The organism is Olivibacter sp. 47 (assembly GCF_030372825.1).
In the GTDB taxonomy this organism is placed as follows: Bacteria; Bacteroidota; Bacteroidia; order Sphingobacteriales; family Sphingobacteriaceae; genus Olivibacter; species Olivibacter oleidegradans.
Genome location: NZ_JAUCNR010000001.1, coordinates 6,418,030 through 6,472,288 on the forward strand (window position 1 = coordinate 6,418,030; position 54,259 = coordinate 6,472,288).

53 protein-coding genes and 1 pseudogene (1 of these 54 cut by a window edge) are annotated in these 54,259 nt (G+C 42.9%); 32 read left to right on the plus strand and 22 right to left on the minus strand.

Going from position 1 to position 54,259, the window contains the following annotated elements; translation table 11 throughout:
• The 3 genes in view from QT327_RS27670 to QT327_RS27680 are tightly spaced (at most 25 nt apart) and all read left to right on the plus strand, a layout consistent with a single transcriptional unit that may run on beyond the window.
• A protein-coding gene (locus tag QT327_RS27670) for a SusC/RagA family TonB-linked outer membrane protein (protein WP_130855085.1) crosses the window boundary here: on the plus strand, positions 1-1,819 show its 3' portion. It extends 1,526 nt beyond the left edge of the window; the window shows 1,819 of its 3,345 coding nt (coding positions 1,527-3,345); its start codon lies off the left edge, out of view; its stop codon occupies positions 1,817-1,819.
• 25 nt (positions 1,820-1,844) lie between these two features.
• Positions 1,845-3,395 carry a RagB/SusD family nutrient uptake outer membrane protein gene (locus QT327_RS27675; protein ID WP_013664113.1) on the plus strand — a complete coding sequence of 517 codons (1,551 nt, stop codon included), beginning with the start codon at positions 1,845-1,847 and terminating at the stop codon, positions 3,393-3,395.
• Between the two features lie 9 nt (positions 3,396-3,404).
• Positions 3,405-5,186: a metallophosphoesterase gene (locus QT327_RS27680; RefSeq protein WP_149104985.1), complete on the plus strand. Its 1,782-nt coding sequence runs from the start codon at positions 3,405-3,407 to the stop codon at positions 5,184-5,186.
• 39 nt (positions 5,187-5,225) lie between these two features.
• Here the strand turns inward: QT327_RS27680 and QT327_RS27685 are convergent, their stop codons facing one another.
• Positions 5,226-5,744, minus strand: coding sequence for a GNAT family N-acetyltransferase (locus QT327_RS27685; RefSeq protein WP_041387073.1), 519 nt, complete (start codon positions 5,742-5,744; stop codon positions 5,226-5,228).
• Positions 5,745-5,910: 166 nt separating this feature from the next.
• Between QT327_RS27685 and QT327_RS27690 the strand changes: the two genes are divergently transcribed.
• Positions 5,911-6,966 carry a hypothetical protein gene (locus tag QT327_RS27690; protein ID WP_130855082.1) on the plus strand — a complete coding sequence of 352 codons (1,056 nt, stop codon included), beginning with the start codon at positions 5,911-5,913 and terminating at the stop codon, positions 6,964-6,966.
• Here the strand turns inward: QT327_RS27690 and QT327_RS27695 are convergent.
• From QT327_RS27695 to QT327_RS27705, 3 genes are all read right to left on the minus strand, one after another.
• Entirely contained in the window at positions 6,941-7,936 is a 996-nt protein-coding gene (locus QT327_RS27695; RefSeq protein ID WP_130855081.1) for an energy transducer TonB, read from the minus strand. The genes QT327_RS27690 and QT327_RS27695 overlap by 26 nt on opposite strands.
• 296 nt (positions 7,937-8,232) lie before the next feature.
• A complete protein-coding gene (locus QT327_RS27700) occupies positions 8,233-8,397 on the minus strand; it encodes a bacteriocin (protein WP_130855080.1) in 165 nt (54 codons plus the stop codon).
• Positions 8,398-8,424: 27 nt separating this feature from the next.
• Entirely contained in the window at positions 8,425-8,601 is a 177-nt protein-coding gene (locus tag QT327_RS27705; protein ID WP_130855079.1) for a class IIb bacteriocin, lactobin A/cerein 7B family, read from the minus strand.
• 265 nt (positions 8,602-8,866) lie between these two features.
• Here QT327_RS27705 and QT327_RS27710 point away from each other — a divergent pair, with 265 nt between their 5' ends.
• The 3 genes from QT327_RS27710 to QT327_RS27720 are packed head-to-tail and all read left to right on the plus strand — an operon-like array spanning position 8,867 to position 12,449.
• A complete protein-coding gene (locus tag QT327_RS27710) occupies positions 8,867-9,022 on the plus strand; it encodes a class IIb bacteriocin, lactobin A/cerein 7B family (RefSeq protein WP_130855078.1) in 156 nt (51 codons plus the stop codon).
• Between the two features lie 11 nt (positions 9,023-9,033).
• Positions 9,034-10,257: an HlyD family secretion protein gene (locus QT327_RS27715; protein ID WP_149104986.1), complete on the plus strand. Its 1,224-nt coding sequence runs from the start codon at positions 9,034-9,036 to the stop codon at positions 10,255-10,257.
• Between the two features lie 5 nt (positions 10,258-10,262).
• Positions 10,263-12,449, plus strand: a complete 2,187-nt coding sequence (locus tag QT327_RS27720; protein WP_130855076.1) for a peptidase domain-containing ABC transporter — start codon at positions 10,263-10,265, stop codon at positions 12,447-12,449.
• On the opposite strand, the gene QT327_RS27725 is transcribed toward QT327_RS27720, so the two are convergent.
• Positions 12,446-13,264 (minus strand): ABC transporter ATP-binding protein, encoded by an 819-nt coding sequence (locus tag QT327_RS27725; RefSeq protein WP_289554374.1) that lies wholly within the window; start codon positions 13,262-13,264, stop codon positions 12,446-12,448. The genes QT327_RS27720 and QT327_RS27725 overlap by 4 nt on opposite strands.
• 203 nt (positions 13,265-13,467) lie before the next feature.
• On the opposite strand from QT327_RS27725, the gene QT327_RS27730 reads away from it, so the two are divergent.
• From QT327_RS27730 to QT327_RS27740, 3 genes are all read left to right on the plus strand, one after another.
• On the plus strand, positions 13,468-14,448 hold the full coding sequence (locus QT327_RS27730; RefSeq protein ID WP_130855074.1) for a helix-turn-helix transcriptional regulator: 981 nt from the start codon (positions 13,468-13,470) through the stop codon (positions 14,446-14,448).
• Between the two features lie 199 nt (positions 14,449-14,647).
• On the plus strand, positions 14,648-15,439 hold the full coding sequence (locus QT327_RS27735; protein ID WP_289554375.1) for a restriction endonuclease subunit S domain-containing protein: 792 nt from the start codon (positions 14,648-14,650) through the stop codon (positions 15,437-15,439).
• Positions 15,400-15,594: a hypothetical protein gene (locus QT327_RS27740; protein WP_289554376.1), complete on the plus strand. Its 195-nt coding sequence runs from the start codon at positions 15,400-15,402 to the stop codon at positions 15,592-15,594. The genes QT327_RS27735 and QT327_RS27740 overlap by 40 nt, the downstream gene beginning before the upstream one ends.
• A gap of 35 nt (positions 15,595-15,629) precedes the next feature.
• On the opposite strand, the gene QT327_RS27745 is transcribed toward QT327_RS27740, so the two are convergent.
• From QT327_RS27745 to QT327_RS27770, 6 genes are all read right to left on the minus strand, one after another.
• Positions 15,630-16,382, minus strand: coding sequence for an SDR family oxidoreductase (locus tag QT327_RS27745; protein ID WP_130855072.1), 753 nt, complete (start codon positions 16,380-16,382; stop codon positions 15,630-15,632).
• A 36-nt stretch (positions 16,383-16,418) separates the two neighbouring features.
• Complete coding sequence (locus QT327_RS27750; protein WP_130855071.1) at positions 16,419-17,159, minus strand: SDR family oxidoreductase; 741 nt, start codon at positions 17,157-17,159, stop codon at positions 16,419-16,421.
• An 87-nt stretch (positions 17,160-17,246) separates the two neighbouring features.
• A complete protein-coding gene (locus QT327_RS27755) occupies positions 17,247-17,771 on the minus strand; it encodes a helix-turn-helix domain-containing protein (RefSeq protein ID WP_289554377.1) in 525 nt (174 codons plus the stop codon).
• A 218-nt stretch (positions 17,772-17,989) separates the two neighbouring features.
• Positions 17,990-18,166, minus strand: coding sequence for a hypothetical protein (locus QT327_RS27760; protein WP_289554378.1), 177 nt, complete (start codon positions 18,164-18,166; stop codon positions 17,990-17,992).
• A gap of 100 nt (positions 18,167-18,266) precedes the next feature.
• Positions 18,267-18,974, minus strand: coding sequence for a LytR/AlgR family response regulator transcription factor (locus QT327_RS27765; RefSeq protein ID WP_130855069.1), 708 nt, complete (start codon positions 18,972-18,974; stop codon positions 18,267-18,269).
• Positions 18,971-19,999 carry a sensor histidine kinase gene (locus tag QT327_RS27770; protein WP_130855068.1) on the minus strand — a complete coding sequence of 343 codons (1,029 nt, stop codon included), beginning with the start codon at positions 19,997-19,999 and terminating at the stop codon, positions 18,971-18,973. Before QT327_RS27770 ends, QT327_RS27765 begins: the two co-directional genes overlap by 4 nt.
• 262 nt (positions 20,000-20,261) lie before the next feature.
• Here QT327_RS27770 and QT327_RS27775 point away from each other — a divergent pair, with 262 nt between their 5' ends.
• The 7 genes from QT327_RS27775 (at position 20,262) to QT327_RS27805 (ending at position 25,367) form a co-directional block, all read left to right on the plus strand.
• Entirely contained in the window at positions 20,262-20,480 is a 219-nt protein-coding gene (locus QT327_RS27775) for a hypothetical protein (RefSeq protein ID WP_130855067.1), read from the plus strand.
• Between the two features lie 297 nt (positions 20,481-20,777).
• Complete coding sequence (locus tag QT327_RS27780) at positions 20,778-22,082, plus strand: spondin domain-containing protein (protein ID WP_149104990.1); 1,305 nt, start codon at positions 20,778-20,780, stop codon at positions 22,080-22,082.
• Positions 22,083-22,148: 66 nt separating this feature from the next.
• A complete protein-coding gene (locus QT327_RS27785; protein ID WP_130855065.1) occupies positions 22,149-22,688 on the plus strand; it encodes a carboxymuconolactone decarboxylase family protein in 540 nt (179 codons plus the stop codon).
• A gap of 28 nt (positions 22,689-22,716) precedes the next feature.
• Entirely contained in the window at positions 22,717-23,424 is a 708-nt protein-coding gene (locus tag QT327_RS27790; protein WP_289554379.1) for a peroxiredoxin-like family protein, read from the plus strand.
• A gap of 1 nt (position 23,425) precedes the next feature.
• Positions 23,426-23,887 (plus strand): thioredoxin family protein, encoded by a 462-nt coding sequence (locus QT327_RS27795; RefSeq protein WP_289554380.1) that lies wholly within the window; start codon positions 23,426-23,428, stop codon positions 23,885-23,887.
• Positions 23,888-23,942: 55 nt separating this feature from the next.
• Positions 23,943-24,794 (plus strand): AraC family transcriptional regulator, encoded by an 852-nt coding sequence (locus QT327_RS27800; protein WP_130855062.1) that lies wholly within the window; start codon positions 23,943-23,945, stop codon positions 24,792-24,794.
• A 12-nt stretch (positions 24,795-24,806) separates the two neighbouring features.
• Positions 24,807-25,367 (plus strand): carboxymuconolactone decarboxylase family protein, encoded by a 561-nt coding sequence (locus QT327_RS27805; protein ID WP_289554381.1) that lies wholly within the window; start codon positions 24,807-24,809, stop codon positions 25,365-25,367.
• Positions 25,368-25,401: 34 nt separating this feature from the next.
• Here QT327_RS27805 and QT327_RS27810 read toward each other — a convergent pair whose 3' ends face one another.
• Both QT327_RS27810 and QT327_RS27815 read right to left on the minus strand, forming a co-directional pair.
• Complete coding sequence (locus QT327_RS27810; RefSeq protein ID WP_149104991.1) at positions 25,402-26,919, minus strand: acyl-CoA dehydrogenase family protein; 1,518 nt, start codon at positions 26,917-26,919, stop codon at positions 25,402-25,404.
• Positions 26,920-27,017: 98 nt separating this feature from the next.
• Positions 27,018-27,887 carry a helix-turn-helix domain-containing protein gene (locus QT327_RS27815; RefSeq protein ID WP_041387937.1) on the minus strand — a complete coding sequence of 290 codons (870 nt, stop codon included), beginning with the start codon at positions 27,885-27,887 and terminating at the stop codon, positions 27,018-27,020.
• Between the two features lie 216 nt (positions 27,888-28,103).
• On the opposite strand from QT327_RS27815, the gene QT327_RS27820 reads away from it, so the two are divergent.
• The 4 genes from QT327_RS27820 (at position 28,104) to QT327_RS27835 (ending at position 33,046) form a co-directional block, all read left to right on the plus strand.
• A complete protein-coding gene (locus QT327_RS27820) occupies positions 28,104-29,210 on the plus strand; it encodes an acyltransferase family protein (protein WP_149104992.1) in 1,107 nt (368 codons plus the stop codon).
• 279 nt (positions 29,211-29,489) lie between these two features.
• A complete protein-coding gene (locus QT327_RS27825) occupies positions 29,490-31,952 on the plus strand; it encodes an ABC transporter permease (RefSeq protein ID WP_289554382.1) in 2,463 nt (820 codons plus the stop codon).
• A gap of 123 nt (positions 31,953-32,075) precedes the next feature.
• On the plus strand, positions 32,076-32,435 hold the full coding sequence (locus QT327_RS27830; protein ID WP_289554383.1) for a bleomycin resistance protein: 360 nt from the start codon (positions 32,076-32,078) through the stop codon (positions 32,433-32,435).
• 86 nt (positions 32,436-32,521) lie between these two features.
• The gene (locus tag QT327_RS27835; protein ID WP_130855056.1) at positions 32,522-33,046 is read left to right on the plus strand and encodes a DUF2911 domain-containing protein; all 525 of its coding nucleotides are present in this window, start codon (positions 32,522-32,524) and stop codon (positions 33,044-33,046) included.
• Positions 33,047-33,462: 416 nt separating this feature from the next.
• Here QT327_RS27835 and QT327_RS27840 read toward each other — a convergent pair whose 3' ends face one another.
• Entirely contained in the window at positions 33,463-34,713 is a 1,251-nt protein-coding gene (locus QT327_RS27840; protein WP_289554384.1) for an SCO family protein, read from the minus strand.
• Positions 34,714-34,759: 46 nt separating this feature from the next.
• On the minus strand, positions 34,760-37,012 hold the full coding sequence (locus tag QT327_RS27845) for a tyrosinase family protein (protein ID WP_289554385.1): 2,253 nt from the start codon (positions 37,010-37,012) through the stop codon (positions 34,760-34,762).
• A gap of 338 nt (positions 37,013-37,350) precedes the next feature.
• Here QT327_RS27845 and QT327_RS27850 point away from each other — a divergent pair, with 338 nt between their 5' ends.
• Both QT327_RS27850 and QT327_RS27855 read left to right on the plus strand, forming a co-directional pair.
• A complete protein-coding gene (locus QT327_RS27850; protein ID WP_149104997.1) occupies positions 37,351-38,106 on the plus strand; it encodes a helix-turn-helix domain-containing protein in 756 nt (251 codons plus the stop codon).
• A 24-nt stretch (positions 38,107-38,130) separates the two neighbouring features.
• On the plus strand, positions 38,131-39,294 hold the full coding sequence (locus QT327_RS27855) for an FAD-dependent oxidoreductase (protein ID WP_289554386.1): 1,164 nt from the start codon (positions 38,131-38,133) through the stop codon (positions 39,292-39,294).
• A gap of 12 nt (positions 39,295-39,306) precedes the next feature.
• Here QT327_RS27855 and QT327_RS27860 read toward each other — a convergent pair whose 3' ends face one another.
• Positions 39,307-39,651, minus strand: coding sequence for a winged helix-turn-helix transcriptional regulator (locus tag QT327_RS27860; protein WP_013664135.1), 345 nt, complete (start codon positions 39,649-39,651; stop codon positions 39,307-39,309).
• Between the two features lie 176 nt (positions 39,652-39,827).
• On the opposite strand from QT327_RS27860, the gene QT327_RS27865 reads away from it, so the two are divergent.
• From QT327_RS27865 to QT327_RS27880, 4 genes are all read left to right on the plus strand, one after another.
• Positions 39,828-40,805 (plus strand): MBL fold metallo-hydrolase, encoded by a 978-nt coding sequence (locus QT327_RS27865; protein WP_289554387.1) that lies wholly within the window; start codon positions 39,828-39,830, stop codon positions 40,803-40,805.
• An 18-nt stretch (positions 40,806-40,823) separates the two neighbouring features.
• The gene (locus QT327_RS27870; RefSeq protein ID WP_289554388.1) at positions 40,824-42,200 is read left to right on the plus strand and encodes a M20/M25/M40 family metallo-hydrolase; all 1,377 of its coding nucleotides are present in this window, start codon (positions 40,824-40,826) and stop codon (positions 42,198-42,200) included.
• Positions 42,201-42,224: 24 nt separating this feature from the next.
• Positions 42,225-42,647, plus strand: coding sequence for a RidA family protein (locus tag QT327_RS27875; RefSeq protein ID WP_289554389.1), 423 nt, complete (start codon positions 42,225-42,227; stop codon positions 42,645-42,647).
• Between the two features lie 150 nt (positions 42,648-42,797).
• Positions 42,798-43,484 carry a hypothetical protein gene (locus QT327_RS27880; protein WP_130855048.1) on the plus strand — a complete coding sequence of 229 codons (687 nt, stop codon included), beginning with the start codon at positions 42,798-42,800 and terminating at the stop codon, positions 43,482-43,484.
• Here the strand turns inward: QT327_RS27880 and QT327_RS27885 are convergent, their stop codons facing one another.
• On the minus strand, positions 43,485-44,468 hold the full coding sequence (locus QT327_RS27885) for a nucleoside hydrolase (protein WP_289554390.1): 984 nt from the start codon (positions 44,466-44,468) through the stop codon (positions 43,485-43,487).
• A gap of 324 nt (positions 44,469-44,792) precedes the next feature.
• Between QT327_RS27885 and QT327_RS27890 the strand changes: the two genes are divergently transcribed.
• The 4 genes from QT327_RS27890 (at position 44,793) to QT327_RS27905 (ending at position 49,947) form a co-directional block, all read left to right on the plus strand.
• Positions 44,793-47,174 carry an ABC transporter permease gene (locus tag QT327_RS27890; RefSeq protein ID WP_289554391.1) on the plus strand — a complete coding sequence of 794 codons (2,382 nt, stop codon included), beginning with the start codon at positions 44,793-44,795 and terminating at the stop codon, positions 47,172-47,174.
• A gap of 173 nt (positions 47,175-47,347) precedes the next feature.
• On the plus strand, positions 47,348-48,514 hold the full coding sequence (locus QT327_RS27895; protein WP_289554392.1) for an ATP-binding protein: 1,167 nt from the start codon (positions 47,348-47,350) through the stop codon (positions 48,512-48,514).
• 149 nt (positions 48,515-48,663) lie between these two features.
• Positions 48,664-49,434 carry a helix-turn-helix domain-containing protein gene (locus tag QT327_RS27900; RefSeq protein WP_134090869.1) on the plus strand — a complete coding sequence of 257 codons (771 nt, stop codon included), beginning with the start codon at positions 48,664-48,666 and terminating at the stop codon, positions 49,432-49,434.
• Between the two features lie 60 nt (positions 49,435-49,494).
• Positions 49,495-49,947 carry a YciI family protein gene (locus QT327_RS27905; protein ID WP_130855035.1) on the plus strand — a complete coding sequence of 151 codons (453 nt, stop codon included), beginning with the start codon at positions 49,495-49,497 and terminating at the stop codon, positions 49,945-49,947.
• 108 nt (positions 49,948-50,055) lie between these two features.
• Here the strand turns inward: QT327_RS27905 and QT327_RS27910 are convergent, their stop codons facing one another.
• The 3 genes from QT327_RS27910 to QT327_RS27920 all read right to left on the minus strand — a co-directional run bounded on the left by QT327_RS27910 (position 50,056) and on the right by QT327_RS27920 (position 52,864).
• Positions 50,056-50,949, minus strand: coding sequence for an NmrA family NAD(P)-binding protein (locus QT327_RS27910; RefSeq protein WP_289554393.1), 894 nt, complete (start codon positions 50,947-50,949; stop codon positions 50,056-50,058).
• Positions 50,950-51,031: 82 nt separating this feature from the next.
• A complete protein-coding gene (locus QT327_RS27915) occupies positions 51,032-51,976 on the minus strand; it encodes an NADP-dependent oxidoreductase (protein ID WP_289554394.1) in 945 nt (314 codons plus the stop codon).
• Positions 51,977-52,126: 150 nt separating this feature from the next.
• Positions 52,127-52,864 carry an AraC family transcriptional regulator gene (locus tag QT327_RS27920; RefSeq protein ID WP_289554395.1) on the minus strand — a complete coding sequence of 246 codons (738 nt, stop codon included), beginning with the start codon at positions 52,862-52,864 and terminating at the stop codon, positions 52,127-52,129.
• Between the two features lie 283 nt (positions 52,865-53,147).
• On the opposite strand from QT327_RS27920, the gene QT327_RS27925 reads away from it, so the two are divergent.
• The gene (locus QT327_RS27925; RefSeq protein ID WP_149105009.1) at positions 53,148-53,639 is read left to right on the plus strand and encodes a cupin domain-containing protein; all 492 of its coding nucleotides are present in this window, start codon (positions 53,148-53,150) and stop codon (positions 53,637-53,639) included.
• Positions 53,640-53,768: 129 nt separating this feature from the next.
• Here QT327_RS27925 and QT327_RS27930 read toward each other — a convergent pair whose 3' ends face one another.
• A complete protein-coding gene (locus QT327_RS27930; RefSeq protein WP_289554396.1) occupies positions 53,769-53,903 on the minus strand; it encodes a hypothetical protein in 135 nt (44 codons plus the stop codon).
• A pseudogene (locus tag QT327_RS27935) lies at positions 53,900-54,259 on the minus strand (hypothetical protein); the annotation flags it as partial. The pseudogene QT327_RS27935 and the gene QT327_RS27930, both read right to left, overlap by 4 nt.

A 54,259-nucleotide genomic window follows, 5' to 3' on the forward strand; every position in this document is an offset into this window, starting at 1 on the left:
CCTCGTTAAATACGCCAGCTCTCCCGGTATGGTTAACTACATCAATCCACTGGCTCGCTATCTAATGGTGAAAGACGACTATAAAACCACCCGTATTTTAGGTAATGCTCATCTTAACTATCAAATATGGGACGGCCTCAGCCTGAAAGGTTTGTTCGGTATCGATAAAGGTGATGAATCACGGCAATTCTTTTCGCCTGCCCTTATTAACGGTGATGACATCTCTACAGGCACCAGTAGTTCCGTAACAAACTATAGCTATACGGCAGAAGCCAATCTAAATTATACTAAACATTGGAAGGCACATTCCATCGACGTCTTGGCAGGTTATTCCTATCAATCTTTCGATCAGGAAAGCAATACCGTTACCGGACGCAACTACGCCAGCGATGAAGTCCCTTATCTTAACGTAGCTGCCAACATCACCGGCGGCTCCAGTAATGCCACGGCTTATGGTTTGATTTCCTATCTGGGTCGAATCAATTATAGCTTCAAAAATCGTTATCTCATCAGCGCCTCCATGCGCCGTGATGGTTCCAGTCGCTTCGGCCGTGATCAAAAATACGGTTCCTTTCCTTCCTTTTCGTTGGGTTGGATCTTGAGCGATGAATCCTTTATGCAGCGCTGGAGTCAAACATTAAGCCTGCTCAAAATCCGCAGCAGCTACGGTATCACCGGAAATAACAATATAGGTAACTATACCCATATTGCGCAGTTAGGCACTGCCAACTATGTAGCTAACGGAAGTTTAGCGCCCGGCACTACTATTACCACCTTAGGCAATACCAACTTGGCATGGGAACGCAGTAAGCAATTCGATATCGGTTTAGATGCCTCCTTTTTTGGCGATAAACTTTTCTTTACCTATGATTACTACCACAAGCTGTCGGACGGCTTGATACAAGCGCGCCCTATTCCACAAGCATCCGGTTTTAGCAGCATCACTTCCAATGTAGGCGAAATCAAATTCTGGGGACACGAATTCAGCTTGGGAGGTCAGTTCGACTTTGGCGAACTCAGCTGGAATACGGCGTTCAATCTATCCTTAAACAGAAACCGCATTGAATCACTGGTGAGCCCTGGCTATTTCCGCAGGAACAACACCACCAGTGCTGATTACTACCGCAATCAGGAAGGGTATCCACTGGGCATGTTCTTCGGATACATCTTCGAAGGCCTTTATAAAGATGCAGAAGATTTAGCCAACTCAGCCAAAGAAACGAATTCGGACGTCGGTACCATTAAAATGCGCGATATGAACGGCGATGGTATTATCAACGAGAACGACCGTACTTTTATTGGTGACCCGAACCCTGACTTCCTCTTCGGGTTTACCAACAACTTCACCTACAGACGATTCGATTTAGGTATTTCCATGGCGGGAGCTATTGGCGGTGACATTATTCTACCGGCCAAATGGGCCTATTTAACCAATATGGACGGCGCGCGTAACCTCTTAGCCGAGGCGGCCGACCGCTGGCGTTCACCTGAGGAGACCGGCTCCGGCCAATTTCCGCGTACTAAAACCGGTTCAACCGGTATCGGACGGCAAGTCAATTCGCAATGGGTAGAAGATGGCTCCTATCTGGCAATGAAGAACATCACACTGGGCTACCGACATCCCGTTAAACGTCTCGGCCCCATTAAGCAAATCCGTTTCTACACCTCTATCCAAAATGTCTTTATACTGACGAGTTATTCCGGCATGAATCCCGAAATCAGCTTAGACGGGCTAGACGGCGCCAGCATCGGGATCGACGAAAATGCCTATCCGGTACCACGCACCATCTCATTTGGTTTAAATGTCCTTTTCCAATAACGTGCATATAAAAAATAGACAAAACATGAAAAAATATATTTCCATCTTATCGGTTCTGCTTGTTTTCCTCGTACAGGGATGCAAAAATGTCTTGGAGCTGTCGCCCGAAGATCAGGTTTCCGAAACCAATTTCTTTAAAACCGAGGCCGACTTTACACAGGCTATCAATGCTGCCTACAATCCCTTACGTACGGTAGGCCCGGATTATTATACGGCCGAGATGCGTTCTGATAACACCCATTACGAACATAACCCTGCTATCCAAGGTACCGCTGTTGAAATGAAAGCCGATATTGCCGATTTCACCAACGATGCCAGTAATAACTATTCCAATCAGATCTATTACGACAGTTACAAAGGCATCTCTCGCGCCAACGTCGTGTTAGCGAGAATTGATCAGGCCAGTTTCAACGACGAAGCAAAAAATAACTTTAAAGGGCAAGCCCTATTTCTTCGTGCCTTCTATTATTTCAAGCTTGTCCGCTATTTCGGAGGTGTCCCACTGTACTTAAAAGAAGTAAATAATGAAGCGGACGCCTTCCTTCCCCGTGCATCGATAGAAGAAGTGTATACCCAGATTATCAATGATGCCTCGGAGGCTATTGCACTGTTACCGGTGCCAAGTAAGTTTCCACAATCGGGATATGCTAGCAAAGGCTCGGCTACGATGCTACTGGCGGATATTTATGCCACCCGAAAAGAATACGCACAAGCAGAAAACTTGCTCTTGAGCCTAGAAGCGATGGGGTATAGTCTACTGCCAAACTACGCGGATGTCTTCTCCACAGCCAATAAAAACAGTCGCGAATCCATCTTCGAAGTACAGTTCATGCAAGGGCTGGAAACCGGCATGCAAAGCAACTTCATTTATATCTTCTTACCTAAATGTTATAATACCGCTATTATTACCTACGGCGTAGCCACCCAAAATACCGCCACAGATGGCGGCGGCGGTTGGAACACCCCGACCCAAGATATCATTCGGGCGTATGAAACGGGTGACACACGCTTAGAAGCTTCCATTGGCGTTGCTGAAGGTACGTACGATGGCAGTTATTACTTTACCCTAACCGCTCAAAAAAGTATTGTAAACTATCAGGCTCCAGCAGGAAAGGTAGGGGTTCCTTTCATCAAAAAGTACCTCAATCCACATACCGATAAGAACAATACCAATGATAACTGGCCGGTATATCGTTTTGCCGATGCTTTATTGCTATTAGCAGAAGTACAGAACGAGCAAGGCAAAACCCAAGAAGCCATGGTACATGTCAATCGTGTACGGAGCCGGGCAATCCCGCAAGCAGCACCTTTAACAGCCACTTCGCAGGAAGATGCCCGTAAGCTCATTCTACATGAGCGACGCGTGGAACTCGCCTTTGAAAACCATCGTTGGTTTGATCTACTCCGTTCAGGCAAGGCGATCGAAACCATGAATGCCTATGGGGCCGAACTTAAGAAAACACATAGCTATTTAGTACCATCCTCCTATCAGGTAGATGAGAACAAGCTTTTGTATCCGCTTCCCTTTGCAGAAGTAGGTGTCAATCCCGAATTAATCCAGAACCCCGGCTATTAACGAAAAAGTATGTATAGTAAATTTTTAAGACTCAGCTTCTTGATCGCCCTGTTACTGCCTTTCAGTACACAGGCACAAAAAGGCAATACCCCGCCGAAAGCCAAAAATACGTTCTCTATTGCCGTGATACCGGATACGCAGTATAACACCGAGGAGAGCCAAGGTGGCACCAACAAGCTCTTCGAGACACAGATCGAATGGATACTGGCCAATCGGGAAGCAGAAAATATCGTTTACGTAGCGCATTTAGGCGATATTACCGACAAGGGCGACAGTAAGCCTGAGCAATGGGCTAATGCTGCAAAGGCGATGTACCCATTGGAAAAACCCCTACCGGGACTTCCGAATGGGTTACCCTATGGGTTAGCTGTAGGGAATCACGATCAATACCCCAGTCAATTTGCTGTAAGCGGTACCACGAAATATTATAACCAATATTTTGGTATTGACCACTTTAAAGGTCGCAACTATTATGGCGGTTATTTTGGCAAAGACAACGATAGTCATTACGACCTTATTTCAGCAGGTGGGATAGATCTCATCATTATTTACCTCGAATTTGATGCTTTCGACGAGCAGCAAGAGGCCATGAACGATTGGGCGGTAAATTTATTGAAGCAGTATAAAGACCGAAAAGCCATTATCGTCAGCCACTACATTCTTGGCTATAATCCCGTAGCGGGTAGCAATGTGGCGGGGCAGGCGTCCTTTGGCAAGCAAGGGCAACGTCTGTACGATCGCGTAAAAACCCAGTCCAATGTATTCCTGATGCTTTGCGGTCACGTAGGCGACAATGGCGAGGGCTATCGCCAAGATACTTATGCCGGCCATACCATCAAAACCATGTTATCCGACTATCAAAGTCGACCCATGGGCGGCAATGGACTCATGCGTTTATTGACCTTTGATCTTGAAAAAGATCAATTACGAGTCCGTACGCTATCCCCCTATCATCAGCTAGAAGAAAAAGACGAAGACAGTTTCTTTACCTTACCGCTTTTCCGCGAAGCTTCGGCCAGCAGGATCTATGACTTTGACTTAGACGGCAAGGCCGATCTATATCGTTTCAAAGACGGAAATTGGTACGATGCTAAAAGTATCAAAAGCTCATTAGGTCGCAAAGGTGATATTCCTGTTCCGGCACCTTATACGGGTTATGGCAAGACCAACCCAGCGGTCTATAATGCTGCCGGCGCATCATTTTATGTGGCCGATTGGCGAGCTGTTCCACTAGGAAAACCGGGAGACATTCCCGTTCCTGCAGATTATGATGGCGATGGCATTACTGATCTAGCCGTTTGGAATCCGGAAACAGCCGAATGGTCAGCGGCAGGAAAAGACCCCGTTAAGCATGGATGGAAAGCCTCTGTGCCCGTACCGGCCGATTATGATGGAGATGGCGCGGCGGAAATGGCCATTTGGCGTCCCAGCAACAAAACCTGGTATATTGCCACGGTTGGGAATGTACCTTTTGGCGAAACGGGCGACATACCCCTACCGGCAGATTACAATGGCGACGGGAAAGCAGATATAGCAGTATGGCGACCGAGCACCGGCGAATGGCTCGTATACGGTGCTGAGAAAGCCATTAAGCTGGGTAAGATGGGTGATCTACCCATTCCCGGTGATTACGACGGAAGTGGTAAAGTGCAACCGGCCATATTTGATCCGGCAGCAAAAGTCGTTCGTTTTGCTAACGGGCAAAGTATTCCGTTTGATGCAGGTATCGAAGAAGTTGTCAATATACCTTATGCTATTAAGCGATATTATTTGGATCTGATGAAAAAATAGATTCATATGCTGAGGAAACGGAATATCGTTTCCTCAGCATTAGTCTTTATCTAACAGCTTCTCAAAAGCCATCCGTGCGCCGCCGCGAAAATAAACCTTTCCACAATATTGGTAGTTCAACTTTTCCAGTATACGTAGCATCGCTTTGTTATCAAAATTGGTATCCACTTTCACACTATAAACATCCCGCTCCATAGCCAATTTTTCCAGTTCCTTCATTAGATGCGTCGCCGCTCCTTTGGTTTTAATATCCTGTGCTACTGCTACCCGATGAACCACTACATATTTTTCATTGCTTAGCCATTCTCCCTCAAGCGCTTCGTAAGCCGGTTCACCATCAAAAATAACGGCCATATAAGCCAGAATATCGTTTTTCGATATAAGCACATAGCCGTATCCCTTATCAATATCCTGTTTTACCGCCTCCGGATTCGGATAGCCATCTTGCCATTGCTCACTTCCCTGCTGTTTCCTTAATTCAATGGCTTGTTGTAAGATCTCCCAAATTCTGTCTTTATCTTCTATTGTTGCCGCTCGTAAAGTAAATTCGTTTGTCATAGTTCTAGAAAGCGTAAAAATACGGTTTTATAAAATCGTCTTGGTGATTTAATTGTCAAGAATCTTCATTCGTACACGGCTTTTATTAGAAGCAAAATTATAATTGAAGTAAAGAATTACACATTAAGTTATTATTTTTAACCATCATAAATCGTATTATCTAATTATGGCTCGCGCGTTATTCTCTTTTTTGTTATTACTTGTTGTCCAGTGTGTCCTAGCACAGCCCGATACCACGGATAATAGCTTAGTAGCTTATCATCAAAAATATGCGCTAGGGAATCGATCCACATCCTTTTTAAAGCAATATATACGCAAACTTGATTCACTTGATCAACCCGTAGATCAGCAATTACTGGATGAGTATGTGGGAACTTTACAAGTACGTGATCTGGACAATTTCGAAACGGTTAGTTTTCTTCTACAGCAAGGCCCTATACTCCAAAGCAAAACTTATAGGCTAATCTACATGAATCAAACCATTGTAGATAGCATCTATCATAAGCTTCCATTAGATGAACGCAAAAAAATAAATGGAAAAATCATTAAAAATACCACTCAAAAAGCCATACAGGAAAAAGATATCAACCTGGCTTATAATCTATCGAGTTTCATGTATAACGCCTGGCTGAAGAGCAATCCATTTCTTGCTGACATTGAACAAGATCGCGTCATGGTTGAATACCTAGAACAGGTTGCTGATACCACACAGTATTTCCGACGGGCGGTCAATTATTATGATCGCGTCTATTTGTATTCAACACCCGATTCGATGTTAAAAATGAACCTAGCAGCACACGACAATAAGCCGTACCGCCAACCCTTAGACAGTGCAATGCAAGCAAGATGGGAACATATTCCAGAAGCGAGAAAAAGGCAGTATGATACACTCTTTGCCAAAAGCTTACACCGCGCAGCAGCCAGTTTTATCAAGTTAGGTGCTAAAGGCCCTTATATTTATAACAGTTTACACTGGATTCAGGCCGCTATTAAATGGCGAAACGACGTACCGGAATATTACCATACCTATGCAACGATTTTAGCTTCACTTCAATTACTTCAGGAGGCTATATCCAAAGAAGAACAGGCTATTAAATTAGCCGATCGACAGCAACAAGATACTTCCCGGTATCGGCGTCAGTTGCAAGCACTGAGAGAAGCCCTCCAAAAAAAGAAAATATTTGTAGCAGATGTGACTAACCTTGCAGATTCAAATGAATAGGAATCGTAAATGACACCCTAACCGGAATCCCGCGCAATTTCCCGGGCTTCCATCTTGGAGCAGCACGGAGCACGCGAACACCTTCTTCCCCTGTTCCAAGCCCTAAATCTTGCACAACTTTTATATCAACCAGCTTCCCCTCTTTATCTACTACAAAGCTTAGTACAACAGCCCCGTTGACTCGTTGTTGATAAGCTTGTCGTGGGTACCTGTAGTTCATACCAATGAAACGATATAAAGCCGGCATCCCATCCGGATACACCGGACGTTCTTCCACTTTACTATAAGACACTTCTGTACCCGCGGAGTCAACGCTCGTTCCTTCTATCAGTTTACCTTCGGCATAACGTTCGGTATAGCTATATTTCCGTTTCAAAAAAGTCCCTTTCCATTGCCCGTCTTTATAGCCATTTTTATAAGCTCCCTCCTCAAAATCCTTGTCGTCATTCATATCCTTGACCTGTCCATTACCATCTTTAACCAATTGCGTTCCGAGAGAATCATAAAATACCATCAACTTGGCCGGGGGTACGTCCATTTTCAGGTTTTCTCTTCCCTTCCCTACCCTGCCCGGCGCAATCATTTCCGATTTGAGTTGGCCGTTTTTGTAATAATAGCGGCAATCACCTGCCAAAACACCATCAACGTATTGTTCTTCGCTTATTTTCTTACCATCTTTTTGAAAGGTTGTCACCAAATCGACCAAAGTAATCCGATCGTGAAAAAAAAAAGCACTCCCCGTACGATACACCTCTCCGGTTATGTATTGCTCCAACAGCTTATAGGGTGCATTCGGTTCTTTGCCCGGTGTTAGGGTACGTATATATTGTGCGCTATCCTTTTCTGCAACAATATGGCGGTGCTTATTAAGGTAAGTAACTATTTGATCTTGTCCAAAACCAGGCAACGAAAGCATCGTACCAAATAAAAAGACCATGAGCGTACTGAAACGCAGGAGAAAAATATTCATAAAATCTAGAGACGATTAAATATCGCCACTAATATAATAGCTCTATGTTAAACACAACAAAATAAGTGAAATTTAATAAAGTCACTTGGCGATATAATTTTATTAAGGCTGTACCACCCTATAAAAATGACAAAACTAACTGCTTAATCGGAATCCATTTTTCCGTAAATAACACATAGAACAACACAATAGTTCCAATTAAGATCAAAAACATCCATTCACTTTTCTTTACTTTCATACTATCTGATTTAAAAGAGGTTGCCCGTAAATACAGGCAACCTACAAAAAGGACCTCGCTACTTCAGCATTCCATATACCAAACCCGGAATGGTGCAATACCGAAGATATAAACCTACTGCATAACCAACATCATGGCCGAATGAAGTATTTTCATCAATATGTCCGCCTTCAATCTGTTGAAGCTCATCCATTGATAATTCGATGATTTGTTCACTTTTCATATCTATAAAATTAGTTAAAACAAACAGTTAAAAAGCTTCAGCAACACCTGCTTTGAAGCCTTTCCAATCACTAATTACAGCAGTAGCACCTGCAATAAGAACCCCTGCTGCAACTGTCGCTAAAAATCCTAATCCGCCATTAGTCGATTCAAGCTCTGCCTGAGTCATAGGCACTAAATCTGCATTTAAAATTTCGGTATTCATACGTGTTTACAAAAATTAATTAGGCCTACTCTATTAATTAAGGTTTCGGCATACCCTTTTTGATCATGACCGATGGTAAAATTATATAAAGCAAAAATCGGATACCATCCCTGAAAACTGGTATTTATGATAATACCATTTTCAGGGATTGCTTCACCTAGCTTAGCTCGGTAATTTTGAGTGAAGAGGATACTAAAATTCTCCTCTAACCCAGAGGTTGCTGAAAATCTTGAAAAGAGTAAGCGTTAAACAACAAGTTATAAAGATGGAAAAGACACCAAAAAATGCGGCAGAAGCAGTCGAAATCAAAGAACTGACAACAGAAGAACTGGCTAATGTAACAGGCGGATCCATTCTGGTTCCCATCATTGACATTATTGTTGGCGGGATTAAAGGAAATTTTCCAAAAATGTTCGCTTAAATTCACATTCGGTGCCTGATAAAAATTGGGCACCTCATTTTTCTAAGATGAACAGTAAGGTTATTTTTCCAGCAGAAATTGCCAATCTCACTACCGAAGGCCATTTCAACCGACATTATAACAATAGTAAAATCATCTATCTAATGACGCTATTGGCAATAAGTATCGGTTTTATTTCGCTCTTTTTCATTCGAGTTGACGTAAGCGTAGAAGGTACAGGTATCCTTACTCCTTCTGCAGAACGGAACGTGGTTAAAGCTCCTGTTGCCGGCCGAATCGACAAGGTTTATTTCAAACTAAATCAACCGGTAGCGGCGGGTGATATCCTATTCACTGTTCAAACAAATGTTATCGATGAACAATCGGGATATCTAATGCGAAAAAGTTCGGATCTTCAACAACGAATTAACGATTTATCAGCACTTGTAACACAAAAAAACAACTTTAACACTCAATTGTCCTTACGGACTTCTATTTACCGACAGCAACAAAACCTATATATTCAACAGCTGAAAGAAGCTGATTTAGCATTAGAAAACGCCTTGGTATCGTTTAACCGTAACAGGCAATTACACGAAAAACGCGTATTATCTGACGCGGAGTTTGAAAAATTCGTGTATGAAAAAGATCGTGCTACTTCCAAAAGAAAATTAGTCCAAGAGCAACAAATTTCACAGTGGCAAAATGATTTGGCTAATTTAAAGACTGAATTGAGTGAAATACACTCGCAACGAGATAAATATAAGCAAGAGTTAGACTTTTATACCGTCAGGGCCCCTATTAAAGGGTCTATTCAACAATTTAGTGGTCTTCTATCGGGCAATTTCGTCTCTGCAGGAGAAACGGTAGCCGAAATTTCGCCCGATTCTGGCTTGATAGCCACCGTAAACATTCTTCCGAAAGATATTGGCTTAATCTCTCTGAATCAACCCGTTCGCTTTCAGATTGATGCCTTTAATTACAACGAATGGGGCGTTGCCCATGGTACCGTATTTGACATCTCACGAGATGTATACTTAGACGAAAACCAATCACCTTATTTTCAGGTAAAATGCTCCTTAAAAGAAAACGCCTTACGGTCAAACAATGGTTATGAAGGCACCTTAAAAAAAGGGCTTGGTTTCCAGGCCAGGTTTATGGTAGCAAAACGATCTCTCTTTCAATTGCTCTATGATAAGGTGGATGATTGGTTAGATCCACGCCAAAACAAACCGAAAATGCTACTTAGAAAATAAAAGAGATGGGAAAGATAAAAATAAAGCAACATGACATTACGGACTGCGGCGCAGCCTGCCTAGTATCCGTCAGCGGCTTCTACAATCTGAAGATGCCCATTGCAAAAATACGCGCATTTGCTAGTACCGATCAGAAAGGAACCAACATACTAGGCATGATTTCGGCTGCGCAGCAACTCGGTTTCAGCGCAAAAGGTGTTAAAGGCACGCTCGACAGCTTGGCAAAAATCCCGCTACCAGCAATTGCCCATATCGTTTTCAAAAACGGTTTACATCACTATGTTGTACTTTATAAGCTCAGCAAACAGTACGTGCAACTCATGGATCCAGCAGATGGAAAAATGCACAAAGTCCCGTTAGAGACTTTTAAGGAACAATGGACCGGCGTACTTATTCTCCTCGCACCAAATGAAAACTTCCGGACAGGGAATGAGCGCATCTCGGTGTTTCGTCGCTTTGCCTTCTTATTGAAGCCACATCGGTCTGTCTTCACGCAAGTACTATTCGGCTCGGTTATCTATACTATTTTGGGCTTATCCACAGCTATTTTTGTGCAAAAGCTGATCGATCAGGTATTGCCCGATGGCAATCAAAATCTGCTGAATTTGTTGGGGCTTATCATGATTGTTATTCTCCTGCTGCAATTTTTCATCAACCATTCAAAAACGATATTCACCTTGCAAAGCGGACAGCAAATTGATGCCCGACTCATCCTGGGTTATTACAAACACTTGCTACAATTACCACAACAGTTTTTTGATAATATGCGTGTAGGGGAAATCATCTCACGTATTAATGATGCCGTCAAAATACGGACCTTTATAAACGATGTGCTCGTCAATATTGCCGTAAATATATTTATTATTATCTTCTCTTTTGGCTTGATGTTCACCTATTATTGGAAACTGGCTATCATCATGGCGCTCGTTATTCCCATTTATAGCCTTATCTATTTCATATCCAATAAATTGAATCAAAAAACACAGCGTACTATGATGGAGCGATCAGCCGATCTAGAGACGCAACTGGTTGAATCTATCAATTCCATTGGAACCATTAAACGGTTCGGATTAGAGCAGTTTGCCAACCTTAAGACGGAGAGTCGTTTCATCCATTTACTGCAAAATGTATATCAATCATCCGTCAATATGCTCTGGATAGGCAATACCAATCAATTTGTATCCAGTTTATTCACTATTATCCTTTTATGGGCCGGCGCAAGTTTTGTCTTAAACGGAGCCCTTACCCCCGGCGAATTACTTTCTTTCTATGCATTGATCGGTTATTTTACCGGACCAGTTAAATCCCTCATTGATATGAATCGCACCATGCAAGACGCTTTGATTGCTGCCGATAGGTTATTCGAAGTCATGGATCTTCATCATGAAGACAACGATCAAAAAGCTTGGTTAAATAAGGAATCGATAGGTGATATTCACTTTAAAGAAGTATCTTTTCGATATGGATCACGCACACAAGTGTTTGAAAAATTAAATCTTCATATTGAAAAGGGTAAAGTCACAGCCATCGTGGGTGAAAGTGGTTCCGGAAAAACCACCCTCCTTTCCCTTCTTCAGCGAATCTATGATATTCAAAGTGGCAGCATTCTTATCGGAGGTCTTGATATTAAATATGTAAAGCTGGAAAGTCTTCGTCAGATCGTATCGGTTGTACCACAGCAGATCGATCTATTTGCAGGTAATCTAATAGACAATATCGCCATTGGCGATTTAACGCCCGATATTAACTACATAATGGAAATATGCTCATCGCTCGGCATGCTTCCCTTTATTGAAAAATTACCGAACGGTTTCAACACCTATATTGGAGAAAACGGAACGGCTTTATCCGGTGGTCAACGACAACGCATCGCTATTGCTCGTGCGCTATATCGACGTCCTGAAATCCTCATCTTAGATGAGGCTACTTCATCACTGGATACAAGTTCTGAAAATCACATTCAAAGAGCACTTCATACCTTTCAATCACTCGGTAAAACAGTCATCGTCATCGCGCATCGATTGAGCACCATTGTAAACGCCCATAAAATTATTTTAATGAAGGAAGGGCAAGTGGTAGAAGAAGGCTCTCATTTTCAGCTCATGAAAAAACAAGCCCACTATTATCAGCTATGGCAACCGCAGCTGCCGCCTACGGAGATGACCGAACAACAAGTGGTAGCTTCGCATTAAACCTTCCATCCACGTGATTTTTGCTGTATATCCCACATGCTTCGATAAATCCCCTGCTTTGCCAATAATGCGCTATGCGTACCCAGCTCCGCCATCTCACCGTCCTTTAAAACCAAGATCTGATCTGCCTGTTGAATGGTTGCCAATTTATGCGCAATCACTACAACCGTTTTCAATTTCACTAATTCCTGAATTACCTGCTGAACATATAGTTCATCTTCCAGATCGGGGCTTGCCGTAGCCTCGTCCAACAGCACAATAGGCGTATCCTTCAATAAAGCACGAGCAATACTTATGCGCTGCTTTTGGCTGTCGGAGAGCTTATTCCCCCCGTTACCAATCAAAGCGTACATTCCCTTTGGCAATTCCCAGGCAAAATCTAACACCTGTGCCTTATCTGCCGCAGCAATAATCTCCTCCTCACTTGCGTCTGGCTTTCCGATCTTGATGTTGTTGTAAATAGTGTCGTCAACTAGATCGACATCCTGAAACACGTTGGTGATCAAGCTATAAAATTTATCCTGTTTAATATGCCGAATATCCACGCCTCCGATCTTAATGCGACCGGTATCTACACCCCGGCAGCACGCGATCAGCGAGGCTATCGTCGCGTTACCCGAACCCGTACCCCCTACCAATGCTAATATGGAATTTTCGGGAATTTCTAAATTCAGCTCCCGGGCCGCTAACTTATCTTGATTGCCAAAATTTACCCGGTCAAAGCTGATAGCGTAATGTTGTGGTAACTTGCCCCTCTCTGCTTCCAGCATCGGCTCCTCTGTTACTGTAATAATTTTTTTTAAATGCTCATCCATATAAACGTAGATATCAACCCTAACTATGTTCAAACGATTGTAGAGGTTGTATGCTCTTTTTTATTTAAAATTCCTCTTTACAGACAATCGTTCCGAACAATTTATACTTTTGTACAAAGCTAGCGCGTTATTAAACGCAAAGAGGTCCGCAAAACGGAGTAAAATGTCTGTCAAAAGGAATATTTGGACAATAAAAGACAACTATGGCCCTAAGACTGTATGATTATGAGCTTGGTGATCTCCTTATCAAAAGGGATTATCCCGGTATACTGTTGTCAAACGAGGGGGATGTATGTGAACAACGGACACGATTAATACACCCCGTTGCCAACGGATATTTTCAGGAAATTTATTTCGATGGCATTCATATCGGCTATGGAAAAGCGTCGTTTACAGAAAAAGTTTTCCTCAGCTTTGAAAGTGACTTCGAAACCGTGGAAATGCATTTTGCATTAAAAGGGAAAAGCGCTGCTTATTCTGACCGTTTTGGTAGGAGTATCGGTTTTGAGTCCAATCAACATAATATCATTTATGCCAATCAGATGAGAGGCGAGATGCGATGGGAAAGCAAAGACATTGAGATCTGCGAAATCAATTTTTCCCCGGCTTTCTTTAGACGATTTCTACCCGAAGACTCCACACTATTTATGCAGTTTCAACAGGCAATGGAAAAAGGCGAGGCAGGTATGCTGCAGCCGTATAACAATCGTATCAGCCATCCAATGTATCAGCTCATTCATGAAATCATGCAGTGCAACCGAAAGGGAATATTTAAGAAAATGTTTCTGGAGGCCAAAGTGATTGAGCTGCTATTGTTACAATTTGAACAACTGAGTGATGCCAAACCCTATCATACTTCTTTAAAGAAAAATGATATAGACAAAATCTATGCAGTTAGAGAATACTTGCAAAATAATCTAAATAACCCCTGCTCTCTCATCAACTTGGCACATCATGTAGGTACCAATGAGTTTACGCTCAAAAGGGGATTCAAGGAATTATTCGGCACCACCGTATTCGGTTTCTGGAACGACATTAAAATGGCGCAAGCCAAACAAATGCTCACCGAACAGCAGATGACCGTTGGCGAAGTATCCTTTCAAGTAGGCTATAAGGATCAGCGACATTTTTCAGCTGCTTTTAAAAGGAAATATGGAATATTACCAAGCCAATTAAAAAAATAAGCGACTCGCTAGCGTAACCGGTCAAATTAACATCGCTTCATTTAAACTTTACACCTTTTTAACCTCAGTTTCCTCACGCAACGCTTTAGTGTAAGCAAACAAGCATTCCGTGTAATCTTTTTTGTAAAAGCCTAAATAGTTACTTTCTTTATTACAATAACACTGAATCTATTAATTGCTCATTACTAAAACACATTATATGGAAGCTCTCGCAACGATTACACCCGAATCATTAGCCCTTATCCATTCCAAAATCCTGGACCCTTCCCTTAGCCAAAACAATCTCGGGCCCCGATCGCGGGAGGAGTTATTTCAACTTATTGACGTGCATACACCTTATTACGCGCTTCAAGATGTTCATGTGTTAAAAGACAATATCGTAGCCGCAAAAGTAATTGCCGAATCACCCCTTGGATTTGAGCAATCACCCATTACAATGGCCGAAGCCTGTCGACATCTTGCCATTCTCGGTTCAGTTGCTTGCGCTACCGTCAACCCTAATCAGTCAAAGCACTACTACTTAGCCCATAAAGGAACCTACAAACGAGTTTCAAACGAAAAGTTTGCGATCGGCAAACCCCTCACCATTTTGGCTGAGTGTGTATCATTCGATAAGCGACTTGCTAAGGCCAAAGCTTGTCTCATTGACGCAGAGAACAAGCTGATCTGCGGTATCGATGTCAGCTTTCATGTAATCCCCCAAGCGATGTTCAATAGGCTATTCGCCCATGCTTATCGAGATTATTTACCCGCCTTAACAAGTCCCTATTCGCGTAAAAACACACTATATGATTTAAAATTGTACGATACCGGTGCCACAGCCTCTTTGGGTGAAATAAAAGAACAAGATTGCAGTGGCCATTTCCCCAATCATCCGGCCTTACCGGTAGCAGTGCTTATGGGCGCCTTCTCGATCTATGTATCGCCTTTGTTCAACATGCAACCGGTAGTATGCAAAATGGACTTATTGCAGACGGATGTACGTTACTAGCTGACAACTTAGCCTTGGCGGGTGATATCGTATCTTTAGAAGTTCGACTGGAGGCCCAAAGCAGCGCCTATTTCAAACTACGAGCGCTTGCAAAAACCGACGCAGGAAAAACGGTAGGCGATATAACGACGATTATCAATACCACTACCGTTTAATTTGAAAGTCAAGTTGGGAACCAAAAACAAATAAGCTATTGGGTAGCTCCACCATTAACCAACAAGTGCTGCCCGTTAACAAATGACGACAAACCGCTGGCAAAAAACTCGGCAATATTCGCTACATCTTCCACCTCGGCCAGTCGTTTCATCGGACAGCTATCGATGAGCGATTTTCGGAGTTCGGGATAACTGCCTTCTTCGGCAAAAATTCCGGAATGATCAACAGCAAAGGGTATGATGGAATTGACCGTTACCCCTCGGTGTCCAATTTCTTTCGATAGCACATCCACCAGATAGCGTGGTGTAATTTTGCTTCCACCATACACCGCCATTCCGGCTACCGGAAAGGCCGTCGTACTTGAGGCGATGTAAATAATACGCCCGTTATCTTCTACCGTTTTGGCGGCTTGTTGCATTGTAAAATAAGCCCCTTTGGTATTGATGGCAAATAGCCTGTCAAACTGCTCTTCCGTGAAAGCTGTAACCGGTGTTTCTACCATTTCGATACCGGCATTGGCCACTACAATATCAATCTTCCCAAACGCGGCCTTTGCCTCCTTGAATAGGCGTTCAATATCCGCTACTTTACTAACATCTGCCCGTATAGCTATTACGTTCGCTCCCATTGCCTTAATGTTCGAAACCACCTCGTCAGCCGAGGATATATCCCTCGAATAATTAATAACGATATTAGCACCCAAAGCGGCATAGCGCTCAGCAATTGCTTTACCAAGGCCTCTTGCAGAACCGGTTATGAGGGCTGTTTTATGATGTAAACTGTTCATTTCTTTTATCTTAATTTTATACCACCTGAAAATTAATTAAGCCATTCCTCCATTGGCGCCGATATTCTGTGCATTGATCCATTTTGCTTCATCACTGGCCAGAAACACCACCACCTCGGCAATATCATCCGTATTTGCAATCCGATTGAAGGGATTTAAAGCGGCTAAACGATCAATCGTTTCCTGCGATTTGCCTTCGAGGAATAAAGCGGTAGCAGTAGGGCCCGGTGAGAGGGAGTTGACGTTAATACCTCTACTGCCTATTTCCCTGGCAAATACACGCGTCAATTGTTCAACGGCAGATTTGGTAGCAACATAAGTACCATAAGTAGGCAACATCAAACGGTTTACACTGGTAGAAAAATTGATAATACTTCCATTATCCGCCAAGCGAGTCGCGGCTTCACGTAACGTATTAAAAACGCCCTTCACATTAATATCGAAGATCCGGTCAAAATCCTCGTCGGTTGTGTCTTTAATAAGTTTGTTGATCATAATACCCGCATTATTGACCAATACGTCAATCCGACCAAAATGAGCAATAGATTGATCGAACAACGACTTTACATCGGCGACTTTACTCACATCAGCCTGTACGGCGATCGCCTCACCTCCTTGTTCTTTTATGAAAGATACAACCGCGTCGGCATCGCTTTTACTGCCGGCATAGTTTACCACAACTTTTGCATGAGCTGCTGCCAATTTTTTGGCCACTTCAGCACCGATACCTTTAGAAGCACCGGTCACTAGGATTACTTTTTCTGCTAGATTATTCATTTGTCTATCTTTTAAATTTTGATAGAACAAAGTTAATATGCGCAATAATCGGTGGCTTTACGTGTATTACAGCAAGTGTTGCAAATTTTAAAGAAGATGCGCCTTCCGATACTGCACCGGCGAGGTACCGGTATGTTTTTTAAAGAAGTTACTGAAATGAGCGGTTTCAGAGAAACCTAACTTATACGTAATCTCTTTAATGGATATGGTAGAACGCTGCAAGAGTGTTTTCGCTTCAACCAAGGTCTTTTCAGCAATCCAGGTTACGATGGGTTTGCCGGTTTTGGATTTTATCACATTGCTTAAATAGTTAGGATGTAAATGTTGCGCGTCGGCGTAGTCCTGTACCTTAAATACGACCTCTACATTGCCGTTATTTAGATCGCGGTAATGTTTTTCCAATAACCTTTTGAAAGAAATAACGATCTGCGAACTCCGGTTACCTTCGTAAATCGGATTATAATCTTGCCAAATATGTTCCTTTATCTTATACAAAAGGATAGCAAGCAAATGCCCGATGATAGGGTATTTCGCCTCAGCCTTACCCAAGTATTCCTGTTGAATTTGCTTATAAATGCCTTCTACCGACTGAAAAAAAGCGTCTGATACCACTTGAGGCTTAACGGTTTCCGTTAATAGAAAGGGGAAGTTATCATAAATTTCTTTACTGATATAGTTTTTAAGAAATGCCTCATCAAAGGTGATTAGACAGATATCCTCAATATGAGTCCAACTAAACGTGCGGTAGTTACTCGGATTGGTAAAATAGACCGAATGCGGCTTTACTTCAAAAGTAAGCTCATCGATCGTATATTTCCCGGAACCTTCTTTTACAAATAAGAAAGAGAAAAAGTTGGGGCGATAGGAGGCTGATTGATAGGGTAGCGTAAAGCCAACATCCTTAGATTAAAAATGGTAAAGCCTTCTGTAACATCAAGCAAGTCAACCGGCAGATGAAGGTATTGATATAGCTCTAACAGCGATTTAGACTCGAAGTTTTTTCTCATAATGCGATATCGAAGTTAGTCATTTGTCCGTTAAAAGGAGAAATGATTAAACAGCAATATTTAAAACCATTCCTTTTAGCTCCCAAGAAATTCGCTGCATCTAAAACAATTTTTTTGAGATCAAAGCGAGCAGTTGTTCTCTATACCCCGTACTAATCGGTAACTTTGTTTGTCGGATCAAGACTTGATTATCCACAATCTTCTCCAAGTGATCCAAGTTAATAATATAGGAATTATGTATACGTATGAAGTTTGGCGGTAACTGCTCTTCCAGTTGTTTCATGCGCCTATAAATAAGGACGCTTTCGTTGACGCATACGATATTGACGTACTCCTTGTTTGCTTTGCAATAAAGTATATCCCTGGATCTCATTTTCATTATCTGCTTTCCGGATTTTATGAAGATCGTATCATCTGACAACGTGAGCTCCTTAAGTCCGGCCGGGCGCCGGAGAGCGAAATATCCTTCCGTTTTACGAATCGCTTGCATAAATCGCTTAAAAGTTATAGGCTTTAACAGGTAATCAATGGCATTGTATTCATAACCTTCCATGGCGTGTGACGAATAGGCTGTCGTAAAAATAATACACTGGTCTTTCGGCAGCATAGAAGCCAGCTCCAACCCGGATATATTAGGCATATTGATGTCCAAAAAAATTAAGTCGACTTTATTATTTCTGAGAAAAGTCACTACTTCAAAAGCATCGTAGCATTTCTGCTTTAAGTTCAGAAAATCCACTTTCAGGATATAGTCTTCCAATAAACTCACAGCATTGGGTTCGTCGTCCACAATTAAGCAATTGATCATGTGTATAGCGGTATATTTAATGTGGCAAAGTAATAATTATCCTTTTCAACAATATCCAATCGAAATTGGTCTTTGTAAAGCAACTGCAATCGCGAACGAAGATTTTGCAGACCTACCCCCATTGTTTTGTTCACCGATGGCCTAAAGATCCGGTTACGCACGTCTATAGACAAGCTTTCAACCTCTACATTAATATGCAGAAAGAGTTCATTGGTCTTACTACGCTTATCGATACCATGCTTAAATACATTTTCAACGAGTGGAATAATCAGCATTGGAGGTACTTTTATACCATTGATTATCCCTTTTTCCCTGATTGTTGTCTGTAGCGGGTAGCGCATACGCATTTTCTCCAGATCAATATAATCATAAATAAAGTTCAACTCCTCGTTTAGCTGAATAAATTGTTGTTGCCCTGTATCTACAAAGTAGCGCATGATATTAGAGAGCTTACTTAATAGTGCTGCTGTTTCCGGCGACTGCTGTTGGGCTACGTAATAAATATTATTCAACGTATTAAATAGAAAATGAGGTTGCACTTGCGCTTTAAGCAGCTTTAACTCCATTTCAGCTGAGTGCTGTTTCAATCGTTCCTGCTCACGATGCAAAACAAAATAGTCCAATGCCACCCGAAGTATGCAGCTTATTATATAAACCAATATAGAAGGGATTAATAAAGCGACGAAAACTTCCATGCTCGTGCTTGTGTCTTGCTCTTGTGGATAAAACATAGCATAAAAATAAGACCTGAACGCAACACGGGCCCAACAAACAGTCAAAAGCAGTAGTAAAACCGATGTAAGATAAAGCAGCTTACGATTACGCTTATAGAAACGTGGAATGAGGTAGTATACATTTACATTGACGATAATGAAATAAGAAAATATATTCATAAAGCCAAAAACGAGAGACCTTATCGGTTCGGCATACATGAAATAGGAAAAACTTGTAATAGCGGTTATAAAAAGCCAAATCACTAACTGAAGTTGATTAACAGGCACGTCTTTGCTAAACACCTTTATCATGGCCCCAAAAGTATCAAGTTGATGCCTGATTTCCAATCATTTTCAATGCTTACTGCAGTTTTTTCAATAGATGAAGCATTGAAAAATAACGGTAAACGGTAGCAAAAAAAGCCCGGTCTTGTTGATTTTCTTCTGTCGGTTGTCAAAAAACACCAAATTTTGTCATGAGGTTGAGCAGCTTAAACCCACGCTCTAACACAAAACTTCGATCACATGACAAACCAAAACCGACTCCGCGTAGGTAAGAAATTAACAAGCAACTATGAAAATCGCTCGTAAACTTGCATTAGGTTTCATATTCATCTACGCCATCGTACTGTACAACTGTTCTTCTGAAAGTACGAATGCGAGAATGCAACATAATCAGCGAGTTCTTCAGGTAATTGCAGACAATAAATCCCCAAAAGCAGAGGCTGATCGATTAATGATCACGGCAGATAACCCCTTGCGTATGTGGGGCAGCTCACAAATAGGAAAGTGATTGGTGAATGGAACTCGCGCTCAAAAGAGAAGCCCATTGCCAAAACTATTCTTCCCTAAACCAAGCCTTAACAAGATTCTGATGTTCCTGCCAATCATACCGGCAATCACCACCATCGATAAGGAAAGCAAAATGGTTATCGTTTTTTGAAGGGATAATTAAGCAGCTTATACTTAACAATTTCCTCCGGTGAACCACAGCATTCGGGAAATACCGACATATCTACGGGAAATACAGGTATCACTCAGGGCTTTGCTCCAATCTACCTTTGTTTTGTTAACATTAAAGACATTGATTATGGAACACAAAAAATTAGTATGGTTATCACTAGTAGCTTTGCCGATCCTGTTTGCGGCTTGCGACAAAGATGACGACAAGGGGTCACAAATGGGAGTACCCTCTACCATCACGGTAGAAAACGTATTAGATTCTCGCCCCTTGGTTGAATCTGGAACATTTCAAAATGAAGGTTCTGCGCCGGTGATTATGCCTGGAGAATCCCTATCCTTCCAATTCTCAGCAGCAAAAGGGCAAGCGCTCACCTTTGCCACCATGTACGGCTGGTCCAATGATTTATTCTTTGCACCCGAAAATCCGGGCATTACCCTTTACAAAGAAGACGGCACCCCGATTGAAGGCGATGTATCTGACCAGATCAAGCTATGGGATAACGGTACCCGTATCAATCAGGTACCCGGTGCTTCCGTAAGTCATCCCGGTACCGCAGAAACAGCTACTCAAAATATCACCGAAGTTGCGGGCACCGATGCACAGGGTAACACTTATGCTGCCGCCTCGGCTCTGATGAATGTCAGTCTGCATTATGAAGGTAATTCAACCTTTACGCTCACCATCAACAATACCTCCGGAAACACCAACAACCCAACCCCCTTCAGTCCAGGTGTATGGGCAATTTCCTACATTGCCGGAGGCGATCTTTTAAGTCCGACACCCTTGTATGAATCCGGTAAACCAAGCGCGAATGGTTTAACAAACATTGCAGAGATGGGCGACAACAGCGTGCTCGGCGAATATATCCAAAGTCAAACCGGCATTTTCACCCCCTTATCGCCAATATTGGTCGTCGTATACAAGGATATAGACAATCCCATTTACAAAGTCGGCGAAAACGATCGCGGACAAGGTTTAAAAGAGCTTGCCCAACAAGGAGATGCCAGCATATTGGCCGATCATCTCAAAACAGTTGAGGGTGTAAAAGCCGTTTACGTTTTACCGGCTGCCAATTCAACGGTGTTGTTACCAAAAGTAGGAGAACAGGCAGGAAGCAGTGTCTCGCAACAATTGAGTATCGCCGAAGGAGATCGGCTGGCAATTGCCACGATGTATGGACTATCGAACGATTGGTTCTTCGCCAGTAAAGATAATGGTGTAGATGCTACTCAAAAAGGAGATATCTCTACCACAATAGGCTTATTCGATAACGGGACGGCCGTCAATCAATTCCCCGGAGCCGGTATCACCCAGTTCAATTTGGCAGGTACCCCGCTGGAAGAAAGCGAGCCTATTCAAGAAGTGCCCAATCCCAATGCATTTACCACATTACCCGCAATCAATCATATTATCAAAGTAACGCTCCAATAAATCAATGCTTAGTGCGATGGGTGAGCTTGTAGCAATGCATCTCGCCCATCATTAAAAATAATAAAAATGAAAAATGCATTCCATGTTTTAACAAAAGAAGAAGTCTCCGAAAGAAATAAAAAGCTCTTCGAGAAGATGGAAAAATCCTTCGGTAAAATCCCCAATCTCTACAATGTAATGGCTTATTCTGAACATGCATTAGAAGCTTATCTCACCTTGGAAGATAGTTCCACCTCTCTTAGCCCTCGAGAAGTAGAGGCTGTCAATCTGGTAGTAAGTCAGGTGAATAATTGCATTTACTGCCTCAGCGCCCACACCCTCATTGCACGGTCAACAGGCATTGGAGAAAATGCGGCCCTGGCCATTAGGGGTGGAACTATTCCTTCCGATCCGAAATTAGATGCCCTGGTAAAGCTCGCCAAAGAGATCACTGAAAAAAAGGGGCAGATTGACCGTAAGCTGTTGACCGCCTTTTTTGAAGCAGGTTATACCAAAGAAAACCTCGTTGATTTAATCATGTTAATTGGTGATAGAACAATCAGCAATTTACTACATGCCGTAACCGAGGTGCCTGTCGACTTTCCCTTGGCCAAAGAACTCGTATAAATAAAGTAGAACGCTATTTAACTTACAAATGAAAAAGAAGAATACAACAGGAAAGTCTTTCCGTTTGATCTATAAAGTGACTCTTTTGTCGATGATGAGTGCAATCATAGCAACGCATACCTTCGGTCAAAATTCGATGCAGGGCGATGAGAAAATGATGAAAAAGGAGGGGACGGATTTGATGTATAAGGCTCCTGAGTCACCCGAAGATATCAGCCCGTTACTGACAGGCGAAACAATCCCGGCGATCACACTGAAAGATGTTTCCGGTAAAGACTTCGAACTCCATCAGATGGTAGCGACTAAACCCACCATACTTGTTTTCTATCGAGGTGGCTGGTGCCCGTACTGTAGCAAACAACTCGCCGCGTTGCAAGAATTAATGCCCGAGTTGGAAAAAATGGGTTATCAGTTAATTGCAATTAGCACGGACAGTCCGGAAGGATTACAGGCATCTGCAACAGAAAAGCATCTGGGTTATACCCTACTTTCCGATGCCGATTTAAATGCATCCAAGCAATTCGGATTAGCTTTTAAGGCTCCGAAAGCGTATTGGGAAATGTTGCCCAAAACCACCGGTGGTATGGATCAAGAGCTCCTATTACCCGTACCTTCCGTCTTTATCCTCGATAAAAGTGGCAAAATACACTATGAGTACATTAATCCCGATTTCAAGCAAAGGCTCAGTACAGAACTATTAAAAGCTGTAACACAAACCCTCTATAAAGAACTATAACATGAAGAACATAAAAATATGTTTAAGCAGTATCCTGATCATCCCTTTTTGCTTGCTATTGCCAGCCAAGCTCGATGCTCAAATGAAAGAAAAAGCGATGACAACGGAAAGCGAAATCCGGTTTACAGGAGGTAAATGGAAAGATGTAATGGCAAGAGCCAAAAAGAGTGGTCAATATATCTTCGTTGACGCTTATACCTCATGGTGCGCACCTTGTAAACTGTTGAAATCAAAAACCTTCAAAGAGGCCCATGCGGCAAGTTATTACAATACCAATTACATTAACTACCGTATTGACATGGAAAAAGGAGAAGGACCGAAATTAGCCGAAAAGTGGCAGGTAAGTGCCTATCCTACCTTGCTCTTCTTCAGCCCCGAAGGTAAGTTGCTTATGCGGCAAGTGGGCTTTGTTACCGGTGATAAACTCGTTGACTTCGGAAAACAAGCAAAAACAAAAAGCTAGGAAAGAAATTTTGGCATGATAATCCATAGATTTGATAAAAATTGAGCGGTAGACAATGATCAGTGAATACATCGAAAACAGAACATTGGGTCGGTTTGTCATGCATAGCAACAACCGACTGCTCGCAGGGAAGGGCATACGGGAAGGGAACCCCGTCCCTATCAATACATTCGTTTATAATCGCGGAGAATCCCAGCGCGTGATCATCGATGAAATTGAATACATTATGCCCCAAACCTGTATCCTACCCTTGGTAGCCAATCAACACTTTCGGTTTGAACATCCGGAAAATCTAGTTGCTTGGCAATTCAATCGCGAGTTTTATTGCATCGTAGATCATGACGCAGAAGTAGGTTGCGTCGGCTTTCTCTTCTACGGCATTCAGCATCCCATGTTTATTCGATTGGAGCCGGAAGAGGTGAGCGAAATGGAGCATCTAGCGGATGTCTTTTCCCGTGAATTAAAGGTCCGGGATAATTTTCAGGGCGAAATGCTACGGACGCTGCTCAAACGCGTCATCATTAAGGTGACCCGTATTGCCAAGCAACAGCATGAAAGCTATCAGCTGAATCCGGACGAAAAGATGGATATCGTGCGGAAATTTTCCCTTCTCTTGGAAGCAAATTTCAAAACCGAACACGAGGTAAAGTTTTATGCTGCCCTGCTGAATAAATCACCCAAAACCTTAAGTAATGTATTTGCCTTGTTAAAACAGTCGGCCCCCTCAGTTCTTATACGTAACAGAATCATCCTGGAAGCCAAACGCTACCTCCATTATACCGATCGGTCGGCCAAAGAAATTGCCTATGAGCTCGGTTTCGAAAGCCCCGCCCATTTTAGCAAATATTTCAAACAACATACCGGGCATAATATTTCCGAATTCAGAACAACCGAAGAGCGTGATTAAAAGAGCCAAGCTATGATAACTATTGAGATGCCCCTCATACAGGCGATCAGTGAGGAAAATAGAAATTATATTCGATATTTTGATGAAAAACTCGGGCACGTGCCAAACCTCTATCTATCCATGATGCATTCGAATCATGCCTTTCGAAACTTTCATGGTCGGAAAACCAGTCTTTCTTTAAAAGAACGTGAAGCCATTAGCCTCGTCATGGCCCAGCTGAACAATTCGCTTTATTGCCTCAGCGCCCATACCATGATTGCCAAACTGAATGGATTTAGTGAGGAGGAAATTATGCAATTACGTGACGGAAAAGCAAATTTCGACACCAAACTTGCTACGCTCGCCCGTTTGGTAAAAAGTATGGCAGTACGCAAAGGTAAAAATATCACCAATGAACTAAATGCCTTCTTCGATGCGGGCTATACGAAAGAGCATCTATTAGATGTCCTAGAAACCATAGGAGAAAGTTATATGAGCAACTTCATGGCAAAAACGATGCAAGTGCCGCTTGATTTTCCAGAGGCACCTGTACTTAAAAAAAATGACGAAGATGAAAATGACGATATTGCATGAATTCTCTCTGCCTTGATTTCGAACCGGACCAGCCTTAAACGAAATCGGCCCAAGCCGCATCCTCTTCATAATCAATCACCGGTACGGCATCATTATTAGCGGTCAGTTGTCCGATCAACATATTCAAATCCATCCCCATATGCTTTTGCGTAATATCAACCAATTCACGGTTAAATCCGGCATCCTGCAACACCACCACCATCTGGAAACAGATTACCCGCGCAATGATCCGGCCAAGCGTTACCAAATCTCGCTTTTTAGGTTGCTCGGGAAAGCTAAAATCTAAACATCCGGCAAAATAAGGGGCAGCCTGTGCCGTCAGTTCATAGCCCTTCAAATAGCGTAGCAGATTCGACTCTTTATTTTTCCGCATCAGTTTGGCAACCGATTCAGCCACTTGTGTATAGAGCATTTCATTCGAACCTTCAAAAATCTGGAAAGGTCGGCTATCCACTACTGCTCTACCCGCTATATGATCCAAGCGGTAACCATTGGCCCCGGCCAGTTGCAGTGCTATCTGTGCCGACTCCTGCATTAAGTCGGTCACCAATGCCTTCACACTGTTCGCATCCACGCCGTTGCCCGAAACATCCTGTTCAATCGAGCTAACTTTAGAACTGTATGAGCACATGGCCGAACAGATCGTGTAGGCGGCCTGAATACGCGATAGCTGAAATTGCACCGCATCCAATTCGTACAAACGCTGGCCTGCAACTACCCTCGTTTTGCAGTGCAGCAACGATTCATCCAGCAATCGTTTAATAAAGCCCATACCCATGCCCGGAAACTGCAATCGACTGCGATGCAAGGTATCCAGCATCAACTTAAGCCCTGTACTTTCCGGAAGCAGACGCTGCGTAGCCGGCACTTCCACATCAATAAGGTTCAAGCCATAAGGAATAGCATATAGGCCTAAGCTGTTATAACGCTCTTTCACGTCGATCTGCTGTTCAGCAAGCGCATTATCAGTGAAGAAAAAGTCGATATCCCGAACCAACTCGCCCTGTTCATTTTTTTTCCGTGCCGCTACCAACCAAAAGTCAGCTGCGCCCGTTAAACCCTGCCAATGTTTTTCGCCCTTAATTCGATAACCGTTTGCTTCTTCCTGATAAAAAGTTTGCATATTAAGTGCATCACTACCATAATCCGGTTCCGTAATCATCAAACCTCCCATCGCCTTGTTTTCCAAAAATCGCCTAAAAACCCGTTCCTGTGCAGCCACATGGCCATATTTTGCAAAAGGCTCCAAAAACAGGGCAATATTAATCCCAAAAATAAGCGAGAGCGATAAGGACTCATAAGACGCTGCAGACAATACGCTCAAACACTCCTTCACCTTCATGCCACGGCCACCATAGTTTTCGGGAATAGCCACGGCAAGCGGTTGCATATCCATAATTTCACTTAAAAAACCAGGTGGCAGTCCCCTTTTCAAACTGAGGGCATTATAGTCATGTTCAGTGTTAAACAAGCTGGCTAAACGCTTCCTGAACGAATTTATAAAGATGTTAAAATTTTGCACTTCACGGGTAATCTCTGCGGTATTGATCATAGGTATATGTTTTATTACAATGAACTCACACAAAGCTACCGATCAGAAACCCAAAAGCCTGTTTGATTCTGTGCAAGGATTAGGACAAATCGTGCATATTATTTTTTTATGGACTGGCGGTATTCGCTAGGTGACATACCTACCAATTTTTTGAACACCCGCGAGAAGTAAGACGGATCCTGAAAATCCAGTTCATAACAGATATCCGACACGCTTTTGCTCGATTCCAATAACAAAAGCTGTGCGTGCATTACCAACACTTCCAGAATAAGCTGTTTCGATGACTTATTGTACACCATGGAGACACATCGATTTAAATAGTTGGCCGATATAGCAAGCTTGTCGGTATAAAAACCAATCTGTTTCTGTTTCCGGCAATGCTTATGCACCAGTTGCTTAAACAGCGTAGCAATCTCTTGGATTCGGCTGAGGCTATGGTTTGATGCAGAAAGTTTAATAGTTTTCAGCAACAGGGATTTCAACAAGCTTTCGGCCAGCTCTTTATAAGGTTCACGCGTATGTAGCTCTTCGTAAAGCAGTTGGAAAAGTTGGTGGAGCCTCGTACTTTCCTCATCCGTTAAATTCACAAGCGGTGAAATGGTAAAGATGTTCAGAATCTCCTGTTCCCGAAAGATGGAGGTCATCGCACTATCGTTTATCAAGACACAATGGCCCTTTGCCGATGGATCGACTGATTTGATGGCGGCGATGTTGCCATAAGTACTGATAAGGATCGCCGGTGCTTTCACTGTATATACCTTAGATCCAACCTGATGTGCAAAAGAACCCGCGGTGATATGCACCAGCAGATTATAACCAAAAAGGATGGGTGGTACCGGGATCTTGATATACGGCGCAATTTCGCTGAGGCGGAACACCTTTACCGGCGAATGCTGGTAACGCAGGTGGTCCATGTTACCCACCATAAATCGTTCTACAAACTCATCTGCATTTACCGGCTTCTCCATAGCTGATACAAACTTATATAAAGCAGGCCTTTTGTGCAATCCCCTAATCATTCAAATTAGACAAACGGTTGCGTTCCCAAAATAGTTGTTTACATTAAATACTTTTTTAGCATTGTAAGTATTAATACCAAAAGCCAATTACAAACGCTACTGTAACAAGGTAGTATATCAGGTACTCGCAATCTTCATGTTTTGCAGAAAAGAAGCCAAAATCAGATGGAAGAAAAAAAAGTTCAAACACGGATTCTATCGCTCGATGTCATGCGCGGGCTCATTATGATCTTATTGGCCGCGGAAAGTTGCGAGCTCTATACGGCCTTATCCTCAACCTATTCAAGCGGATGGCCACAGGGTATCATACATCATTTTTTTCATCACGAGTGGCATGGGCTCTATTTTTGGGATCTGGTGCAGCCCGCCTTTATGTTCATTGCCGGTACCTCACTGTATCTGTCCTTTCAACGTAAACAAGCCGCTGGTGTCAGCTGGTCAGCGCACTTTAAAAGCGTTGCTTGGCGTTCGGCAAAGCTTTTCCTTTGTGGCGTTGCCTTGCATTGCGTGTACAGTGGCAAACTCGTTTGGGAACTCTGGAACGTACTAACCCAATTGGCTTTTACAACGATCATCGCTTATCTGATCATCCGTTGGTCTTTTCTTCAGCAACTGCTATTCAGTCTTTTTTTGCTGCTGCTTACCGATATCCTTTATCGTTTTACCACCATACCGGGATATGATCAGCCTTTCGTATTGGGGAAAAACTTCGGCACTTACATCGATATGCTCGTAATGGGCAAAGATAACGATGGTGGTTGGGTAACCATCAACTTCATCCCAACCGCCGCCCATACCATTTGGGGTGTCCTTGCAGGAAAAGTCCTATCAAGCGTCTCCAACGATGTGGCAAAAAGCAAGCAATTAATCCTTGCTTCCCTAAGCTGTCTGCTCATAGGTTATATGCTAGATTGGACGTTGCTCAGCCCTATCATCAAACGCATCAGCACGCCCGGTTTTGTATTCGTTTCCGGTGGTTATATATTGGCCATACTTGCCTTCTTCCGGTGGTTGATTGATGTCAAAGGATACCAATCAGGTGCCTGGATTTTCGTGGTGGTTGGTATGAACCCCATTTTCATCTATCTATTTTTTGAAACCGTCGGCAAGCAATGGTTCAATGGCATCGTGCATCTATTTGTCGGCGGGGGGCTTCACCTCCTCGGTTTATCGGCTGATCCAACGGCTATCCTTGTTGCTATTGCTACCCTGTTTTGCGAATGGTATTTGTGCTATTGGCTTTATCAGAAACGTATCTTTTTTAAATTATAGTTTTCTTTTATCAACCTGCGATGTGTTACCTCTTGCTGCTTTACAAAAACACGTACGACTTTTTGTTGTACAGCACATTTTATGTAGGAGTTTAACCTTCATGACGCACAGAAGCTGTTTTTATGATCAACGCAAGTTGTAACAATAACGAACACTTTCCTGTTCGCTATCGTTACAATTACCGCATCTCAAAATCGCTATAATACACTAATAATAAGTAATATAACTGTTTGGAACAAAGATTGAAGTGTGGAAATCACTTGTTTAAATTGTATTAATATGTTTAAGAATTATTTTAAGATAGCCGGTCGCAACCTCCTTCGCAATAAGGGCTACGCAGCCATCAATATTATTGGCTTGGCTGTGGGTATTGCCGTTTGCATGCTGATTTTTATCATTATACAATTTCAGACGAGCTTCGATAATTTTCATACCAAAAAAGATCGTATCTATCGTGTATTAACTGAATATCCCCACACAGATGCAGCCAGTGTATCGTATGGAAAAGGCGTTCCCTTTCCGCTGCCCAAAGGATTACGGACAACCTTCCCCGAATTAGAACAGGTGGCACCGATCTATGCAAGCCATAATGATCAGTTACAGGTATTAGACGTAAACGGAAATCCGGTGAAGAGTTTTAAAGAGCAGAGTGGTGTGTTTTATACAACCCCCTCGTTCTTCAACATCTTTGATTTTCCGCTACTTGCCGGTTCGTATGCGTCCCTGAAAGATCCGAACCATGTATTACTTACCAAAGAGATTGCAGAAAAATACTTCGGTGATTGGAAGACAGCCATCGGCAAAAGTCTCAAAATAATCGTATCGTATCGCGTCGGCGCAGGCTTGTTTCAATCCCCACCGGTCGCACTGAAAGTTTCCGGCATCCTCGCCAATATACCCGCTAATACAGATTTCCAGCTAAAGCTCGTCATTGCCTTCGGAACGGATTTTACCGGCGATGAACAATACGGATTGCAGATTCCTGATTGGAAGGCCACAGCACCTGAATTTGGTTGCTACGTTCTATTGCCTCCTCATATAGCCGCCGACAATTTTAATCGGCAATTAAGTGATTACGCACAAAAGGTGCAAGCGCCCGATCATAAGGACAGCTACCTTATACAACCGTTGGATGCCGTGCATTATGATACACAAACAGGCAATTATAGCAACAAAACCATCAGTCGCGAACTGATCAATGTATTGTGGTTAATCGCTGCATTTATTCTGTTAATTGCCTGCGTCAATTTTATCAATCTTTCTACTGCCCAAGCGGTAAACCGTGCCAAAGAAGTCGGCGTAAGAAAGGTTTTAGGTAGCAATAAATCGCAGTTGCAAATCCAATTCATCGTTGAAACCTTTTTGATCGTTAGCTTCGCTGTCGTACTTGCAAGCCTTATCAGCGTACTGGCCCTGTCATCTATCAACCAATTGCTTGAACTTTCCCTGCCATTTAATATACTCGGCAGCCCTTCTGTTATCTTATTTCTCCTAACGGTAACCCTATTGGTAACTGCGCTGGCAGGATTTTATCCTTCGCTGGTATTGTCCCGCTTTAATCCGGTTAATGCCTTAAAGAGCAAACTTACGGCAAGTACCACAAAGGGCATTTCACTGAGACGAGCGCTCGTTGTGTTTCAATTTATCATTGCACAGGCACTGATCATCGGCACATTGGTCATTGTGAAGCAGATGAATTTTTTCATGAATCAGCCTTTGGGTTTCGATAAAGAAGCTATTGTAAACATTCCGTTCCGCCCCGATAGCACCGGCACCAAATTAACGGATTATTTAAGGCAGCAATTATTGTCTGTAAATGGTGTGCAGGCGGTAAGTTTCAGCTCCCATACACCGGCTGAAAATGATAATGATTTATGGACCGAACTAAAATTTGACCATGCAATCAAAGAGGCAGGCTTCCAGGCCATAACCAAGTTCGTCGATAATGAATATGTGCCCGCTTATCAATTACAGCTGATAGCGGGAAGAAACTTGCAAGCCTCCGGCATGACAAGGGAATTCCTGGTGAACGAAGCGCTGGTAAAAAGTTTGGGCTTAAAAAGTCCCGAAGAAATATTGGGTAAAGAAATAAGCATGTTTGGCGACGTCATAAAATGCCCTGTTGTTGGTGTAGTGAAAGATTTTAACGATCGGTCTTTTCACCACCATCTTGCGCCTTTACTTATGGCAACAAACAGCACCATGTACCGTCAGGCAGGAATAAAGCTAACAACCTCCAATATTTCATCCACCATGCAAGCGATCAAAAAAATATGGGAGCAGGCATTTCCGGATTATGTTTATGAATATAAGTTTCTCGACGAAAAAATTGGAGGCTTTTACAAACAGGAAAATCAATTAGCTGTCCTATATAAAATTTTTGCCGCTATTGCCATCTTCCTGAGCTGTTTAGGCCTATATGGTTTAGCCTCCTTTATGGCCGTGCAGCGAATCAAGGAAGTAGGTATCCGTAAAGTACTGGGAGCCAGTACAGGTAACATTGTTTATTTGTTTTCAAAGGAATTTATCGTACTGATTGCTATCGCCTTTGCTATAGCTACTCCCATCGCCTGGTACTATATGCACCAATGGCTGCAGGATTATGCCTATCGAATCCATGTTAGTTGGTGGCTGTTTGCCATTGGCGGATTGACGGCCGTAGTTATAGCCCTTGTAACCATCAGCTTTCAGGCAATCAAAGCGGCCGTTGCCAATCCGGTAAAAAGCTTGAGGAGTGAATAGTATCTGAGATAGGTTATAAGTTATAAGCTTTAAGTTGTACGCTTTTACTTTGTTTATCGAGGCAAGTTATCGTATCTTGCAGGTATAAACCCGATGTATCAACGGACGCAAAAAACTACCATTATGCTAACGGATATAAACCCAAAGTTGCCGATGCGGAACAAAGCCGCGACAAAAGATTATTACCTTAAGGAACTCGGTTTCGAGGAATTCGGCAGTGCCGACTATCCTGATTATTTAATGATTGAGAAGGATCATATACAAATTCATTTCTTTTTGTTTGAAGAACTGGATCCTAAAACGAATTACGGACAGGTTTATATCCGAACAGACAATATTGAAGAATTATATGAATCTCTTCTGGCCAATAAAGTAAGTATACATCCTCTAGCACCCTTGCAAACCAAGCCCTGGGGACAGAAAGAATTTTCATTGCTGGATCCCGATAATAATCTGCTAACATTTGGACAAAGCTCATCCTAGCAAGCCCTTTATGTAATCATTAGACACCACCATTAGCTTAAATAAAAATTAATCCTATATTAGTATCATACATAAAAAATATCTTCATGAAATCTAGTATCCATTCAGGTGTTCAGCGAATATTCGCTATCCTTTTCATTCTGACCAATGTCAGCTTAATTGCCTGCGCTCAAAGTCCTAAAAAAAGCGCGGAAGGTAAAATCGGCGGTGCAACCGTATCCATACAGTACAGCAGCCCAAGTGTTAAGGGGAGAACCATATGGGGAGAACTGGTGCCCTATGACAAAATCTGGCGCGCAGGGGCTAATGCCGCTACGGTTTTTACAACCGATAAGGACCTAAAAGTAGAAGGTAAAAAACTACCCGCCGGAAGCTACAGCTTATTTGCCATCCCGGGCAAATCATCATGGACGATCATTTTCAACTCACAGACCGGGCAACCCGGCACCAAAAAGGGTGGCGAGGCGAACTTAGATCGTGCCAATGATGTGTTGACCGTTACCGTTAAACCGGTAAGCAATACCATGACGGAGGCTCTGACGTATGAAGTCAACAGTGACGGAATCGCCCTGATATGGGAGAAAGTAAAGGTTCCGGTAAAAATAAAATAATAAGAGAAAGGGATATCGCTTAGTTTTTCATCCCAACCCCAAACGTAATGGCATGTCTACTTTCGTACTCAGGAAATAGTAGACTTGCCATCTACATTGGCCAGTAGTCAATCAAGCGCAAGATGTCAGCCTATTCTCGATTTCAATTTAAGGTAAACGTGATGAGGCAAAGCGTTTAGAACCGCGCTTAAAAAAAGCAAAGTTAGTCCAATAATCAATGCGAGTTTCGTCGGCATAAAATATCCAAAAGTTACAACTATCGCGGATCCGACGACACATAAATACAACGGAAAAAAGCTATTTCTTTGCACACCCATTCTATATAGTGCAAACATATTGATTGCCATCGCGACTACAAGTAAGGGAAAATAAATTTAACATAAGGCATAAACTGCATGCCAGCTATCCAAACATGCTCAAATAAGCGGCAAAGCAAAAGGGCATTTTGGAAGGAGCATAATAAATAACGGAACAAGCACTGAGGTTACGCCTTTAAATCCATCCTTAACAGTGGAAAGCCATCGAGCTCCCGCATTATCTGCTGAAAGAGCCATGCTTCTTAAATGACCGATGATGTTTGTATTATCCATTTCACCTCGTTGAAACCCCTTTACAATCCGGCCATTTTTATCCAATATGTAAAGTTCGATTACATGGCGATTTACTGCTTCGCCAGTATAGTTAACGCCTAACTCAAAATAATCTTTCACTAGATTTATATCCGGTACCGCCCTAAACATTTGCATGTTCTTGTTGAATACAATCCCTCTCGATACTCCATAATTTTTAATCCGATAAGAAAGGTCATAAAAAGAATCATAACTTATGGCTAAAAGCGCAACACTTTGGCCCCAACTTTCCTTCATCAATTGTCGTTGGATTGCCGCTAAGTTTGTAATGGTTAGCGAACACTTAAGCGGGTTATCACATCTAGTATAAAAAAAAGCCACCAATGTGGGCCGCCCATCAGTAAAATCGTGGAGGTGGGCCTGACGGCCGTCCTGATTCTCAAGCACGATCTCCCTAAACATCCTGACACCTCTTTTTTTACTCAACGATAAATTTAGATCTGCTCCAAGAAATGAAGGAATGTTACCACAGCAATCTTCTATCGGAGTATTGTCATTTTCAATTATTTTTATGGTTTCGCCTATAGCGGTGACAACCTTCAGGCTTAGCTTATTGTCGCCATTGGCGGCAAGGGTTCTAAGTGTGGGCAGGCATGTTTTCGCGTAAGCACCCAACCATTTCATGGTACTCAGAATTTCTGCAACGGCCGTTGTTTTGTTGTCTAAAGGCCATTGTTGATAATAGTGATCAAATGAAAAATAGTTGTCAAAAAATTTGACATTTTGAAGGGCTTTTAACAAATAGTCGGCCATCACAGGGCGCTTTTTTTCAGCTTTTCTTAAAGCTAGTGAAGCGGCAGCCACCAGATAAGCTTCTCTACTTGATGACAATTCTTCATAGACAAAAATTAGCGCACTGTCCGGTAAACCTTTTAAGAAGAATGAGTACAAAACATAACCTCTCATTCGGGTAACCGCATTTGCACTTTTATTTCTATAAACAACATGTTCTTCTTTCAATAAAGACGTCAGCTGCCGATAGGGTTTGGATGAACTTCTAAGTTCATCCACCCGTTGCCTAAATATAGATTCTTCCATGACCTATTCACGATAGAAATTGCAATAATGCCGTTTATTCGTTTACCTACCGCTCGGGTTCTTCATCCCTGTTTTCCAAGAACGAAGTAATTCCTGCTGCTAGCTCCTTTGGTAAATTAGGAAGGTCCTTCTTCACTTGATCCAAAAACTTTTCATCCGGTTTACCGCTTACTGCCCAATGATGACTCAAGACATTGAAACTTATTGCACGTATGTTCTCGCTTTCATCACCATCAAGCACCGCTTTTTGGGCGAGTTCAAGGAAATCCTCGGGTGACTGCTGTTTTAATGCCAGTAAGCTATTCTTCCGGACATCAAAAAGCTCTTTTCTATCACTGAACACGCTCCGCGACAATTCCTTTGCCTGCGGGTCGCCGGCGAGTAAATAAAGTGCTTCTGCACGACTGTTATCATTACTTGAGGTTTTTACGATTTTCTGTAGTAGTGGATAAATGCCAGCGTGGATGTCATAACCTAAAAAATGTACAGCCATCTCCTCCGAGACAACGGCTTCTTCGTGATTTTGAAGCCCATTGATCAATGTTCGTTGAAGGAATTCATCGTTCGATTTAGCAAGATAAGCAATGGCATCTCTACGGATTTCGTGATCATAATCGTTTATCAGGCCCCTAAATGCCTGAATGATCTCCGGTTGCAAAGCAGGAAAAACAGGTGACGTGAAACTCATTGTTTCAATGGTTCTCAACGCCTCTTTTCTTAAATCCAATGGCTCTCTTTTGTCCGTCAACAAGCTTAGCACATATTTTATCAAGTTTTCGTCCAGCGAAATCGCTTCCAATAATTTAACCAAAGCCAATACTCTGATGCCCGTTTCATTTTTCCTATTTCTGAGGATTTCAATTGCTTTTTTTATGCTTTCAGGGTCTGTTAACATATCCATATTATTTAAGAAAGCCATCAGATCATTTGTATCGGTTGATTTTAGAAAAGATTCCAGGGCGCGACGGTTTTGATCTTTCGCCTTTTTAATATCTGCTTTTAGGCTTTCCGCTGCCCCTGCTTTTTCTGTAGACATGGCTGATATATTCTGGGGAACTACCGTATTGACAAAGTGAATGGCATCGTAATCAAAATAAAGACTTTTGTTAGTAAGCCTACCCTGATAATCAATCGTATCGATAACTTTAGGTGTCGGTCCCGGATAATTGGTAAATACCGAAGCGATAAACGGGCCACCAGGCGCTGTAGGCGGGCGCTGTCCGCCGGTAACCCCATTCCAAGGCCACATGGTATCGTCCAAGTAGTCACCAATTCTTGGGTTTGGCGATCTATTGGTTTCCGGGCTGTAAGCATTTATATTAGTTGAATCGTAAAGCGTGTTACCGGTACCCAAGCTTTGCCATTCTGCCCAGATACGGTCGACATTCGCATGTATCATGAAAAACAAAGGATCACGAGGAGCAGTAGGTGCAAAATTTACAGGCCCCGTGAAAGATGTATGAGCGGAGCCATGTGGGTTACCTTCCATGCTCGCAAATTGCCGGAAGCCAGGCAATCTGCCAAGTGTAGTACTTCGCGCTTCAACATTTGCACGACTTTGTTGCGCGTTGAATCGCGGTATTCTCGCCAAAGGTGGCAAATTATTGATATACCAGTTGTTGAGGGGATTATTAACAGAAAATTGCAATTCACCTACTGTCGAACTTGTGGGGACCCCCATAAAATCAAGGGTGAAAACATTTGGTGCCGGCGCCTGAAAATCCCAATAAGGAATCATGACACTTTTATCAAATTCGTGTAAGTGCCTTTCTAAATCAAGGAGATACATCCGGTGCCAGGGTAAAAAGGCCGCTCGGTTATGAATTTGACTATTCGCTGCTTCATTATGCATATCAAGGAAGCTCTGATAATTACCCGACAGCAAAACGTTGACAAAAGCATTTAAAAATTTATCACGCTCTATAGTTGTCAGCGAGTTTGCATTCTTCCGCACTCTAACTGTGAATTTAATAATGCGAACAGATTGGTCATTGTGCTTGAAATTGATAGCGGCATCATTGTATTGCGTACTTGGAACATCCGGCTTACCAGCAATATAATAACTAACCGTAGCCCCATCTCCAGGAACCTGTAATGTTAATGTTTCGCTTACAGGTGAGCTAAGATTGGGGTAAAACACTAATTGGCCACCCGTTAAAGGATCGTTATTGCTGAGCACAATAGTCACAGGGAGGCCACCCGGCACACCGTCCGACAACCGCAATGTACATTGCGCAGGTGTGTATCCAACGTAAAAGGGCCCTTGTTTTTTTCCGTTGATGGCAAATTCTAAAATCATAATACAGGCTTTTAATTATTGATTTTATTGATTATTATTCTCTGACTTACAGCTAGTTAAAGTAAGAATTATTTGTCGATAAATCTATAAAATTTGAGAGTTGTACGTATTATGAGAATTCCTTACTGAAGAATCTTAACAAACGAAAGGTAACTGAGAAAAGATATATAAAACGGAACAAAAATACACTAAAAGAAGCGAAACAGCTCACATAAAAAAGTATAGCTAAGATACTAAAAAATCAATTACTTCAAATTAAAAGAGCTGTATAATTTCCGCCTTGTTTATTATTTTCGTACCTATAAAAAAGAATTTGCACTAGCAATCAAAACGGAACAGTGGATCAGCACTTTCATTACAAATTTGTGGATCCGGAAAAGGCCCTTGCCGATTTCGTAGAAAGTATTGGCTTCTTTCATAATCCGGCCCGGCAGCCAAAAGAAGTGGTTGTATTACCCGACGGACGGGTCGATTTATTTTTCACACAAACGGCATCCGCCCCTTTTCGGGTGATGTTGATGGGTTTGGAAACCTTTCCTGAACAAAGAAGCGTTCCTCCCCAAATGCGCACGTTCGTTATCAGCTTTAAACCCTTAGCCGTTGAATATATCTTACAGAAGCCCATCGCCGATTTTTTGAACAGTGCCCAAGATCTACCCGCTGATTTTTGGCATTTTAATGCGGATGACTTCAAAGATTTTGACACCTTTTATAAAAAAGCATCTCAAACCCTTCGAGCATTTCTTCCCGAGAAAATTGACGCAAGAAAACAAAAGCTCTTCGAGCTAATCTACGCCACCAAGGGCGAAATGAGCGTTAAAGAACTTTCTGAGAACGTAGGCTGGAGCAGTCGGCAAATCAATCGGTATTTCCAACATCAATTCGGCCTTCCGCTAAAAGCCTATTGCAACATCCTTCGTTTCAGGACCTCCCTAGCACATATTGCACAGGGCAAGCTATTTCCCGAGCTCAACTTTACAGACCAAAACCATTTTATCAAAGAGATTAAAAAATTCGCCGGCGTAGTTCCCAAAGAACTGTCCAAAAACCAAAACGACCGATTTGTACTATTATCCGTTTTAAAACAGCAATAATTTTGTGCCATTAAATACAATGGTATGGAACTGAATAACAAGCAAATTGCTATTGTTGGCGGTGGCCCCGGCGGGCTCACTTTAGCTCGGCTACTACAGCTAAAAGGCGCCAATGTAAACGTATATGAAAGAGATTTCGACAAAAATGCCCGCGTACAGGGCGCACCGCTCGACTTGCATGAAGACGCCGGATTGGCGGCTTTGCGTAAAGCAGAGTTATTGGATGCGTTTAAAAAGAATTTCCTTCGCGGGGCAGATAAAAAGGTCATCACCAATGCCCATGCCGAAATCCTCTTTAGCGATCACGACGCCAAACCCGAAGAGAATTTCGGTGCGGATTATTTCCGTCCGGAGATAGACCGCGGCCCGCTAAGAAATCTATTGCTCACATCGTTAAAACCCCAAACGGTTGTGTGGAATAGCCATTTTATTTCCATGGAGACGGAAGGCGAAGGCTGGCGGCTACATTTCAAAAATGGGATCTCCGTTTATGCCGATATTGTGATTGCTGCCGACGGCGCCAATTCAAAAATTCGCCCTTACATCACCGAGATCAAACCTTTCTATTCAGGCATTGTCATGCTAGAAGGCAATATACACAAGGCAAAAGAAACAACGCCTGCTATGGCAGCCTTATTCAATGGCGGCAAAGTAATGGCTTTCGGCAACGGTAAGTGTATATTGGGCGGTCAAAAAGGCAATGGCGACCTGGGTTTTTACGCCAGCTTCAAAGCCGATGAGCAATGGCCGCAAAATTGTGGTTTGGATTATAACGATACGAGCCGGATGCTGGATTGGTTTAAAAAGGAATATCCCGGATGGAGTGCTATTTGGAATGAACTCTTCGAAAATGCTGTGCCCCCTTTCATTCCGCGGCCTATCTATTGCATGCCTTTAAACCAGCACTGGGAAACCAAAACCAACCTTACCATGCTGGGCGATGCCGCACACGTGATGCCGCCATTTGCCGGTGAAGGGGTTAACATGGCCATGCGTGATGCCCTGGAGCTGAGTGAATGCTTAACATCCGGCAAATTCAGCACCCTGCAAGCAGCCCTCTCGTTTTACGAAGCGAATATGCGCAAACGAGCCTCAAAAGCCGCTCGGGAGTCGCTCGAAAATGGTGAGACGATGCATTCCGAGCATGCATTGGAAAAAATGTTAGCTTTCTTTAGCGGGCACAGGTAACTAGAAAAAGCATCAAAGTGCTTCAACCGGTTGGTTTTGTAATAATTCAGTGCCCCATTGGTCTATCACCTTTATTACCGGAATCAATGATTCTCCAAAATCCGTTAGAAAATATTCCACCTTCGGCGGCAATTCAGGATATACTACCCGTCTGATAACACCACGCTCTTCCAGCTCTTTTAATTGCTGGTTGAGCACTTTTCTGGTGGCCAGCGGATTGAGTCGTTGCAATTGGCTGGGCCGCCTGTTTCCGTTCATGATGTTAAAAATAAGGCAGGGCTTCCACTTCCCACCTATAATATCCATGGTTGCTGCCACGCCACAATCTATATTTTTTGGAATCTTACGTTCGTACATAGCCTGCTGGTATTTATATACAAAGGTAAAACAATTTGTTATTTTATAGCCATAGGTACTTTTTTGTACCTATGCTACAATCAAGTACGTACTTGTTTATCAGATCCTACGACCCTAGATTTGCATTCTAATTCTTGCGCGCAGAATTCAACTTTTTAATTTAAACAGCATTAACAATGAAGATTAAACGTTCAAAACTCCTATTCGGCACCTTATTCAGCCTCTTTGTAGGCATTCATGCCGAGCTGCCCGCACAACAAAGATCCCCTTACTTAAAGCAGCCCAGTAGCTACGAAATGGTATTGGGCGACGTTAAAATCACCGCACTCTCAGATGGCAGTGTCAATCAAGTTCTTAAAGACCTGTTGATAAACACTACCGATGAAGAAATTGACCACCTTACTGCTGAGAACTTTCAAACCGACGAAAACGAAGCGTCTGTAAACGCCTATTTATTTAAATTAGATAACAAACTGATGATGGTAGATGCCGGAACGGCAGATTTATACGGACCGTCTTTAGGCTTTCTACCCCGCAACCTTTTGAAAGCAGGTTATGATCCGAAGCAAATTGATGTGATTCTGGTGACGCATATTCATACCGATCATACCGGTGGACTGATGGATGGCGACAAAATGGTTTTCCCCAATGCTACGGTATATGTCAGCAAACCCGAACTGGACTTTTGGTTAGGCGAGGAAAGTTATAAAAACGCTCCGGCCGATAAGAAAGTATATTTCGAGCAAGCGCGGGAAAGAATCCTGCCCTATTTGAACGCGGGAAAGGTCAAAACCTTTGCGTTTGGGAAAGAATTATTTCCAGGTCTGACGCCTGTAGCTGCTCAAGGACATACGCCAGGGCATACCTTTTATCAGCTAATCAGCAAAAATGAAAAAATCATGTTCTGGGGTGATCTATTGCATTCTGCCGCCGTACAATTCCCCAATCCTGAAGTAAGAATTGTTTACGACATCAATCCAGAGCAGGCTGCAATGACACGTAAAAAGGCTTTCGCCGATGCCGCTCAACATAAATACTGGATTGCGGCAGATCACCTCTCCTATCCAGGTATTGGCCATATCAAAAAGGAAGGAAATGGTTATCGCTGGTATCCCATCAACTATACAATCGACCCAACAGGCAAGGGACAGTAAAACAAAAAAATGAGACACATGAAGTATTGGATTTGCGTTGCCGCTGTTTTTCTTCTTTTCAGGAATCTTTCAGCCCAAACGACGCACGAAGACAAAAAAGCAACGATTGCACATTTTTTCAATGAGTCGCTAACAAATGCGCCTATACCGGCCCATCTGCACGATTTAACCAAACAGATCGGCCACCGGATTTCCGGCTCACCACAGGCAGAAGCAGCCGTGCACTGGATCAAGATGCAGCTGGAAGCATTAAGGCCCGACAGCGTCTATTTACAAGCCGTTAACATTCCGGTATGGAAAAGAGGCCCAAAAGAGAAGGCTTTCATCCAAACGGCCGGTCATAGCTTGCAACAAATGCAGGTACTCGCCCTTGGTGGATCGGTGGCCACCAAGGGCACCTTGCGTGCCGAAGTTGTGGAGGTAAAATCATGGGCGGAATTGTCGGCCTTACCGGCCGATAAAGTAAAAGGCAAATTTGTTTTCTACAACCGCGCTATGGATCCCACTAAAATAGATCCATTTGAAGCCTACCTAGAAGCTGTTGATCAGCGCTCCATAGGCGCCATTGAAGCTGCCAAAAAAGGGGCTGTAGGCGCCTTAGTGCGTTCACTAACACTTGCCAAGGATGATTATCCACATACCGGCGCCATGCAGTATGCGAATGGAATCAGCAAAATCCCGGCTGCCGCACTCGGCACACGCAGCGCCGACCTACTGAGCCAAAAGCTTAAAGACCGTCCCGCGCTCCGATTCTCTTTAGAGATGCACTGCAGCACCTTGCCCGAGATTGTTTCGAACAATGTCATTGCCGAAATAACCGGGGCCGAATTCCCGGATGAATTCATCACCATCGGTGCACATATTGATTCGTGGGATGTAGGCGAAGGTGCCAGCGACGATGCCACGGGTATTGTACAGACCATCGAGGCGCTGCGCTTATTTAAAACCTTAGCGTCCAAACCCAAACGAAGCATTCGCTTTATCTTCTATATGAACGAGGAATCCGGTGCCCATGGCGGCAGTAAATATGCGTCTGCGGCAAGAGAAAATGAGGAGAAACACCTTGCATCCATCGAGTCTGACGCCGGCGGCTTTCAACCGGTTGGATTTCGTATTGATGGCGACCCACAAGCCGTGGATCAGATCACGGCTTATAGTTCGCTTTTATCCCAATATGGCATGGGACGTATCCTTCCGAAGCATAGAGGCGTAGACATTGTCGCCATGAAAGATTTATCCAGGGTATTACTGAGTTTAGATTGTGAATCGCATCGGCTGTTTGACATTCACCATAGCGAATTAGACACCCTTGATAAGCTCAATTACAGGGAAGTGACCTTAGGAGCGGTGGCCATGACCGTGATGGCCTTCCTGATAAGCGAGTACGGTTTGTAAAAAACAATAAAATGATTTATCTCCATGAAAACTAACATCTTAACAACCTGTTTAGCGCTATGTTACAGCGTCATATGCTTGCAACTAAGTGCACAAACAAAAACAGACGAAGTGCTAAAGCCCTATAGCGATTACGTGGTGCAGCAAGGAGTCGTCTATACATCCGGCCTATTAGGCTTAGACGCGGCAGGCCGCATCCCGCCAACATTCGAACAAGAAGTGCTCCAGCTATTTGGCAATTTAGATCAGGTGCTAAGCACGGCCAACAGCAGTAAAGAAAAGATTTTCAGCGTAACGGTTTATTTGAGCAGCATGACTCACTTCAACACCTTCAATCGGCTATATACTGCTCATTTCAAAGCACCCTACCCGGTGCGGACTTGTATAGCCGTACAAGAACTTGCCAGAAACGCACACATTGAAATAAGTGCCATGGCAAGGTTGTAGTCTTCATAAACCCTTTTTACTCCATCTACCTACGCTTCCGGAAAGTATTCAATTACTTTCCGTTTGATATCCTAGGTCAATTCGCGCCGGCTTACTTGTAGCGCTTTCCATCTTCTTCCCGTTTTCTTTATAAACCCCTAAATCAAGGTCATGAAAAAAATACACCTAGCCTGCGCCCTGTTTCTCGGTATCTTATTCGTTATCGGTTGCGAGAAAGAAGAAACTGAAAACCCCATCATTGTAGAGCCCCAACAATGGAGAGAAATCGCTAAAGACAGCATTAGCAGCGGCCTCGTAGAAGGCTTTACCATTGGCGCCAATGCTACCGAGGCCTATCAGGTCGTACAGCAACGCTTGCAAAGCCATACCCCCAACGTGCAAGTAGTATCCAACATCTATCATAAAATGGAAGACATAGCCGGAAAAATCGGCTTATACAATGCCTTACTCTTTGATGAAGAAAAGGGCACCGGCACCGGCGTTCAGCTTTATTTTGAAGACGACCGCATCAAGTCCATTTATACTAATGATGGCAAGCAGCTTAACAGCTGGCCCAACAACAATTTTTCGCCCATGCGTGTTAACGTGGGTATGGAAGTTAGCCGCGTCTATCCGCAATTATTAGCACTTAGCAGTATCAACCAGTACGCGCGTAAATTCCAGCGCATTTCCCTATTCTCCAAAAATACCAACAAAGATTTTGACCCGGCTATGGCTCGATCACCCCAATGGTATTTTGCCCATAGCGAAGCCGATGGCAAACAAAAGCGTGTTCATCTCTATTTTGAAGAAGGTAAACTGTTATCTGTGGTTACCGGTATCTACGCGCCTTATTAGCTACGGCATCATCAAATCTTCAATCTTTTTCGCCATTTCATTATAGGGATATTTATGCGAAAGGAAATAATGCTCGGCCTTTCCGTTGGGGTTCCAAACATTATTACCTTTTTCGTCAACTACAAACTGCCCCGGACCATTTACATAGAAGTAGTCTTCCGGATTCCGTATCGCACACAACACCGCTGTTTGATCCCAGGAGGGTCTGCTTTTTTCGCCTTCCTTGGTGTAGGTCCGGAGATTATAAGCATAGGCCCAGGCCACCGGATTCTCCTCGGTGTTTTCCTGTGCTACACGACCGCCGGTAAAGAGCTCTTTACCGATTTCAAAGCCGCTGAACAATATCGGACTTGGCCAGTGCCTAAAAGCCTCATAAGAAGCTGATGCATCTTTCATTACATTAAACTCAGCACCTTGTGGGAAGCTACCGGCCATGGCAACCAGCTTTTTTACCTTTTGTTTTACCAGCTCCACGCCGTTAAGTGGCGAAAACTGATCAGGTTTCGATTGCAACAGCGCTTTCAGGTTCGACAGAAAGCCGACGGTAACAATCGTTACACTATGATCCTGCTGACCGGCCAATACTTTCCTGTATACTTCAATAGCCGAAGGATAACGCTTTCCTTGCAAAGAAGGATCAAAGCGCTTGATCAGCGAATCGTTCCAGTGATTACCCGCTTCAATTGCCGGTGCATCTGCAGCGGCCATCCCAACCGGGATATCCGGCCTTTTAAAATACCGATTAAACAATTCAATAGTCGGTGCTATCGATGCATGGCTATCACTGGCAACGGTCGCCAATATTTCGCACTCGCCCTTCGCCGCCAAATGATGTAAGATTGCAATAGCGCCCACATCATCGTAATCCGGCCCCATATCCGTATCGAAGATTAGTTTTGGAATTTTGCTCGTTCGCTCTTGTGCTTGCATCTGCATACTACTTAGCATCACCCATGCGGCGAACATATAAATGGCCTTTTTCATAATTTTGTTTGTTTTAAAAGTATAAAAAATCCTTTTAATCTTTATACCGAAACAAAAAATCCGCCACTATCCGCCCTCCTATAGGCTTCTATCCGTATTGGGCTCAAAATAATCGTTATTTTCATCAAATACTTTCAACTAACCTAACAACATTAGCGATTCGTCCGGATACGAACAGCACCTGTTCAAAATCGAACACTTACTCAAGCATACTTTCAATTAACAACAACATAATCAATAAGTTATACTTTTGGCGTAGTTGCTGATGTATTTTGAGCAGCATACTGGCAAAAAACCAATACTCTGTTTCAAAATATAAACGCGATGATCAAAAATTATCTCAAAACCGCTTGGCGCAACTTAGCAAAAAGCAAAGGATACAGCGCCATTAACATCGGTGGCCTCGCAGTGGGTATGGCCGTCGTGATGTTGATTGGGTTATGGGTATATGATGAACTGACATTCAATACCTATCATAAGAATTATGATCGCATCGCGCAGGTGATGCAGCACGCCAACTTTAACGGCAAAATAGGTACCCAAACTGCCAATCCTGCTTTGATGGGCCCGGAATTACGGGCTAAATACGGAAGCGATTTTAAATATGTAGTACAGGCGTCCTGGAATTTCAATCCGCTGCTCTCCATCGGTGATAAACGTATCAACCAAGAAGGTATCTACTTTGAAAAAGATGCCCCCGACATGCTGAGCCTCCACATGCTGAAAGGAAGCCGGGCGGGCCTGCACGATCCGCATTCCATTCTGCTCTCAGCCTCGGCTGCAGAAGCCCTATTTGGCGATGAAGATCCCATGGGCAAAACCATAACCTTAGATCGCAGCCAACAAGTAAAAGTAACCGGCGTATACGACGATCTCCCCAGCAACAGCTCCTTTGCCAATGTGAAAGTTATCCTACCCTGGTCTTTATGGCTGATCCAAAACCCCTGGGCCAGCCAAATGGAACAGCCCTGGAGCAGCAACTTCAGTCAAACTTTCGTGCAGATTACCGAGAAAGGAGATATGGAAAGCATCTCTTCGAAAATCAAAAACGTGAAAATGGATAATGTAAGGGACGAGGATCAAAAAGCCGAGTGGGTAGTTTTCCTGCAGCCTATGTCCAAATGGAATTTATATAATGAGTTCCGTAACGGGGTAAACACCGGTGGAGGTATCCGTTATGTACGACTGTTTGGCCTTATTGGCGGCTTTGTATTGATATTAGCCTGCATTAATTTTATGAACCTCGCCACTGCGCGGAGCGAAAAACAGGCGAAGGAAGTCGGCATCCGCAAAACTGTTGGTTCCCATCGTTGGCAGCTCATTGGAAGGTTCTTCGCCGAGTCGTATATCACCGTGCTGATTGCTTTTGTTTTATCGCTACTGTTGGTCGTGTTATTTTTACCGGCCTTCAATGAAGTCGCGGGCAAGAAAATCGGCCTCCCCTGGCTCAATCCCATATTCTGGACGGCAAGCTTGGTTTTTGTTTTTATTACCGGCCTACTGGCCGGCAGCTATCCGGCTTTCTACCTATCCTCCTTCCAACCGCTGAAAGTGTTGAAAGGAACCTTCAAAGTCGGCCGTTTTGCATCGGTTCCCCGCAGGGTGTTGGTCGTTATCCAATTCACGGTATCCGTCATGCTCATTATTGGCACCATTATCGTCTACCAACAAATTCAGCACGCCAAAGCCCGGCCCGTTGGTTACACCAAAAACGGCTTAGTAAACTTGTCCTTCCAAAACGAGCTGCGGAAACATTTCGAGGCATTCCGGACCGAATTAAAGAATTCCGGTGCCATTGAGGAGATGGCCGGAGCCGTTCCTGTTACGGGTGTATGGAACAGCAATGGCGGCTTTGAGTGGGAAGGCAAAGACCCCGATCTAGCTACCGACTTCCCGAATAACTCCGTATCATACGACTTTGGCAAAACCATACAATGGAAGATAAAAGCGGGGAGGGATTTTTCACGAGATATGGCTACCGATTCATCTGCCTTTATCATCAACGAATCGGCCGCCCGATTTATGGGCCTTAAAGATCCCGTAGGAAAAACGATTCGGCAAGGTGACGACCGCTTTACCGTTATAGGCGTAGTTGACGACATCTTGCAAGAATCGCCTTTCTTCCCCGTGCGGCCAACCTTTTATCACCTCGACACGTACGACGCAATGGTAAACATTGTCTTAAGGTTAAATCCAAAACAGAACCCCAGCCAATCCATCAGCACCATTGAAAATATTTGGAAGAAATACGTGGATGATGTTCCCTTTGAGTATTCATTTGTCGATGAAGCTTTTGGCGACAAGTTCAAAACAGAAGAACGCATCGGCAAGTTATCTTCTTATTTCGCTGTACTTGCCATCTTCATTTCCTGCCTCGGACTGTTCGGCATGGCCAGCTTTGTGGCAGAGCAACGGACCAAAGAGATCGGCATCCGAAAAGTATTAGGTGCCAGCGTCGCAAATTTACTGCGTCTGCTTTCAAAAGAGTTTGTACTGTTGGTTACCATTTCCTGCATCATCGCGGTGCCCGTGGCTTGGTATTATCTTGGCCAATGGCTTAGCAATTATGACTATCGGGTAGAGATCAGCTGGCTCGTGTTTATCGCCGCTGCCGTACTGGCACTCATTATCACGCTTTTCACAGTTGGTTTCCAAGCAATTAAAGCAGCAACCGCCAATCCGGTGAGGAGCTTACGAAATGAGTAGACGATTTATATGCAAGTATATTTTTCACATTTCACTTTTGCAAGAACTACAATAGTTGATTTCTATGCAAATTCAAAATTTATTCTATGTAATTTCAAAGTTTAGTTCATGTAAATTCAAAATTAATCTTATGTATTTTCAAAATTACTACGTATTTTTGAAAAAATAAGAAGATGGAAAAATTCATAAACCGCTCTGTTTCAAGTATCCTGATGGCCCAAAAGGAAAAGTTCCCGGTATTAGCAATTACCGGTCCTAGGCAATCAGGAAAAACAACTTTATTGAAGCATCTATTCAAAGATTATAAATATATAACGTTAGAAAATCCTGACATCCGTTCTTTTGCAAATGAAGATCCCAACGGCTTTTTGCAACAATATGACGGGAAAGTTATTTTAGATGAAGCACAACGAACACCTGAACTTTTTTCTTACATCCAATCAAAGGTGGATGAAACCGGTAAAATGGGGCAATTTATCCTATCAGGCTCCCAAAATTTTCACCTGCTGAACAGTATTACGCAAACCCTATCCGGAAGGGTAGCGCTGTTCAAATTATTACCTTTTGATATACAGGAAATGGAAAACGCACGGTTATTGTCCAAGACCTATACCGATGCCTGTTTCAAGGGCTTTTACCCGGCAATATTCGATCGTGAAATCGACCCGAATATATTTTATGCAAATTACATCCAAACCTATATTGAAAAGGATGTAACTACCTTAATCAATATTCGTGATTTAAAAACCTTCCGCACTTTTCTTGGTCTTTGCGCCAGCCGCGCCGGCCAATTACTTAATATCAGCGCATTGGCTAACGCTTGCGACATTAGCCAACCCACAGCTAAAGCTTGGCTTTCTATTCTGGAAAGCAGCTATATTATCTTCTTACTCAATCCTTATCACGAAAATTTTAACAAACGGCTAATCAAAAGTCCCAAGCTATATTTTTATGACAGCGGTTTATTATGTCATCTATTGGGTATTCGCCATCAAGAAGAAGTGCTCGAGAACCGCTTAAAAGGTAACATCTTTGAAAATATGGTTATTGCGGAGTTCATCAAGCAGAATGCACATCAATATCTTCATCAGGAATCCTATTTTTGGCAAGATAGTAATCAACATGAAATTGATTTTCTCTTAAAAAAAGCCAATGGTTTTGAAGTTTTTGAAGTAAAAGCTACCCAGACCGTTACACCTAAACTCTTCGCCAACATGGATTATTTTGATGAACTGGCAAGCCCACAGCCGGTGAAGAAAACCCTAATTTACGGCGGTGAAGAGAACCAACAGCGCACAAAATATACCGTATTAAGTTGGAAGGATATCGGCAAGCTATAAGTAGCTTCTCCTTTTGCACTGTCACAGTTGGCTTCCAAGCCATTAAGCAGCAACCGCCAATTCGGTGAGGAGTTTGTGAAATGAGTAAATTCCCTTCTATTCACTATATTTATCATAGAATTCGAAAACGGACGCAGGCTACCACTATAATGAAAATCACAACGTACATACCTACGGCGCAATTAAAGCCATTTATAAAAGATTATAAAATCATTGAAAGCCAGTACGATACAACCAACCAAGTGGTACCTAATGCCTCATTTGCTTTAGCTTTTCGTCTTAGCGGCCAAATATCGTATATAAACAACGACCGCTCCGTCGATTTACCAAACATCGCCTTGTCAGGATTGCGAAAGTCCGTTCGGTTTATCCATTATAAGAAAAACTCAGGCACCCTTATTGTCTCATTCAGTGAACAGGGCCTGTCCGCCTTTTTCAGACAACCGCTTTACGACTTATTTGAGCAGACCGTTCCCTTAGACCATTATATACCACCCGCCACGCTAGCACTTGTGGAAGAGCGCCTAGCCGAAATGAGCAACAACCAATTGAGAATCGCCTGCATGGAGGAATTTTTAATCTCCATACTGATTAACCGTACTCCCGATCTATTGGTAACAGAAGCGATCCATAAAATCCATTCAACAAGGGGAAATATCCGAATAAAGGAGCTTGCTGCGGCTTTATGCATCAGCCAAGACGCCTTCGAAAAGCGGTTTAGAAAAGTAACAGGAGCTTCTCCTAAACAATTTTCGCAGATTATAAAAATGAACGCTATTGTTCATCAACCTAATCCGGCATCGCTTCTTGACCTGGTCTTTGAAAACGGTTATTACGATCAACCCCATTTCAACCGGGATTTCAAGCTATTTACCGGGCAAACACCCACTGATTTTTTCAAATCACCTTCTTTTTGGTAATCAATGATTTTTTACAAGGATTGCTTTTTCCAACGCGCCATCTTTGCATAAAAAAAGTATATGAAACTAGGTCTATTAGCCGTCTTTGCAGGCCTGGCATTGATAAGTTACAGAACTTTCAATCAGTCAGCCCAAGCATTGACGTTAACCGCAAAACACCAGGAAATGAAACAATTCAGTTTATTAGTACGTGTACCCGAAACCTATAGTGAAGCGCAGGTTAAATCGGCAGGTGTGCAATGGAACAATTTGATTGAGCAATGGAAAGCAGCAGGCATATATGTGCTCAGCTTTGCTTTTCCCGGAGAAAGCTACACTGTATCAGGTACCGGAGGGGAAACCGTAAAAAAAGAAAGCGTGCTTTCCGGCAATCTTCGTGTTGTAAGCCAGGTTGTACTACGTGCTGCAAGTATAGAGCAAGCCCTGGAGCTCGCCAAATCCGTCCCGGTTTTGTTATATGGCGGAACGGTAGAAGTACGGGAAATCCCTAAACCCATTCAACCGGCAGGATAAATCCATAAGCGTGCTATTTTGCACTCTCACAGTGCATTTTTTACTGAAATTTGCACTATTACAGTGCAAAATAGCTATCTTAGTGAAGGATTTTGACAAATAGATTTATCACTTATTGTAAATTGGCAGATAAACCTCTCTTACGAAATCCTCTGCTGTCGTAGGTGTCGTCGCTGAATCATCCCTCTTTTGATAATTCATAAAACCGGTTTTAATAGCTGTTCCCATCTCCACTAGGTTATCGGCAAAATCTTCTGAAAAACCGTTGCTTAAGAATGCTTGTTTCGCTTGATCTGCCGGAATTTGCACGTATTGCAGATCTGGCTTGCCAATAGCCTTACCAATAATGCTTGTAAACTCCTTATATGTATAGTCTCTAGGCCCCATCACGGACCGGATCAGCTTGCCGGTAAAACCGAGCCTTGTTAGATGCCCTGCCGCAACTTTTGCAACATCCTGCGTAGCCACCATCGGTATGGGGTAATCGCCATCTGCTGCGGTGCCGTTGAAACCCATTGTTTTAACCAAGCCTATAGTTCTTAAAAAGTTTTCCATAAAATAGGCAGAACGGAGATGCAATACATTTACGCCATCCAATTGGTTTAACCTAACCTCCTGTTCACCGGTACCCCCCATAATACCGTTGCCTTCGTGCATGTGTGAGCCGAGGCTGCTCATATTTACTATGTATTTTATGCCGGATTTTTCAATGGCTTCCACTAGCGTGCCCGTTACCTGCCTCTGATAGGCTCTTGTATTTTCAGCCTTTACGTTATCCGGTAAAATAACGAATGCACTATCAGCATTCCTAAAGACACTCGTCAGCGCATTCACATCGGTTATATCACCTGCAATTATTTCGGCACCCATACGCCTAAATTGTTCTAATTTCTCGGTGTGCCTGGCCATTAAAGCCACCTGGTGTCCTTCCTTTAACAGGATTGCTGAAATTTTGCTTCCTACCGTTCCGGTAGCTCCAAGGATTACTATGCTCTTTTTCATTTTTGTTATTTTTAAATTTGTTGTTGATTAATTACAATTTCAAAATGTTATTTTCTCACTATCTGTTATAGATTGCCGCTTTTTAGTCTATTTCTATGGCAACCTTTCCAATATAACCGCCTTGTTCAGCGTACTGATAAGCCTCTTTATAATGGGCAAATGGAAACACTTTACTGACCTCAATCTTAAGCCCGTTCCGTAATGCATTTAGCAGCACACCCGTGTATTTTGTGGACGGCCTTGAGAGTATTACCAGATGCTTTTTGGTCGTAAACAGGTTTTTGAAAATCGAGGCCGGAATTTCAATTGCCTTTGGTGTAGGGTTAAGAAAAAGGGCTTTAGCTTTCATTATTTCTTTGGCCTTTTTGTATCCCATTTTGCCTGATAAATCAATAACGATGTCAAAAGCTGCTTTATGAGAAAAGATATCTTCCTTCGTGTAATCTATCACCGAATTCGCTCCCCAGCTTTTTGCGAACGCTACACCTTGTGTGCCGGTAACGGCTGTTACGTTGGCACTGTGTTGTTTTAATAATTGAAGTAAAAACATGCCGAAGCCACCGGTAGCGCCGTTTACCAAAATCGTTGTCTGAGCATGGATGTTACCCATTTTTTCAATTGCGGTAGCAGCGGCAGTCCCAACCACGGGAATAGAAGCCGCTTGCTGAAAGTCAATATCAGCAGGCTTTTTCCAGACTAACGAAGAGGTAACGGCAACGTATTCAACTGACACACCTTCTTTCATCATGTTTTTAATCACCCCAAAAACTTCATCCCCTTTTTTTATGCCGACAACAGAAGATCCAATCTCTTCAACAATACCGGCAAAATCAGCACCTGCGTACTTTGGAAATTTCGAACCGGACATCAAAGTCATTTCTCCTTTTCTAATTTTCCAATCCATAGGATTGATAGAAAAAGCTTTCACTTTCACCAATACCTGATCCGCATTAATAGTAGGTCTGGGTTGTTCGACAGTTTGCAGAACGTCTGTAGTTCCGAATTTTTTATACACTATTGCTTTCATGATATTATTTTTATTGTTTAAAAATGATATCACAAAGTTGCGAACAAGCGCATCGCCAAACTTGTATCAGATCACTGTTTTGACCAAGGCGACAATATTTTTATCAGTAAGGAGGAGAGCAGGGCGGGGAACAAGAGCGATGCAATAAAATCAGTAAATTGCAATCAGATCGCTATTATGCTTTAGCGCTTTAGGTGGCATTCCGAACATTTCGTACATATACTTATTAAATTGTGGGAGGTCATAAAAGCCGGTGTCATATGCAATATCCGTAAGACTTCTTGCTTTATCAGAAAGAATAAGATAAATCGCTTCGCGTAACCGTGTCCATAACAAATACTTGGATAAGCTGCTACCGGTTTGTGCTTTGAATAACGAAGCCAAACGCGACGGGGAAAGGAAGACCATATCGGAAAATGTCTGTGGCGTTATGTTCTGCTCAAAATAATTAACCTTGATGTATTCTATGATTTTTATGACCCTTTCATCATATTTGGCATTAGGTAAGGTCGCGAGCAAGGCATCTACCACTTTATTAACGTCCAAACTTTCTTTAGGTGTTTGAAAGAACAGATTTGTTTCCGCTAGTGAGTCGAAAACAATATAATCCTGGCCTTCCTTCAACCTACGTGCCAGTTCTAAACCAATGTTTGAGTAGGCCTCAATATTTAATACACTCAATGTTCCTTTTTCTGCAACGCAGAAATGCGAAACATGAGGTTTTATCAAAAAACCATGAATTTGTTCATAATGTATTCCGCCGATCGTTGAATTAAACGGCGTATCATCCGATAAAACGATTTGATACGCGGCATGATGATGAATTTCAACCGATAGGTTGCGGGCTTTCAGGGCAAGAAGGAACGGATTATGGTTCTGTCTTTTCATATCACTTCCTTTATGTTGATGTCAACTGCACGGAAGTTACAAATTTTTCCATTACGGTTCCGAGTTTATAGCCGGTCCATTTTCAATCAATCCACCCTAAAACATTTACCCCTAATTTCGGTTCCTTTTTATATCTTTTTAAAAAGTTAAGTTACGAAAAAAGAATCCTAAGAAGAATACGGGAAGTAAATTCTTCAGAACAGTATGAGGTTAAGTATCTTGCAGAAAAACCGGCTGTAAGCGTTTAGGCTGACGGAGACATGGGCATTTAAATTAGCACTATATGAAATCAGGTATCGAGATTATCGAAAAAGACAAGGGACAAATCTTAGGAGTAGCAGGTGGCAATTACCGCATCATTGTACCCGGAGATAAAACGGATAATAAATATGCAGTCATTGAGATGATTGTCCCACCCGGAGGCGGACCTCCGCCCCATTCGCATCCCGATACACACGAAACCTTTTATGTATTGGAAGGAGATGTTGAATTTCAGACGGAACAGGGGAAATCCATAGTTAGTGCCGGAGGCTTTATAACCATCCCACTTGGAGGAGCTATTCATTGTTTTACGAATACCTCCAGCACTGTGGCCAAGCTACTTTGTACCGTCATGCCCGCCGGTTTGGAAAAAGTTTTCGAACTAGTCGGTGTTCCGGTGGGTAGCGGTGAATTTGCCCCCATTCCGGAACTTACAGACGAACGTCGGGAACTGATGGCACTGATTGACAAGCAATTTGGTCAAAAGACCTATCCCAAAGGGTATCTCGATTAAAGTAGTTACAAACTTAATCTTTAGAATTAGTCTATTAGAATTGGTCCGTACAGGTACTCATTCTGATTTATTTAAACAACAACATACGGAACATTTTCACATCTTCTCAACCTATTTATTAACGTCTCATCATATAAAGCCATCTTGCCCCACCCCCACTTTGCGTATACCAATTTCCTTCGTACGTTTAGCTGTCGTAAACGACGCCAGTCCATAAAGGCCAAGGCTGGCAACAAAAATGGAGAGTGCCGAAAAAATAGTCATAAGTGTTTGTTGCTGGATATCTTTCCTATAAAGCTCATCAAAACGCTGATCAAGAAAGCTATATTCAAAGGGTAATCCGGTGCCAACTTTCGGTACTCCCTTTCGATAGCATTCATCCCCTCCTTGATATTCCCCGGTTTCAGCGCAATCAATGCCACTCGGTTATCCTCATTCGGAGAAATAACAAGTGGCTCCACTTTGTCTTTGAGGGAAAGAAAGTTAAAGTCTTCCACTACTCCAATAATTCTGCGTCTGGAGTTATCCCTAATGGTATTCTGTATCCACTTACCGATTGCCTGATCCGGCGTATATCCCAGCGTGGCGGCCGCCGTTCTGTTAATCAGAACCGAGTTGGC

Coding starts and splice junctions, on each gene's coding strand:
- QT327_RS27840 (WP_289554384.1), bottom strand. CDS start 34,713: ATGGAAGAATCTATATTTAGGCAACGGGTGGATGAACTTAGAAGTTCA.
- QT327_RS27930 (WP_289554396.1), bottom strand. CDS start 53,903: ATGACTATTTTTTCGGCACTCTCCATTTTTGTTGCCAGCCTTGGCCTT.
- QT327_RS27690 (WP_130855082.1), top strand. CDS start 5,911: ATGGCTCGCGCGTTATTCTCTTTTTTGTTATTACTTGTTGTCCAGTGT.
- QT327_RS27810 (WP_149104991.1), bottom strand. CDS start 26,919: ATGATCAATACCGCAGAGATTACCCGTGAAGTGCAAAATTTTAACATC.
- QT327_RS27875 (WP_289554389.1), top strand. CDS start 42,225: ATGAAAACTAACATCTTAACAACCTGTTTAGCGCTATGTTACAGCGTC.
- QT327_RS27735 (WP_289554375.1), top strand. CDS start 14,648: ATGGAAGCTCTCGCAACGATTACACCCGAATCATTAGCCCTTATCCAT.
- QT327_RS27680 (WP_149104985.1), top strand. CDS start 3,405: ATGTATAGTAAATTTTTAAGACTCAGCTTCTTGATCGCCCTGTTACTG.
- QT327_RS27890 (WP_289554391.1), top strand. CDS start 44,793: ATGATCAAAAATTATCTCAAAACCGCTTGGCGCAACTTAGCAAAAAGC.
- QT327_RS27775 (WP_130855067.1), top strand. CDS start 20,262: ATGAAAATCGCTCGTAAACTTGCATTAGGTTTCATATTCATCTACGCC.
- QT327_RS27720 (WP_130855076.1), top strand. CDS start 10,263: ATGGGAAAGATAAAAATAAAGCAACATGACATTACGGACTGCGGCGCA.
- QT327_RS27905 (WP_130855035.1), top strand. CDS start 49,495: ATGAAACTAGGTCTATTAGCCGTCTTTGCAGGCCTGGCATTGATAAGT.
- QT327_RS27765 (WP_130855069.1), bottom strand. CDS start 18,974: ATGATCAATTGCTTAATTGTGGACGACGAACCCAATGCTGTGAGTTTA.
- QT327_RS27725 (WP_289554374.1), bottom strand. CDS start 13,264: ATGGATGAGCATTTAAAAAAAATTATTACAGTAACAGAGGAGCCGATG.
- QT327_RS27710 (WP_130855078.1), top strand. CDS start 8,867: ATGGAAAAGACACCAAAAAATGCGGCAGAAGCAGTCGAAATCAAAGAA.
- QT327_RS27855 (WP_289554386.1), top strand. CDS start 38,131: ATGGAACTGAATAACAAGCAAATTGCTATTGTTGGCGGTGGCCCCGGC.
- QT327_RS27730 (WP_130855074.1), top strand. CDS start 13,468: ATGGCCCTAAGACTGTATGATTATGAGCTTGGTGATCTCCTTATCAAA.
- QT327_RS27760 (WP_289554378.1), bottom strand. CDS start 18,166: ATGAGAAAAAACTTCGAGTCTAAATCGCTGTTAGAGCTATATCAATAC.
- QT327_RS27835 (WP_130855056.1), top strand. CDS start 32,522: ATGAAATCTAGTATCCATTCAGGTGTTCAGCGAATATTCGCTATCCTT.
- QT327_RS27820 (WP_149104992.1), top strand. CDS start 28,104: ATGGAAGAAAAAAAAGTTCAAACACGGATTCTATCGCTCGATGTCATG.
- QT327_RS27800 (WP_130855062.1), top strand. CDS start 23,943: ATGATCAGTGAATACATCGAAAACAGAACATTGGGTCGGTTTGTCATG.
- QT327_RS27900 (WP_134090869.1), top strand. CDS start 48,664: ATGAAAATCACAACGTACATACCTACGGCGCAATTAAAGCCATTTATA.
- QT327_RS27925 (WP_149105009.1), top strand. CDS start 53,148: ATGAAATCAGGTATCGAGATTATCGAAAAAGACAAGGGACAAATCTTA.
- QT327_RS27685 (WP_041387073.1), bottom strand. CDS start 5,744: ATGACAAACGAATTTACTTTACGAGCGGCAACAATAGAAGATAAAGAC.
- QT327_RS27825 (WP_289554382.1), top strand. CDS start 29,490: ATGTTTAAGAATTATTTTAAGATAGCCGGTCGCAACCTCCTTCGCAAT.
- QT327_RS27895 (WP_289554392.1), top strand. CDS start 47,348: ATGGAAAAATTCATAAACCGCTCTGTTTCAAGTATCCTGATGGCCCAA.
- QT327_RS27745 (WP_130855072.1), bottom strand. CDS start 16,382: ATGAACAGTTTACATCATAAAACAGCCCTCATAACCGGTTCTGCAAGA.
- QT327_RS27705 (WP_130855079.1), bottom strand. CDS start 8,601: ATGAATACCGAAATTTTAAATGCAGATTTAGTGCCTATGACTCAGGCA.
- QT327_RS27865 (WP_289554387.1), top strand. CDS start 39,828: ATGAAGATTAAACGTTCAAAACTCCTATTCGGCACCTTATTCAGCCTC.
- QT327_RS27870 (WP_289554388.1), top strand. CDS start 40,824: ATGAAGTATTGGATTTGCGTTGCCGCTGTTTTTCTTCTTTTCAGGAAT.
- QT327_RS27785 (WP_130855065.1), top strand. CDS start 22,149: ATGAAAAATGCATTCCATGTTTTAACAAAAGAAGAAGTCTCCGAAAGA.
- QT327_RS27910 (WP_289554393.1), bottom strand. CDS start 50,949: ATGAAAAAGAGCATAGTAATCCTTGGAGCTACCGGAACGGTAGGAAGC.
- QT327_RS27740 (WP_289554376.1), top strand. CDS start 15,400: ATGCAAAATGGACTTATTGCAGACGGATGTACGTTACTAGCTGACAAC.
- QT327_RS27920 (WP_289554395.1), bottom strand. CDS start 52,864: ATGAAAAGACAGAACCATAATCCGTTCCTTCTTGCCCTGAAAGCCCGC.
- QT327_RS27860 (WP_013664135.1), bottom strand. CDS start 39,651: ATGTACGAACGTAAGATTCCAAAAAATATAGATTGTGGCGTGGCAGCA.
- QT327_RS27795 (WP_289554380.1), top strand. CDS start 23,426: ATGAAGAACATAAAAATATGTTTAAGCAGTATCCTGATCATCCCTTTT.
- QT327_RS27915 (WP_289554394.1), bottom strand. CDS start 51,976: ATGAAAGCAATAGTGTATAAAAAATTCGGAACTACAGACGTTCTGCAA.
- QT327_RS27845 (WP_289554385.1), bottom strand. CDS start 37,012: ATGATTTTAGAATTTGCCATCAACGGAAAAAAACAAGGGCCCTTTTAC.
- QT327_RS27675 (WP_013664113.1), top strand. CDS start 1,845: ATGAAAAAATATATTTCCATCTTATCGGTTCTGCTTGTTTTCCTCGTA.
- QT327_RS27815 (WP_041387937.1), bottom strand. CDS start 27,887: ATGGAGAAGCCGGTAAATGCAGATGAGTTTGTAGAACGATTTATGGTG.
- QT327_RS27885 (WP_289554390.1), bottom strand. CDS start 44,468: ATGAAAAAGGCCATTTATATGTTCGCCGCATGGGTGATGCTAAGTAGT.
- QT327_RS27790 (WP_289554379.1), top strand. CDS start 22,717: ATGAAAAAGAAGAATACAACAGGAAAGTCTTTCCGTTTGATCTATAAA.
- QT327_RS27750 (WP_130855071.1), bottom strand. CDS start 17,159: ATGAATAATCTAGCAGAAAAAGTAATCCTAGTGACCGGTGCTTCTAAA.
- QT327_RS27780 (WP_149104990.1), top strand. CDS start 20,778: ATGGAACACAAAAAATTAGTATGGTTATCACTAGTAGCTTTGCCGATC.
- QT327_RS27880 (WP_130855048.1), top strand. CDS start 42,798: ATGAAAAAAATACACCTAGCCTGCGCCCTGTTTCTCGGTATCTTATTC.
- QT327_RS27770 (WP_130855068.1), bottom strand. CDS start 19,999: ATGATAAAGGTGTTTAGCAAAGACGTGCCTGTTAATCAACTTCAGTTA.
- QT327_RS27700 (WP_130855080.1), bottom strand. CDS start 8,397: ATGAAAAGTGAACAAATCATCGAATTATCAATGGATGAGCTTCAACAG.
- QT327_RS27830 (WP_289554383.1), top strand. CDS start 32,076: ATGCTAACGGATATAAACCCAAAGTTGCCGATGCGGAACAAAGCCGCG.
- QT327_RS27805 (WP_289554381.1), top strand. CDS start 24,807: ATGATAACTATTGAGATGCCCCTCATACAGGCGATCAGTGAGGAAAAT.
- QT327_RS27695 (WP_130855081.1), bottom strand. CDS start 7,936: ATGAATATTTTTCTCCTGCGTTTCAGTACGCTCATGGTCTTTTTATTT.